This is a genomic window from Limosilactobacillus sp. (assembly GCF_051873075.1).
In the GTDB taxonomy this organism is placed as follows: Bacteria; Bacillota; Bacilli; order Lactobacillales; family Lactobacillaceae; genus Limosilactobacillus.
In genome coordinates this window covers 1-49,719 of record NZ_JBJEEM010000037.1, presented here as the reverse complement: position 1 = coordinate 49,719, position 49,719 = coordinate 1, and the positions used below count along the sequence as shown (strand labels likewise).

Annotated in this window: 44 protein-coding genes; 7 read left to right on the top strand and 37 right to left on the bottom strand. The window is 52.0% G+C overall.

Annotated elements, in window-relative coordinates:
- Window positions 1-179: 179 nt before the first annotated feature.
- The 18 genes from ACI31J_RS05005 to ACI31J_RS04920 form a co-directional block, all read right to left on the bottom strand.
- A complete protein-coding gene (locus ACI31J_RS05005; protein ID WP_439773340.1) occupies window positions 180-1,316 on the bottom strand; it encodes a sensor histidine kinase in 1,137 nt (378 codons plus the stop codon).
- A 19-nt stretch (window positions 1,317-1,335) separates the two neighbouring features.
- Window positions 1,336-2,025, bottom strand: a complete 690-nt coding sequence (locus ACI31J_RS05000; protein ID WP_439773339.1) for a response regulator transcription factor — start codon at window positions 2,023-2,025, stop codon at window positions 1,336-1,338.
- A gap of 102 nt (window positions 2,026-2,127) precedes the next feature.
- Complete coding sequence (locus tag ACI31J_RS04995) at window positions 2,128-2,697, bottom strand: hypothetical protein (RefSeq protein ID WP_439773338.1); 570 nt, start codon at window positions 2,695-2,697, stop codon at window positions 2,128-2,130.
- A 143-nt stretch (window positions 2,698-2,840) separates the two neighbouring features.
- Window positions 2,841-3,983, bottom strand: a complete 1,143-nt coding sequence (gene guaB, locus ACI31J_RS04990; protein WP_439773337.1) for an IMP dehydrogenase — start codon at window positions 3,981-3,983, stop codon at window positions 2,841-2,843.
- Window positions 3,984-4,063: 80 nt separating this feature from the next.
- Window positions 4,064-5,005, bottom strand: coding sequence for a sugar-binding transcriptional regulator (locus ACI31J_RS04985; RefSeq protein WP_439773336.1), 942 nt, complete (start codon window positions 5,003-5,005; stop codon window positions 4,064-4,066).
- Window positions 5,006-5,124: 119 nt separating this feature from the next.
- On the bottom strand, window positions 5,125-5,835 hold the full coding sequence (gene deoD, locus ACI31J_RS04980; protein WP_439773335.1) for a purine-nucleoside phosphorylase: 711 nt from the start codon (window positions 5,833-5,835) through the stop codon (window positions 5,125-5,127).
- Window positions 5,836-5,853: 18 nt separating this feature from the next.
- Window positions 5,854-7,152 (bottom strand): pyrimidine-nucleoside phosphorylase, encoded by a 1,299-nt coding sequence (locus tag ACI31J_RS04975; protein ID WP_439773334.1) that lies wholly within the window; start codon window positions 7,150-7,152, stop codon window positions 5,854-5,856.
- Window positions 7,153-7,180: 28 nt separating this feature from the next.
- Window positions 7,181-8,374 (bottom strand): phosphopentomutase, encoded by a 1,194-nt coding sequence (locus ACI31J_RS04970; RefSeq protein ID WP_439773333.1) that lies wholly within the window; start codon window positions 8,372-8,374, stop codon window positions 7,181-7,183.
- Window positions 8,375-8,423: 49 nt separating this feature from the next.
- On the bottom strand, window positions 8,424-9,101 hold the full coding sequence (gene deoC / locus ACI31J_RS04965) for a deoxyribose-phosphate aldolase (protein ID WP_439773332.1): 678 nt from the start codon (window positions 9,099-9,101) through the stop codon (window positions 8,424-8,426).
- A 328-nt stretch (window positions 9,102-9,429) separates the two neighbouring features.
- Entirely contained in the window at window positions 9,430-10,206 is a 777-nt protein-coding gene (locus ACI31J_RS04960; protein ID WP_439773331.1) for a DUF1129 domain-containing protein, read from the bottom strand.
- A 24-nt stretch (window positions 10,207-10,230) separates the two neighbouring features.
- Window positions 10,231-11,328 (bottom strand): redox-regulated ATPase YchF, encoded by a 1,098-nt coding sequence (gene ychF, locus ACI31J_RS04955; RefSeq protein WP_439773330.1) that lies wholly within the window; start codon window positions 11,326-11,328, stop codon window positions 10,231-10,233.
- 78 nt (window positions 11,329-11,406) lie between these two features.
- Window positions 11,407-11,604, bottom strand: coding sequence for a DUF951 domain-containing protein (locus ACI31J_RS04950; RefSeq protein ID WP_439773329.1), 198 nt, complete (start codon window positions 11,602-11,604; stop codon window positions 11,407-11,409).
- 14 nt (window positions 11,605-11,618) lie between these two features.
- Complete coding sequence (locus ACI31J_RS04945) at window positions 11,619-12,506, bottom strand: ParB/RepB/Spo0J family partition protein (RefSeq protein ID WP_439773328.1); 888 nt, start codon at window positions 12,504-12,506, stop codon at window positions 11,619-11,621.
- Window positions 12,493-13,266, bottom strand: a complete 774-nt coding sequence (locus ACI31J_RS04940; RefSeq protein ID WP_439773327.1) for a ParA family protein — start codon at window positions 13,264-13,266, stop codon at window positions 12,493-12,495. The genes ACI31J_RS04945 and ACI31J_RS04940 overlap by 14 nt, the downstream gene beginning before the upstream one ends.
- 12 nt (window positions 13,267-13,278) lie before the next feature.
- Complete coding sequence (locus ACI31J_RS04935) at window positions 13,279-14,208, bottom strand: nucleoid occlusion protein (protein ID WP_439773326.1); 930 nt, start codon at window positions 14,206-14,208, stop codon at window positions 13,279-13,281.
- Between the two features lie 17 nt (window positions 14,209-14,225).
- Entirely contained in the window at window positions 14,226-14,951 is a 726-nt protein-coding gene (rsmG, locus tag ACI31J_RS04930; RefSeq protein ID WP_439773325.1) for a 16S rRNA (guanine(527)-N(7))-methyltransferase RsmG, read from the bottom strand.
- Between the two features lie 239 nt (window positions 14,952-15,190).
- Complete coding sequence (gene rihC / locus ACI31J_RS04925) at window positions 15,191-16,099, bottom strand: ribonucleoside hydrolase RihC (RefSeq protein ID WP_439773324.1); 909 nt, start codon at window positions 16,097-16,099, stop codon at window positions 15,191-15,193.
- Window positions 16,100-16,179: 80 nt separating this feature from the next.
- Window positions 16,180-17,382, bottom strand: a complete 1,203-nt coding sequence (locus ACI31J_RS04920; protein ID WP_439773323.1) for a NupC/NupG family nucleoside CNT transporter — start codon at window positions 17,380-17,382, stop codon at window positions 16,180-16,182.
- Between the two features lie 477 nt (window positions 17,383-17,859).
- Between ACI31J_RS04920 and ACI31J_RS04915 the strand changes: the two genes are divergently transcribed.
- Complete coding sequence (locus tag ACI31J_RS04915) at window positions 17,860-18,849, top strand: aldo/keto reductase (RefSeq protein WP_439773322.1); 990 nt, start codon at window positions 17,860-17,862, stop codon at window positions 18,847-18,849.
- 545 nt (window positions 18,850-19,394) lie between these two features.
- Here ACI31J_RS04915 and ACI31J_RS04910 read toward each other — a convergent pair.
- The 4 genes from ACI31J_RS04910 to serS form a co-directional block, all read right to left on the bottom strand.
- Window positions 19,395-20,747 (bottom strand): amino acid permease, encoded by a 1,353-nt coding sequence (locus ACI31J_RS04910; RefSeq protein ID WP_439773321.1) that lies wholly within the window; start codon window positions 20,745-20,747, stop codon window positions 19,395-19,397.
- 302 nt (window positions 20,748-21,049) lie between these two features.
- Window positions 21,050-21,793: an amino acid ABC transporter ATP-binding protein gene (locus ACI31J_RS04905; RefSeq protein ID WP_439773320.1), complete on the bottom strand. Its 744-nt coding sequence runs from the start codon at window positions 21,791-21,793 to the stop codon at window positions 21,050-21,052.
- A gap of 1 nt (window position 21,794) precedes the next feature.
- A complete protein-coding gene (locus ACI31J_RS04900) occupies window positions 21,795-23,258 on the bottom strand; it encodes an ABC transporter substrate-binding protein/permease (RefSeq protein WP_439773319.1) in 1,464 nt (487 codons plus the stop codon).
- Between the two features lie 361 nt (window positions 23,259-23,619).
- Window positions 23,620-24,927 carry a serine--tRNA ligase gene (serS, locus tag ACI31J_RS04895; RefSeq protein ID WP_439773318.1) on the bottom strand — a complete coding sequence of 436 codons (1,308 nt, stop codon included), beginning with the start codon at window positions 24,925-24,927 and terminating at the stop codon, window positions 23,620-23,622.
- 328 nt (window positions 24,928-25,255) lie between these two features.
- Here serS and ACI31J_RS04890 point away from each other — a divergent pair, with 328 nt between their 5' ends.
- The gene (locus ACI31J_RS04890; RefSeq protein ID WP_439773317.1) at window positions 25,256-26,014 is read left to right on the top strand and encodes an NADPH-dependent oxidoreductase; all 759 of its coding nucleotides are present in this window, start codon (window positions 25,256-25,258) and stop codon (window positions 26,012-26,014) included.
- Window positions 26,015-26,058: 44 nt separating this feature from the next.
- Here ACI31J_RS04890 and ACI31J_RS04885 read toward each other — a convergent pair whose 3' ends face one another.
- The 3 genes from ACI31J_RS04885 to ACI31J_RS04875 are packed head-to-tail and all read right to left on the bottom strand — an operon-like array spanning window position 26,059 to window position 28,825.
- Window positions 26,059-26,982 (bottom strand): FAD:protein FMN transferase, encoded by a 924-nt coding sequence (locus tag ACI31J_RS04885; protein ID WP_439773316.1) that lies wholly within the window; start codon window positions 26,980-26,982, stop codon window positions 26,059-26,061.
- Between the two features lie 2 nt (window positions 26,983-26,984).
- The gene (locus ACI31J_RS04880; protein ID WP_439773315.1) at window positions 26,985-28,229 is read right to left on the bottom strand and encodes an NAD(P)H-dependent oxidoreductase; all 1,245 of its coding nucleotides are present in this window, start codon (window positions 28,227-28,229) and stop codon (window positions 26,985-26,987) included.
- Window positions 28,229-28,825: an NADPH-dependent FMN reductase gene (locus ACI31J_RS04875; RefSeq protein ID WP_439773314.1), complete on the bottom strand. Its 597-nt coding sequence runs from the start codon at window positions 28,823-28,825 to the stop codon at window positions 28,229-28,231. The genes ACI31J_RS04880 and ACI31J_RS04875 overlap by 1 nt, the downstream gene beginning before the upstream one ends.
- 217 nt (window positions 28,826-29,042) lie before the next feature.
- On the opposite strand from ACI31J_RS04875, the gene rlmD reads away from it, so the two are divergent.
- Complete coding sequence (rlmD, locus tag ACI31J_RS04870; protein ID WP_439773313.1) at window positions 29,043-30,434, top strand: 23S rRNA (uracil(1939)-C(5))-methyltransferase RlmD; 1,392 nt, start codon at window positions 29,043-29,045, stop codon at window positions 30,432-30,434.
- Between the two features lie 85 nt (window positions 30,435-30,519).
- On the opposite strand, the gene ACI31J_RS04865 is transcribed toward rlmD, so the two are convergent.
- Window positions 30,520-31,974: an FAD-dependent oxidoreductase gene (locus ACI31J_RS04865; RefSeq protein WP_439773312.1), complete on the bottom strand. Its 1,455-nt coding sequence runs from the start codon at window positions 31,972-31,974 to the stop codon at window positions 30,520-30,522.
- A 116-nt stretch (window positions 31,975-32,090) separates the two neighbouring features.
- Between ACI31J_RS04865 and ACI31J_RS04860 the strand changes: the two genes are divergently transcribed.
- Window positions 32,091-32,999 carry a LysR family transcriptional regulator gene (locus ACI31J_RS04860; RefSeq protein ID WP_439773311.1) on the top strand — a complete coding sequence of 303 codons (909 nt, stop codon included), beginning with the start codon at window positions 32,091-32,093 and terminating at the stop codon, window positions 32,997-32,999.
- Between the two features lie 47 nt (window positions 33,000-33,046).
- Window positions 33,047-33,424: a HesB/YadR/YfhF family protein gene (locus ACI31J_RS04855; protein ID WP_439773310.1), complete on the top strand. Its 378-nt coding sequence runs from the start codon at window positions 33,047-33,049 to the stop codon at window positions 33,422-33,424.
- Between the two features lie 69 nt (window positions 33,425-33,493).
- Here the strand turns inward: ACI31J_RS04855 and ACI31J_RS04850 are convergent, their stop codons facing one another.
- From ACI31J_RS04850 to ACI31J_RS04840, 3 genes are read right to left on the bottom strand one after another with little or no spacing between them, the layout of a single operon-like run.
- Window positions 33,494-35,176, bottom strand: coding sequence for a glycoside hydrolase family 13 protein (locus ACI31J_RS04850; RefSeq protein WP_439773309.1), 1,683 nt, complete (start codon window positions 35,174-35,176; stop codon window positions 33,494-33,496).
- A 58-nt stretch (window positions 35,177-35,234) separates the two neighbouring features.
- A complete protein-coding gene (locus ACI31J_RS04845; RefSeq protein ID WP_439773308.1) occupies window positions 35,235-36,737 on the bottom strand; it encodes a glycosyltransferase in 1,503 nt (500 codons plus the stop codon).
- On the bottom strand, window positions 36,737-38,278 hold the full coding sequence (locus ACI31J_RS04840; protein WP_439773307.1) for a glycosyltransferase: 1,542 nt from the start codon (window positions 38,276-38,278) through the stop codon (window positions 36,737-36,739). Before ACI31J_RS04840 ends, ACI31J_RS04845 begins: the two co-directional genes overlap by 1 nt.
- Before the next feature lie 130 nt (window positions 38,279-38,408).
- Here ACI31J_RS04840 and ACI31J_RS04835 point away from each other — a divergent pair, with 130 nt between their 5' ends.
- Window positions 38,409-38,810: a hypothetical protein gene (locus ACI31J_RS04835; RefSeq protein ID WP_439773306.1), complete on the top strand. Its 402-nt coding sequence runs from the start codon at window positions 38,409-38,411 to the stop codon at window positions 38,808-38,810.
- 85 nt (window positions 38,811-38,895) lie between these two features.
- Here the strand turns inward: ACI31J_RS04835 and pyrR are convergent, their stop codons facing one another.
- The 3 genes from pyrR to ACI31J_RS04820 all read right to left on the bottom strand — a co-directional run bounded on the left by pyrR (window position 38,896) and on the right by ACI31J_RS04820 (window position 41,758).
- Entirely contained in the window at window positions 38,896-39,432 is a 537-nt protein-coding gene (pyrR, locus tag ACI31J_RS04830) for a bifunctional pyr operon transcriptional regulator/uracil phosphoribosyltransferase PyrR (RefSeq protein WP_439773305.1), read from the bottom strand.
- Between the two features lie 155 nt (window positions 39,433-39,587).
- Entirely contained in the window at window positions 39,588-40,376 is a 789-nt protein-coding gene (locus ACI31J_RS04825; RefSeq protein ID WP_439773304.1) for a hypothetical protein, read from the bottom strand.
- 92 nt (window positions 40,377-40,468) lie between these two features.
- Window positions 40,469-41,758, bottom strand: coding sequence for an adenylosuccinate synthase (locus ACI31J_RS04820; RefSeq protein WP_439773303.1), 1,290 nt, complete (start codon window positions 41,756-41,758; stop codon window positions 40,469-40,471).
- A 198-nt stretch (window positions 41,759-41,956) separates the two neighbouring features.
- Between ACI31J_RS04820 and ACI31J_RS04815 the strand changes: the two genes are divergently transcribed.
- Window positions 41,957-42,931, top strand: a complete 975-nt coding sequence (locus ACI31J_RS04815) for a GMP reductase (RefSeq protein ID WP_439773302.1) — start codon at window positions 41,957-41,959, stop codon at window positions 42,929-42,931.
- Window positions 42,932-43,007: 76 nt separating this feature from the next.
- Here ACI31J_RS04815 and ACI31J_RS04810 read toward each other — a convergent pair whose 3' ends face one another.
- The 5 genes from ACI31J_RS04810 to ACI31J_RS04790 form a co-directional block, all read right to left on the bottom strand.
- Window positions 43,008-43,964 (bottom strand): NAD(P)-dependent oxidoreductase, encoded by a 957-nt coding sequence (locus ACI31J_RS04810; protein ID WP_439773301.1) that lies wholly within the window; start codon window positions 43,962-43,964, stop codon window positions 43,008-43,010.
- Window positions 43,965-43,976: 12 nt separating this feature from the next.
- Window positions 43,977-45,761 (bottom strand): glycerophosphoryl diester phosphodiesterase membrane domain-containing protein, encoded by a 1,785-nt coding sequence (locus ACI31J_RS04805; RefSeq protein ID WP_439773300.1) that lies wholly within the window; start codon window positions 45,759-45,761, stop codon window positions 43,977-43,979.
- A 114-nt stretch (window positions 45,762-45,875) separates the two neighbouring features.
- Window positions 45,876-46,742: an aldo/keto reductase gene (locus ACI31J_RS04800; RefSeq protein ID WP_439773299.1), complete on the bottom strand. Its 867-nt coding sequence runs from the start codon at window positions 46,740-46,742 to the stop codon at window positions 45,876-45,878.
- 183 nt (window positions 46,743-46,925) lie between these two features.
- Window positions 46,926-47,591: a beta-phosphoglucomutase gene (gene pgmB / locus ACI31J_RS04795; protein ID WP_439773298.1), complete on the bottom strand. Its 666-nt coding sequence runs from the start codon at window positions 47,589-47,591 to the stop codon at window positions 46,926-46,928.
- A gap of 19 nt (window positions 47,592-47,610) precedes the next feature.
- Window positions 47,611-49,719 (bottom strand): glycoside hydrolase family 65 protein (locus ACI31J_RS04790; protein WP_439773297.1); only part of this gene is annotated, 2,109 nt, incomplete at its 5' end.

Genomic DNA, 49,719 nt, shown 5'->3' with positions numbered 1-49,719 from the left:
ATCGTGCTTTTTCTGGATTTATTTGCGCTTTAGCCACAGAATTTCCTCCAATTATCGTCATCTTTTTACTTAATTGATGCGACACAATGCTCTTTCAGTTTAACACACTCCATTTTTAATGAATATAGCGAAATAAAAAGAATGAAGAATTTACGATGAAATTCTTCATTCTTTTTAAACTATTCCTGCCCTTTGGCCTGCTTGAGCGGCAGGGTGACGATGAAGGCCGTCTCGTTTTCATCAGAGGTCACCGTGACCTGGCCGTGGTGAAGATCCACGATGCTCTTGACGATGGCCAGACCGAGTCCAGTCCCGCCGGTTGCCCGGGACCGTGATGCCTCGGCCCGGTAGAACCGTTCGAAGAGGTGGTCCTGTGCCTTTTGGGGGATTGGGGTCCCGTCGTTGGCCACCTTAACGACCACGTTGGCGTTCTCCTGGTGCGCCGTAATCCGAATGTAGCTGGCTCCGTTGCCATACTTGAAGGCGTTGGAAACCAAATTGTTGAAGACCCGCCCCAGTTTCTCGGGGTCCGCTTCAATCATCAACGGATTTGGCACCACCTTAGAAGTGATCTCAATCCCCCGCCGATCTGCCTCCAGAGCAAAACTGGCAGTCAATTGTTCCAGCAACTGGTTGAGGTCTACCCGCATGATGTTGACGGGAGCCCCGTGCTGCTGAACCTTGGTGTATTCGAAGAGGTCATCCACCAGGTTCTTCATCTGCTTGGCCTTCTCGTAGGCAATGTGCGTGTATTTGAGGATATCTTCCTCGTTTTGGTACTGCTTGTCTTCGATCAACCCCAAGTAACCGATGATACTAGTCAGTGGGGTCCGCAGGTCATGACTGACGTTCGTGATCAGCTCATCCTTGGATTTTTCAATCTTGCGCTCATCGTCCATCGACTGGACGGCACTGTCGACCAGCGCGTTGACACTGGTGATCACGTGCTGCTCACTGCCCTTGAGCCGGAAGGGAATTCGGTGGTCGAGGTGGCCCTGAGCAATATAGTGAAGCTCACCGATGATGTGATTCATCAAGTAGAGGTGATAACGCCGTCGCAACCGCCACCAGACCACCCAAACATCGATCAACATTAAGAAGATGATCAGAATTCGCTGGTAGCTCCAGATCTGAGCCTGCATTGGGCCAATCCGCAATGACTGCTTGATCATGAAAATCCCGTTGTTAACCCCCGGGTTGGATTGGATGACGTCCTGAATGATGGTTAGGATCGCCATATTCAAGAGGATCAACAGGACCACGGTAATGACCCCTTCAAAAATCAGTGAACTTTTTTCGCGTCCCGTTAGCTTCACGCCTGAACCCCCTCAATCACTAGTGGTTTTCAATCTTGTAGCCAACGCCCCAGACCGTCTGAATCACTTTTTCACCATTTGTGGCCTCTTCAATCTTGTCCCGCAGGTGGCTGACGTGAACCATCACCGTCTTGGCGGAAACCACGCTCTCCTGTTGCCAAACCCGCTCAAAGATATCGTCAGCAGAGAAGACCCGGTTCGGGTGGCTGGCCAGCAGGTACAAAATCCCGAATTCCAGGGCCGTCAATTGAATCGGGTCCCCCTTGATCGTCTTAACCTCATGGGAATCCTTGTTGATAATCAGCGGCCCCACGTTGAGGACATCTGGTTCGTCATTGGTGACCTCACCCTGACTCCGGCGCAATAGCGACTTGACCCGGGCCATGACTTCCAGCGGGTTGAACGGCTTAGTTACGTAGTCATCCGCACCGCTGATCAGTCCCTGAATCTTATCCATATCGGCCGTCTTGGCAGACAGCACGAGGATCGGAATGTCGGAGTCTTTTCTTACCTGCTTAATTACTTCCATTCCGTCCATCTCCGGCATCATCAAATCAAGAATTACCAGCCCGATGTCCGGATTGGTGTTCAGCTTAGTCAGGGCCTCCTTGCCATTGTAAGCCGCAACCGGCTCATAGCCTTCGTTACGGATGTAAATTTCCAGTAATTGAACAATTTCTTTATCATCATCGACAACTAAAATTTTCATATACGGCCACTCCTTTTTCTACCGGCTGTCTATGTATATCTTATTTATTATAACCAATTTACCCCAGTTCAACCGCTACTAAGCACCGACCTTAAGGAAATCTTAGCGGCTGACACTGACGGCAACGGTCTTCGTCTGCTCACCATCCGTCAAGATCAGGTAGTAGTTGCCTTCCTTCGTAAAGGTGTAGCTGACAGTTCCCGCAGCGGACTGGCCAGGGAATGTCTGCAAAACATTGCCGCTGCCCGCATCGATAATCTGCAACTGGTTCTTAGCCGGGACAGCAAAATTATTCAAGACGGCATGACCATTTTGGTCGAGCTTGAGGTTCTGGTGTTCGGGAGCCGGCAGGTTGCCCTGTTGCTGAGTCCCCTGACGGTTAGGATTAGCTTGGGCAGGTTGGGAACTGCTACTGCTGGAAGCCCGTTGCGCCTTTGACGAAGAGACCTTCGTAACCTGGCGAGGTGCAACCGCCGTCTTCGTGTGGGCAACCCCCACCCCCGAAAAAGCCAGTACCGCCACCACCAACAAGCACCAATTCAGGGCTGGATGGTTCCAAGTCAGCGGACGGGTGCCGCCATGGAGGATGTGCCGGGCCTGCCGAAACCACTGGATTATAAACAGCAGCAGACAAACGATCGCCACGCACAGTAGGATTATTTGATAGTTCAAAATTTTCCCTCCCTTCACGCTTAATCATCAATAGTTATCAAGCTTAGTCTCCTCTTTATTGTACCAGTTTCTGGAAACCGGAACACAACAAAAACCGGTGAGACAGGAATTCTCACCGGCTGATTTAGAATCGATTTAATTGATTACTTGTAGTTTGGTGCGGCCTTGGTAATCTGCACATCATGAGGGTGTGATTCCCGCAGACCGGCGTTAGTAATCTGGACAAATTGAGCGTTGTTGATCAGTGTTGGGATGTCAGGGGCACCGACATAACCCATTCCGGAACGAAGACCACCGTCGATTTGGAAGACGATGTCGGAAACGTCACCTTTGTATTCAACCCGGGCTTCAATCCCTTCTGGAACCAGCTTGTTGGCTTCGTTGACCCCGCCTTGGAAGTAACGGTCTGAGGAACCGTGGGCTTGTGCCATCGCACCGACGGAACCCATTCCCCGGTAAGCCTTGTACTTCTTGCCTTGGTCTTCAAAGACTTCACCAGGTGCTTCGGTGGTTCCGGAAAGCATGCTCCCTAGCATCACGGCATTCCCACCAGCAGCCAGGGCCTTGACAACGTCACCAGAGTACTTGATTCCGCCATCGGCAATAATCGGCTTGCCGTATTCGCGGGCTACAGTAGCAGCATCATAGATCGCGGTGATCTGAGGAACACCGACACCAGCAACTACCCGCGTCGTGCAAATGGAGCCAGGGCCGATGCCGACCTTAACAACATCAACCCCCGCATCAAAGAGGGCTGCGGTTGCTTCACCAGTAGCCACGTTTCCGGCGATCAGGGTAACATCTGGGAAGTGTTCACGAATTTCCTTGATCTTGCGCAGCACACCGGCAGAATGACCATGGGCAGTGTCGATGACGATTGCATCGGCTCCTGCCTTCAGGAGTGCTTCGGCCCGTTCAAAGGTATCACTGGTTACCCCAACGGCAGCGGCACAGAGTAGACGGTTCTGGTCATCAACGGCAGCCTTAGTAGCACTGGCAGGGACGACAACGCTCTTGACGTTGGCAACTTCGCCCGCCTGTGCTTGAATCGACATGTTCTTGTGGACAACCCCAAGGCCACCCTGCAGGGCCATGGCAATCGCCATTGGTCCTTCCGTAACGGTATCCATTCCGGCACTAATCAACGGAATGTGGAGTTTCAGGTTATCAGCTAACTGAGTACTTAAATCAACTTCGTTTGGCAAAACATGACTTTCCGCTGGAATCAGCAAAACATCATCAAATGTTAAACCCTTTTTGGCAAACTTTGTGTCCCAATTTGACATCGATCAAACACGCTCCTTAGTTTTTGATTAGGTCAACTCTACTAGGAATTAGTGCTGAGGTCAATAGCAAAAAGTTAAAATTATCGAGAAAATTCCAGGAGATCGTTCGCACTTTCCTGGTCAATCACCAAGGTATTGGCATATCCTGCCACTAAGGCACCATGAATTGCCGGAACTTTGGCTACATTGGCCGCCACCAGGATACTGTGTTTCTTCTTCTTCAGCTCCTCCAGACGAATCCCGATCGTCCGCTCATTAATGTCGTGATTGACGATCTGGCCCTTGGCATCGATGAACCGGGAGAAGATGTCCCCCACTGCCTCTTCTTGCAAGATTTTCTGTTCCTGCTTGGTGAAGTAACCCAGTTTGAAGAGCAGGGCCGAATCGCGGACCGTTCCGACGGTAAAGATGGCAATATCAGCCTGCTGTCCTAGTTTGAGGATATATTTGATATGGGTATCGTTGGCCACCAGCTCCTTAGTCTGGGCATGGTCAAAGATGACTGGCACGGGCAGGTACTGGGGCAAGGTATTAAAGGCACTGGCAAAGGTGTTAACCGTCTCAAAGGCGTAGTTGCGGGTCGGGGTATTGGCCATCGACCCTTTCATTTGCACAACTTTGATCCCGGAGACGTCCTTGGGGGTGATGTGAAGGGCCACTTGGTAGACCGTTCGTCCCCAGCCGAGGCCAATGATGTCGTTGTTTTTGACGATTTTTTCAATGTAGCGGGCCCCCGCCACGCCAACTTCTTCCAGTGGGTTATCCTTTCCAGGCACAATGATTGCCTGCTTGAGCGCCGGGTACTTGGCCAAGAGTTCTGTCTGCAATTGGTGAAGCGGGGCAAGGGGGTTATGAATCTTGATCGTCACCAGACCCTTATCACGCCCATACTGCAACAGGCGGGAGACCGTTGCTCGGGAAATATCCAACTCACTGGCAATCTCCTGTTGATTAAAGCCGTCCCGGTAGTAGAGGGTTGCTACTTTGAGGGCCAAGGTAATTTTCTTGTTTTCACCATCCATTTTTCAATCCTCCCTGATATGCAAAAACAAGGGTACTGTCACAGGATTGCTGCGCCAGGCCCTTGTTTCCCATTTCGTTAAATTGTAACTGATTGGTCGATAATATTCAAAGAAGAATATTACTTATCCGCAATTGCCGTCTCCAGTGAGATGTTGATCATGTCGTTGAACGTCTTTTCCCGTTCTTCCGCAGTGGTCTTCTCGTCACCAAAGATCAGGTCACTGACGGTCAGGACGGAGAGTGCCCGGAAGTGCAGCTTGGCTGCTAACAGGTACAGGCCGGCAGATTCCATTTCGGTACCGAGAATACCATAGTCACGGAGCTTCTTCATGTCCAATTCATCATTGTAGAAACGATCGGCAGCGAAGATGTCCCCAACCTTCGTATCGATGCCCAGCTTTTCGGCAATGTGGTAGGCAGTGTCCAACAGCTTGAAGTCGGCCAGTGGTGCATAGTGGAAGCCGGGGCCAAAGGTGTTCATCGTTACTGCTGAATCCGTGGAGGAACCCTGGGCCAAGATAACGTCGCGCAGGTGAACATCAGGAGCGATGGCCCCACAAGAGCCAACCCGAATGATGGTCTTAACACCAAAGAACTGAACCAGCTCGTTAATGTAGATGGACATCGATGGGATCCCCATCCCGGAGCCTTGAACGGATACCCGGTGACCCTTGTATTCACCGGTGTAACCGAAGGCGTTCCGGACGGCGTTAACCTGTTTTGCATTGTCCAGGAAGTTTTCCGCAATGTACTTTGCCCGCAGCGGGTCCCCTGGCAGCAATACTACGTCTGCGTAATCGCCCATCTTGGCATTAATGTGTGTACTCATTTTTTATTCCTCCTCAAGTTATTCAATGATTTCATGGATCAGCGTTGGCTTCTCGCCGTGGTCACCGATCTCGATGCTTTCGTCCAGCAGTTTTTCAACGTCGGCAATGTCTTGCCGGTTGCTGTAAATCGTCAGCAGCGGCTCGCCTTCTTCAACTTGATCGCCGAGCTTATGGTGGAGTTCGATCCCTACACTGTAGTCAAGCTGGTCATCGGCCTTCTGGCGACCACCGCCAAGGAGCATGCTGGCGGTGCCGATCTCATCAGCAGCCAAGCGGGTTACCACCCCGGCACGCTTAGCCCGGTATGGAATCCGGTACTTGGCTTGCGGCATAACCTGGTAATCATCCATTACGCGCGGATCGCCGCCTTGAGCGACCACCATCGCACGGAAGCGGTCATAGGCTGTCCCGTCAGTGATCGTCTGCTCAAGCAGTTGTCGGGCAGCGGCTGGATCTTTGGCCTTGCCACCCATTACGACCATGTAGCTGCCCAGAGTCAGAACCAGTTCCGTCAGGTCTGCCGGGCCCTTGCCCTTCAAGACATCGATGGATTCCTCAATCTCCAGGGCGTTCCCAATCTTGTTGCCTAATGGCTGGTTCATGTCAGAAATCACGGCCATGCACTGCAGGCCCGCCTGCTTGCCGATCCCTACCAGGGCGTTGGCCAATGCCCGGGACTGGTCGATGGTCTTCATGAAGGCCCCGGCCCCGGTCTTGACGTCAATCACTAGGGCATCGGTCCCTGAGGCAATCTTCTTGCTCATAATCGAACTGGCGATCAATGGAATGGAGTCCACCGTGTCAGTAACGTCCCGCAGACCGTAAATCTTCTTGTCAGCTGGAGCAACTTCGCCGGTCGCCCCGACGATTGCCAGCTTTTCCTTAGCAACCTGATTGATGAATTCCTGTTCACCCAGTTCCACGTTAAAGCCCGGAATGGCTTCCAACTTGTCCAGCGTGCCGCCGGTGTGGCCGAGCCCCCGGCCCGAAATCATGGGAACCGGAATCCCCGTAGCAGCTACCATTGCGGCTAACGGCAGGCTGACCTTGTCCCCAACCCCACCGGTGGAGTGCTTATCAACCTTGATCCCGGGGATCTGATGCAGGTCAAGCCGTTCCCCAGAATGCATCATTTTCATTGTCAAACTGGTTTGTTCGCTGTTGGTCATCCCCTGAAAGTAGATTGCCATCAGCAGGGCGCTGATCTGGTAATCGGGAATACTGCCGTCAACTACCCCGTCTACGAAGTACTGCAGTTGTTCATCACTCAGGGTGCCGCCGTTTCGCTTGGTGTCGATGATGTCAACCATCCGCATCGCCATCGCTCCTCTCGTTTGGCCTCAGTTAGTCGTTGCTAATTTCCTTGTAGAAACTGGTTCCCCGCACGGAATCAACGTTGAAGTTTTCCAAAATCGTTGCCCCTAAGTCAGAGAAGGTCTTCCGCAATCCCAGGGATTGGTTAGACTTGTTCATCGATGGCGAGTAAACCAGCAATGGGACATTTTCACGCGTGTGGTCGGTACCCCGGAAGCCTGGATCATTACCGTGATCGGCAGTGATCATCAGCAGGTCGTCCGGCTTCATTTCCTTAAGCACCGTCCCCAGGCGCTTATCGAAGTCCATCAGGGCCTGACCGAAGCCCTTTGGATTACGCCGGTGACCGTACATGGCATCAAAGTCCACCAGGTTAGTGAAGCAGAAGCCGGTGAAGTCTTGCTTCATCACTTCGTCAACGTGGTCCATCCCGTCCATGTTGCTTTCGTTGTGGTAACCACGGTCAATCCCCTCGCCGGAGAAGATGTCGTTGATCTTACCAACACCGATTACGTCATAGCCAGCCTCACGAAGCCGGTCCATGTCCGTCTTGCCGATTGGCTTCAGGCTGAAGTCATGACGGTTAGCGGTCCGGGTGAAGTGGTCCTTGTCAGGGCCGACGTATGGCCGCGCGATGATCCGTCCAACGGTGTATTCTGGGCCGTTGACCAGTGTCCGGGCATATTCACAGATCTTGTACAGTTCCTTAACCGGAATAACATCCTCGTGAGCAGCAATCTGCATTACGGAGTCGCCGGAAGTGTAGAGGATCAATTCGCCGGTCTTCATCTGACGCTCACCGTAATCGTGGATGACCTCCGTCCCGGAGTAAGGCTTGTTGACGATCACCTTGCGGCCGGAGAACTTCTCCAGCTTGTCAACGATTTCCTGCGGGAAGCCGTTCGGGAAGGTGGACAAAGGCTTAGTAACCGGCAGACCCATCATCTCCCAGTGACCATCCATACTGTCCTTACCAGCGGAGATCTCCTCCATCTTGCCGTAGTCCCCGATTGCCGGGTCGGCAACTGGTACCCCTTCGATCGGCGTGTCACGGAGGTTGCTGATTCCCATCTTGCCCAGGTTCGGCAATTTCAGGTCGCCCTTGTAGAATTCCCCAACGTGGCCAAGGGTGTCTGAACCAATGTCGTCAAATTTATCGGCATCGTGTGCAGCACCAGTACCAACTGAGTCCATTACAATTACAAATACACGTTTGTATGACATACTAACCCCTCCATCAAGATAATTTTGTTAGCTAAAAATTGCGGCCTACCTAATCCTGCTTAGCAGCTTCTTCAAGGATTTGAACAGAAGCTGAAACACCGAGTCGGTTAGCACCTGCTTCGATCATGTCGTAGGCTTCAGCTAAGCTGTGGATACCACCAGCGGCCTTGATCTTGAAGTCAGGACCAACGGCTTCACGCATCAGCTTGACGTCTTCAGCCTTGGCCCCAGAAGTTGAGAATCCAGTAGAAGTCTTAACGAAGTCCGCACCACCCTTAACGGTCAGCTTGCTTGCCCGGGTCTTTTCTTCATCCGTCAGCAGGCAATTTTCAATGATCACCTTCAGAAGCTTGCCCTTTTCGTGAGTTGCCTCGGCAACAGCCCGGATGTCGTCTTCAACCGCTTGGTCATTGCCACCCTTCAGTTCGCCAATGTTAATGACCATGTCGATTTCGTCAGCACCATCTTCAATGGCCTGCTTAGTTTCAAAGACCTTGCTAGCCGTTGAAGTTGCCCCCAGAGGGAAGCCGATTACGGTACAAGTGTTGATATCGGTTCCTGCAAGGCCTTCATGAACCCGCTTAACCCAGTATGGGTTGATGCAGACAGAAGCGGTGTTGTACTTCCGTGCTTCCGCAACGGTCTTGTCAATCACTTCGGCAGTTGCTTCTGGCTTGAGCATCGTGTGGTCCATGTACTTGGCTAGTTGTGCTTGTGTTAACTTCATAATTGAAATCTCCTTTGAAAATATGTATGCGTTTTCATTTGGCTACGTTTATAGTTTAACAATCTTCTGTACATTTGTCCACATATTTTTTGAACATTTGACCATTTTAATTATTTGCTAATTTCATTTAGATAGTTTCATCAAAATAGTCATAAATTATCAATTTGTTATTGCTCAACTGTGAATTTGCCAAACAAAAAAAGAGACGGGGAAACTTTTTTCTCCGTCTCTTTAGTTTTTAATTTTACATAGTGTAATCGCGGAAACAGGCTAGTTTCACAGCGAAGTGCGTTCCTAATGTCTAAGTACGGAGCGCTTGATACTTGTTTTAGCGCCGGCGGTTGCCGTAGAAACCACCGCTGATGTGGTAACGACGCCGGTAGTAAATATCACCGACAAAGGTAATCACGGCGATTGCCAGGTACCCCCACTGGTTGAGCCGCGGGTTAACCACGTTCGGCAACAGTGATGCCAGCATGTAGACTGCCAGCCAGGCCACCAGTCCGAAGGCCACCGTCAGTACCCGGAACCACATCGGCTTGGTCTGAACCCACTTGCCGTCCTTGTTCTTCGTTGGTTGCAGCTGCATAGCCACGTAGCCAAACAATACCCCACCGAGGATGGCAACCAGCAGGATGGCCGTGATCCCACTGCTACCGGCCCGGCTACTGTGCATTGCCACTGGCGACAGCCAGAACATCAGGCCAAACATGAAGGTGAAGATGCTCAAGAAGATCAGGGCATTATCAATTGCCAGCAACCAGATCGACCGCTTGGTCATGTGTTCCGGTGTCTTTTTAGGGTTCTTCAGTTCCTTGGCGTACTCAGTCGGAGTACCAAAGAGTGCCTTGGCCGTCTTCCCGTTCTTTTGGCCAGTCGCCAATTGTTGGGCCGTCTCCTGCAGCATTTCAGGCTTCTTGTCGCTTTCCACGCCCTGCCGGTCCAACTGCTTGTTCAGCTGGTACATAAATTCTTCATTTTTACGAGTCAAATTGTACTGTTCAAACGCGCTCCCCTGGGCTTGCCGCTGGGCCTTGACATGTTCTTTCTGCCGTTGGCCCGCCGCTGCGTTCCGCGCTTGATTGCGCTCTTGTTCTTCGCTCACGAATAAACTCCTCTCTGTGGTGCATTAGACGTTGAAGCGGAATTCAACAATGTCACCGTCTTGCATTACGTAATCCTTACCTTCAAGCCGCAGTTTCCCGGCTTCCTTGACCGCCGCAGCAGAGCCGAGCTGATCAAGGTCGTCGAAGCTCATTACTTCGGCCCGGATAAAGCCCCGTTCAAAGTCAGAGTGGATAATCCCGGCTGCCTGTGGTGCCTTGGTACCCTTCTTGAAGGTCCAAGCCCGCGTCTCCGGACCACCAGCAGTAAAGAAGGTTTCCAGGCCCAGCAGCTTGTAGGCTGCCCGAATCAACCGGTTCAGCCCCGGTTCCGTGACCCCTTCCATCTCCAGGAAGTCGGCCTTGTCGGCATCATCCATCTCCGCGATCTGCTCTTCGGCAGCGGCAGCCACACCGATGACCTCACCGTCACCCTTAACATGTTCCTTGATCGCGTCCATGTACTTGCTGCTATCTGGATCAGCCATGTCATCTTCGGAAATGTTAGCAACGTAGAGGACTGGCTTGCTGGTCAGCAGGAAGAGACCCTTAACGATCTTCTTCTCGTCGTCGGAAAAGTCGATGGACCGGACACTCTTACCGTCTTCGAGCACTGGCTTGATCTTATTCAAGACGGCCAATTCAGCCAGGGCATCCTTGTCGCGGCCCTTGGCAGCCCGTTGAACCTTGCTCAGGCGCTTGTTGACCGCGTCGAGATCGGCCATGACTAATTCCAGGTTGATCGTATCGATATCTTCGATCGGGTCAACCTTCCCGGAAACCGTGGTGATGTCGTCATCATCAAAGGCCCGGACAACGTGAACGATCGCGTCAGTCTGACGGATATTTTCCAAGAACTTATTACCAAGCCCTTCACCCTTGCTGGCTCCCTTGACGATCCCGGCAATGTCGGTAAATTCGAAGGTGGTTGGGACGATCTTCTTAGCGGGGATCAGCTCCTGGATCCGGTCAAGCCGCTTGTCGGGAACTTCCACCATCCCCACGTTCGGGTCGATCGTGGCGAATGGGTAGTTGGCCATCTCGGCTCCCGCCTTAGTAATTGCGTTAAACAGCGTTGACTTACCGACGTTTGGCAAGCCGACAATTCCTGCAGTTAATGACATGAATAATTCACTTTCCTTTTTTGTTAATCTTTTTTATTTTAAGCTATCTTACCTGATTTGTGATCACTTTATCCGGATTTATTCCGCTGGGTGGGCTTTTTCAATGACCTTTTTGAGGCCCTTGTCGAACTTCTGTCGGGTCATCATTACCACGTGGCCGCAACCCTGACATTGAATCTTGATGTCAGCCCCAACCCGGGTAATCGCCCAACGATTGCTGCCACACGGGTGGGCCTTCTTCATCATGACGATATCGCCCTTATCATAACTAGCCATTGTCATCATTCCTCCTAGTCAAGTGAAATATCAAGCAGTTCCAAAATTCTGGTCAGATCCGCATTTGAGCTGTACGGAATCTCGATCTTCCCGCTGCCGTGCTTCCGGCTTTGAGAAACCGCAACCTTGGTACCAAATTTGCTCTGGAGCTGATCCTCAGCCTCCCGAATATAGACTGGTTTGCGCTGGTGCTTGTGCTGGTCCTTTTCTTTGGCCGTCCCGTTCATCTGGGCAACGATCTTCTCCAACTGCCGAACCGTCAGATTCTGCTTCACCGCCCGGTTCGCCAGCTGGGTCAACTGGTGCTTATTCTTCAAGCCCAAGATAGTACGAGCCTGGCCCATCGACAGCTTGCCCGCGTTCAGGGCCTCCTTGATCGGTGCTGGCAACCCTAGCAGCCGTAGGTAATTGGCAATGTAGGGCCGACTCTTGCCTAATTTAGCTGCAACTTGCGCTTGCGTCAAGGACAGTTTCTCCATCAGCGTCTGGTAGGCCTGGGCCTCTTCAAGGGGTGTCAAGTCCTCTCGCTGCAAGTTTTCCAAGACGGCGATCTCCATCATCTGCTCGTCGCTCATCGTCCGGACAATCGCTGGAATCGTCGCCTGCTTGGCAAGCTTTGACGCCCGGAAGCGCCGTTCACCGGCTACCAGCTCATAGCGTTCCAACTGGGGGTCGGGTTGCCGCAAAATGATCGGCTGAAAGACCCCTGACTTTTCAATCGAGGCGGCCAATTCCTTCAATGCCGCCTGGTCAAAGGTGCGGCGGGGTTGGTAAGGGTTAGCCCGAATGGCCGTCAGCTTGATATCCTGAACCTGCTCCGTCTCATCCGGAGCCGCAATGGTATTTTCTTCAAAGAGGGCTTCGATCCCGCGACCTAGTGCGCCTGTTTTACGCTTTGCCATGTTTTGCCAACACTTCCTTTGCTAGTTGTTCGTACACGTGGGCGCCCGTCGACCGTTTGTCGTAATCAACAATCGCCAGGCCATGACTTGGCGCCTCCGACAGGCGAACATTCCGGGGGATCACCGTCGTATAGACACGATCGCCAAAGGCTTTCCGCACCTCGGCGTTGACTTGTTGGCCGAGATTGGTCCGCTTATCGTACATCGTCAGTAGAACCCCTTCGATCTTCATCTGCGGGTTAAAGTGCCGCTTGACCAGGTTGATCGTGTTCTGTAGCTGGCTCAACCCCTCCAAGGCATAGTACTCGCTCTGGACGGGGATTAGGACTGAATCTGCCGCCGTAAAGGCATTGATCGTCAATAGCCCCAGCGATGGCGGACAATCAATCAGGATAAAGTCGTAATCATCTCGAACCGTGCCGAAAGAGGCCTTCAGCCGGGTCTCCCGTGCCATCAGGTTGGTCAATTCAACCTCCGCCCCCGAGAGGGCAATCGTCGTCGGCGCAATGTCCAGTCCCGGGTGGCTGGAAGCCTTGATGACGTCCTTGAGCATGGTGTCCTCGTCGATCAGTACATCGTAGACGCTCTGTTCGATCTGCCGTTTTTCGATCCCCAAGCCGCTGGTGGCGTTGCCCTGCGGATCAAGGTCGATCAATAATACCCGTTGTCCCAGGTCGGCAAGGCAGGCCCCCAAGTTGACACTGGTCGTGGTCTTCCCAACGCCGCCCTTTTGGTTTGCTAACGCAATTACTGCGCCCATTTTACTGCCTCCTTACTGCTCTTTGGGGATTTCGATGGTCAGCTGGTAGGCATTGCCCGTTTCCTTTTCGCGGGTGGTAACCTTAAAGCCGTTCTCCGTGGCCATCTTGATCGACTTCTTAATCGTATTCAACGCGAGACGTCCATCGGTAACCTTGGCAGTCGCCTTGGAAGGTTTTGCTGGTTTCTTCTTGGCTTTCTTAGCAGACTTTTTCTTGGCAGGTGCTGTAGCTGGACTCGTGGCCTGAGCTGCCTGTTCCTTGGCCAGCTTCTTTTGCTTAGCAACTTCCGATGGCAATGGCCGGTTCAAGATTTTGGCGACCTCGTCTTCCGTCTGACGAACCGTCAGGCGTTCATTGACGATCCGCATCAGCATCGTCCGTTGCTGGTTCTCGTCCAGGTCCAGCAAGGCCCGGCCGTGACGCTCAGAAATCCGATGGTCAAGGATGGCCGTCTGCACGGGGGTAATCAGCTTGAGCAGTCGGAGCTTGTTGGCAACAAAGGACTGGCTCTTTCCCATTCCCTTGGCAAGGGCTGCCTGGGTCAGGTGGTTGAGGTCCATCAGTTGGCGATAGGCCTGGGCCTCCTCCACGGAACTCAGTTGGGCCCGCTGGAGATTCTCAATCAGGGCCAAAGAGGCCGACTCCTCGTCAGTCATCTTCTTGAGGATGGCCGGGGTGGTCTCCCAGCCGAGCAGCTTCATTGCCCGATAGCGCCGCTCACCAGCGATGATCTCGTACTTGGCCGGTTCGTATTCCCGGAGCACGATTGGCTGCAGCAGTCCGTGCTCTTCAATCGTGTGGGCCAACTCGCGGATCTCGTCCTGGTTGAAGACCTTCCGCGGTTGGTAACGGTTAGGAATGATCTGGTCCAGCTTAATGTCGACAACCTTATTCTTATTATTTGTATCACTCTTGCCAAAGTTGAATAGTGAAAATGCCATGTTCTCTCCCCCTGACCCTATTGAATTGGTTTCTTGTTTGGCAATCCTGGCCGCCGTGGGTACTTCGCCGGCGTCGGGGCCGTCTTATCGATCAGGATGATGTTGCGCTCATCATCCGTTCCCGGCAGCACCAGCTTGACCGTCTGGCGAACCTGGCCTCCAAGCTTGGCAATGGCCTTAGCGGCATCCTGCAATTCCTCGGGTGCCGCCAGGGCCTTGTAGGCGATGAACTCACCGCCAACCCGGACCGCCGGGAGGCAAAGTTCGCTCAATACTGACAGGCGCGCCACCGCCCGAGCCGTCACGACGTCGAACTGCTCCCGGTGTGTGCTCTTCTTGGCACTGAACGTTTCCGCCCGGTCATGAACCAGTTTTACATCAGTCAGGCCCAGCGTAGCGACCAATTCATCTAGAAAAGCGATCCGCTTGTTGAGCGAGTCCACGATCGTTACCTTGAGCTGCGGGAAGGCAATCTTCAGCGGCAGCGACGGAAAGCCGGCCCCGGCACCAATATCACACAGGGTCAGCGGCTCAGTCTGCAAGCGCGGCTGTGCCAGGGCCCCAGTGATGGAGTCATAGAAGTGCTTCAGGTAGACCTCGTCCTCGTCAGTGATCCGGGTCAGGTTAACGTGCTTGTTGCTTTCAACCAGCATCCGGTAGTAGGTTGCAAATTGTTCTAATTGTTTAGCGGTCAGCGTGATCCCGTGATCCGCCAACGCCTGTTGAAATTGTTCTGGATTCATCAAATCCTCCTTTCGTGAAACAGCAAAATGTTTCACGTTACCCTACTACTGTACCGTAAAAACGGCCTACTTTCAACCGCCAGCCTTCGTTGACTAGCATTAATATTTCCCGGGAAATACCTGGGTGATTAATATTAAAAGGGCAACCCTGACGACTAGCAGGACTGCCCTTTTGGTTCAGACATTATATATGAAAAAGGCGGCGACCATCAAAGTCGCCAACCCCGCCTAATTAATTTTTATTGCATCTTGCTGACTTCATCCAAGAACCACTTGTTGAAGTATTCAGCGTCGATGTCCAGGCAAACTTCCGCGTTGGTCTTGCCATCGTGGTAGGCACCACGAATGTCACCAACCGTGGCCCCGATTGCTGGGCCTTCAGTTTGAACATCAACCCACATCTTCTTGGTAGTAAATGCTTCTGGATGAAGCAGGTAGAAGATGGTGTTGACATCGTGCATTGGACGCCCTTCATCAGTTCCGTCGTTGTAGTGGGTAATCAAGGCGTGGAGCATTTCACCAGTCTTATTCATCTGTCCCAGACGCTCGATCGTGTCCTTGGTCAAAAGAGCCTTCAAGGTAACATCCAGACCAACCATGACGATAGGAATACCCGCGTTGTACATAATCCGGGCAGCGTCTGGATCGGTGAAGACGTTGAACTCAGCGGCACTGGTCATGTTACCGCCGGACATGGAACCACCCATTGCCACGATCTTCTTGATGTGACTCTTGACCTCTGGGTATTCGCTGAACAGGAGGGCAATGTTGGTGTAAGAACCAGTTGGTACCAAGATGACCTCGTCTTCGGCCATGATGGCATCGTGCAGTGCTTCAACGGCCGTCTTCTTGATTGGCTGACCGTAGTCATCACCAAAGTCATAGCCAGGCATTCCTGATTCACCGTGGATCCGGGCAGCGTCTTCGAATGGCTTGATCAGCGGTTGTTCAGCACCGGCTGCTACCGGGATATCCTTACCAAAGAAGTGGATAATCTTTAAGGCGTTGGCCGTGGTCTTGTCGACCGTGACGTTACCGGCAACTGCCGTAACCAGCTTCAGGTCAATCGATGGGTCGTTAATCGCCATCGTCAAAGCAGCAGCGTCATCAATTCCCGGATCAGTATCCATAATAATCTTAGTAGTCATAATTTGTTCCTCCTTTAGAAATGCAAGCGTTTCCGAAACGGTGGTTAAAAAAAGCAGCCCTTACAAGCTGCTTTTTAGTTTTACCAAACGAACAGACCAACAAAGGCAGCTGACAGAAGTGATACCAAGATACCAGAGAGCAGCAGGTAACCAATGTTTTGGGCGATGTAGTCGTTATCTTCCTTGTTGGCCAGACCCTTGAAGGCACCAATGATCATACCAATAGTACCGAAGTTGGCGAAGGAAGTAACAAAGACCGTCAGAACCGCCTTCAAGTGTTCTGGGTAGTGGTTGATTGAACCAGAAACCTTACCCATAACAACGAATTCGTTCGTAACTAACTTCATACCCATGTTTTGTGCCAAGTCCCATGCTTGGTGAACTGGCAGACCGAGCAGCCAGGAGAATGGGAACATGCAGACACCAAGGATACTTTCAAGTGACAGTGGCTTCCAGATCAGGCCAAGAATCTTGTCGATCAGGGCAGCCAATGCAACGAAGGCAACAACGTTTGCGATGATGATCAGAATCAGTTTACCAGCGCCCAGGATGGAGTCACCCAAGAAGCTGAAGAATGGTTCCTTCTTACCGTTATCATTATTACCAACTTTTTCAATCGTGTCGTCTTCAGGAGCAACCTGAACAGGGTTCAACATACTCGTCGCAATCAAAGCGTTCATGATGTTGATTGGAACAGCGGTTAAGATGTATTGACCAGGCATCATCAGAATGTATGATCCAAGGATTGAGGCAGTAACACAAGACATTGACATCATGGCCAAGGTCAAGTTACGTTCCTTGCTCATCTTCCGAATTTGCATACCAGAAACGGCCAGAACTTCCGTGTTACCTAAGAACATCATTTCAACAGCGAAGAAAGATTCGAACTTAGGCTGACCAGTGATGTATGAGAGTCCACGTCCGATCCACTTAATGATCCATGGCAGGAAACCAATGTAAGTTAAGATGTCGAACAGTGGAACAATCATCAGGATTGGCATAAGAGCGGAACAGATGAAGTTCAAGTTCTTTGGGTTATACCAATTACCTAATGCGAAGACCGTACCCTTTGCAGATACGTCAACGATCCAAACGAAACCGTCGGCAGCAGCCTTAACACCAGCACGACCTGCGGCAGAACCGGTCAGGAACCATGCCAGGATAAGGTTAATAACAACCATGATCGCAACCGTCTTCCAGTTGATGGCCTTACGGTTCTTTGAGAACAGCCAACCGATCGCAAGGAAGACAATCAGACCAATAATATTGATTGCGAGATACATATTTACACCCCTTAATATAAAATACATGCAATTGCTAGCCCGACTATCCAAATTGAACGAATAATTGCTTTGTTAAGTGAGCTAACTTTAAGACATCTTTAGAATATCTTAAATTTTAGTTCCTGTAAAGCACAAATTATTACATCCTTTGTGAAATGATGGCGTTTACAACGTCCAGTAAAGCGCTGTAACGTTTTACTTTCTATATATTCACTGGTCAAACTCGGTAAAAAATTTATTTCACAAAGATTTTCAATTTTGTGGAAGCGCTAACAAATAGTAACAAAAGAATAGAGAAACAGTATGCCTTTCAGTAACCATTTCTCCGCCCCTGCCAAGGACCATCATTATACTTGTTTTTTAAAAAATGATCAATATTGCATTCCTAATCAGAAATTTTGTTCATTTGTTGCATAAAAAAAGATATAATATAACCAACGTCAGAAAGCGCTTTATTCAAGGAGGGTACGATTAATTATGAAAAGTGTAAATTTAGTTAAAGTTGGCCATTCCGACGTCTTAGCAACCCCACTTGGCCTGGGCACCAATGCCGTTGGCGGCTACAATCTCTTCCCAAATCTCAAGGATGATGACGGCCGCGCGCTCGTCCGGGCAGCTTTAGACAACGGAATTAACCTGCTCGACACGGCCTACGTCTATGGGCTGGGGCATTCTGAAGAATTGGTTGGGTCCGTAATGAAAGAATATGACCGCGACAAGATTGTCCTGGCTACCAAAGGCGCCCAGGACTTCTCCAGCGGTGACCAGGTGATCAATAACCGGCCAGAGTTCCTGACTGAACAGGTCAATAAGAGCCTGGAACGACTGGGGACCGATTATATCGATATCTTCTATATTCACTTTCCTGATCATGACACCCCGAAGGCCGAGGCAGTCGGCGCTCTCCAAAAGCTGAAGGAAGCCGGCAAGATTCGAGCAATTGGGATCTCCAACTTTAGCCTTGACCAGATCAAGGAGGCCAACGCGGACGGCTATGTCGATGTCGTGGAGGATGAATTCAGTCTCCTCCACCAGGATCACCTGACCGAAGGAATGCTGGATTACCTGCACGACCACCAGATCAGCTTTGTTCCTTACTTCCCACTGGCTTCTGGCCTGTTGACGGGGAAGTACGACCACAAGGTTGACTTCCCGGCCGATGATATCCGCAGCCAGATTGCGGACTTCAGCGAACCGCGCTTCAGCAAGGTTCTGACGGCGGTAGATGTCGTACGGCCAATTGCCAAGGCCCACCAGGCCACCGTTGCGCAAGTTATCCTAGCATGGTACATGCAGAACCCGCTGATTTCCATGGTCATTCCGGGAGCCAAGCATGACACGCAGGTCAAAGCTAACGCCCGGTCACTGGACATCAAACTGACCGATCTGGAATACCGAACCATTGAACAGGCCTTCGATGGTTTCAAGAACACGACGAGTGGTAAATCGCTAGCCGATCCGGAATAAAATTTCCCGGGAAATTGGGACTGGAGAAAAAGCTGAATTTTTCTCCAGTCCCCCAATCAGTTTTAAAACTAAAAAAGCGGAGACAAATTAATGTCTCCGCGCTTCCGCATGGAAAGGATCGGTCACTGTTAATTGTATCAAGATCCGTTATTGTGTCTCTCTATCTGCAGTTCTTTCGCCTTTTGTGAAGAACCCTTATAGCTTATTATCATTTAGGTTGTAGATATGGCCACTAATTTTTAGCTAACATACTTTTCAAGGAAACTAATATGTTTCGTCTGGAGTGGGGTGTTGTTAATTATCATGTAAAGTCATTTTAATTAACTAACTTCAAAGTAGTTTATTATGAGAAGATGTTCGTATCAAAGGGCCGATCTCTTTCCACACCCTTAGTATAGTATTCCATTTTCAAAACTTCAACCAAACCGCGCCACGATAGGCTTGGTTTCGGTTTCACAAGTTAGACAATTGGCAATTTTTTTACTGTTTGTGCCGTCATTTTTGGACTTTTTTCAGGCAATCCGAACGTTATATTTGACAAAAATTTAATCTTTCTTTTTTGCTAAAAAGTCATAGCTAACGGCTAGCAGGGCAAAAATAACAACGGTAATGATCAGCGGCAGCCGGGTGCTGTCGATAAACAGCAAGATCACCAGCACGGCACAGAAGAAGATAATCGTCAGCCAACTCGTAAAGGGAAAACCAGGCATCTTAAAGAAGGAAACCCCAGCCGGGTGCTGTTGCCGGTATTTGATGTGCGCCCACAGAATGATCAACCAGGTAAAGATAAAGGTAATCGTCGAGATGCTGGCGATCATGTCAAAGACGCCCGCCGGCATGATGTAGTTCAGAATCACCGTAATGAACAGGATCAGTGATGAGAAGGTCAGCGCGTTGTTTGGTACGGCCTTGGCACTCAGCTCACTGAACCGTTTTGGTGCATTGCCACCCCGGGCCAGCGAGTACAGAGACCGGCTGGTACTGAAAATGGCACTGTTAGTGGCCGACATTGCTGCCGTCAGGACCACGAAGTTCAAAATAGCAGCCGCTCCGGGAACCCCGATAGCTGCAAAGACTTGCACAAACGGGCTGGAACTGGTCTTGATTTGGTACCATGGGTAGATTGCCATCATCGCAATCATCGAACCAATGTAGAATAGCCCGATTCGAACTGGTAGGGTGTTAATCGCCTTCGGGATATCCTTTTGAGGATTCTTAGTTTCCCCGGCAGTCAGCCCGACCATCTCAATCCCAACGAAGGCAAAGACCACCATCTGAAATGACATCAGAAAGCCCAGCGGACCGGTTGGGAAAAAGCCTCCGTGACTGACCAGGTTAGTCAGGGTTACCGGCCGCCCGGCCACGGAACTGTGGAAGATGAGCATGATCACGCCAACTGCGATCAGGGCCAGGATGGCAATCACCTTAATCATCGAGAACCAACTCTCAAGCTCACCAAACAACCCGACGTTGACCATGTTGACCAGCATCAATAGGATCACGATGACCAGCGGCCCAACCCATTGCGGCAGGCTTGGGAACCAGTAGCGCAAGTAGATTCCCGTCGCCGTCAAGTCGGCCATCGCCAGGGTCAGCCAGCAGGCCCAGTACATCCACCCGGCCACAAATTCCATTCGATCACCCAAGTACTCCTTTACAGAATCAATGAAGGAGTGCTTGCTGGTGTCGGCTAAAATCAACTCACCAAGCGCCCGCATCATGAAGAAGCAGAAAATCCCTACTATTAAATACGAGAGAATAATTGATGGGCCGGCTTTATGAATCGCAGACCCAGAACCAAGGAATAATCCTGTTCCGATCGCCCCACCGATGGCAATCATGGTGACATGGCGACTCTTCAGTGAGCGCTTCAGTTTCTGTTGCTGTTGTTCGTCCATAAATTTCCCTCCTTGGATATATATTAAGCATGACACGAAAAACGTCCCTGGTACGGCATCTGTACCAGGGACGTTTTTTCAACGCGGTTCCACCCATCTTCATAGTTCCAGTTAGGAACTACCTCTGAGTCGATAGAGGAACCACCCTATTTCATCGATCATGCCATGTGGCTGGACCCGATTCTCAGCATCTATCGGGTTCTCTGGTAACCAACCTTAGAAGTTATTGACCATTATACCGATCTCAGCATAAATGTCAAACGATAAGATCAAAAAGTTGTAAAAAATTCGTTTTCCTTTGACTAGACATTCAGCACTTTATCCAGGAAATTCTTCGTATCTGGATGTTGCGGATGGTCAAAGATCTCTTCCGGCGTTCCTTGTTCACGAATATTGCCATCGTGGAAGAAGACGACCCGGTCGGCCACTTGTTTGGCAAAGCCCATCTCGTGGGTGACCACGATCATGGTCATTCCCTGCTTAGCCAGCTGTTTCATGACCTCCAGCACGTCTCCAACCATTTCGGGGTCGAGGGCACTCGTCGGTTCATCGAAGAGCATCACGTCTGGCTTCATCGCCAGGGCCCGGGCGATCGCCACCCGTTGCTTCTGCCCCCCTGAAAGAGTCCGCGGGTTGACGTTCGCCTTATCGCGCAACCCAACCAAGTCAAGGTAATGCAGGGCCTCCTGTTCGGCTTCCTCCTTGCTGGCCTTGCCCAGCTGCACCGGCGCTAGGGTGATGTTATCCAGCACGGACATGTTAGGAAACAGGTTGAAGTGTTGGAACACCATTCCGATGTTTTCCCGGACCTTGTTGATGTTCACCTTCGGGTCGGCAATATCGTAGCCGTCGACGTAGACGTGCCCGCCGTTGGGTACTTCCAGCCGGTTCAAGCAGCGCAGGAAGGTACTCTTTCCGGAACCGGATGGACCGATCATGCAAACTACCTCACTGGGGGCCACGTTCAGGTTGATCCCTTGGAGGACTTCATTGTTCCCGTAACTCTTGTGCAGGTCTTTAACTTGTACTTTGTATCGTTTATCCATATTAAGCCATCCTCTTCTGAATGTAGTTCGATAACCAAGTCAACAGGGTAATGATGATGATGTAGATGGTCCCAATGATCAGCCACATCTTGAACCCTTCCATGTTCTGCGAAATAATAACGGTCCCGGTTTCGGTCAATTCCATGACCCCAATTGCGGACAGGATCGAGGTATCCTTCAGGGTCATGATGAACTGGTTAACCAGTGACGGTACCATGATCTTCAGCCCTTGTGGGGCAATGACCTTGATCAGTGCCTTGTGGTAAGGCAGTCCCAAACTCCGGGCCGCTTCCCACTGTCCGGGATCGACGGCCTCAAAACCACCCTTGACGATCGCCCCGATGTAGGCACCTTCGTCCAGCATCAAGGTGATGACCCCGGCGACAAACAGCGGTACCTTGTGGCCAATGACGTTTGGTACCCCCATGTAGATGAAGAAGGCCAAAACGATCATTGGCAGGCCCCGGAAGATGTAGATGATCACGCTGGAAACCGCCTGGGCGAACTTGTTCTGCATGATTCCCAGCACCCCGAGGACCAACCCGAAGAGCATCGCGCAGACAATCCCGACAATCGTCAATTCAACGGTCATCCAGAGGCCCCGTAGCAGGGCTTCCCGGTTGGCCTTCAGCAAGCCAAGGATCGTCCGGTCGGCCGTAGCACTCTTGGCGGTCTTGTTGCCCTTGGTGTACTTGTCGATGATCTTCTGCATCCGGCCGGTCTTCTTCAACCAGGTGATTCCGGCGTTGACCTTCTTTTGCATTTCCAGGTTCTTGCCCTTTTGGAAACCGATCGCCACCGGTTGAGCATCGATTGGCTTCTTCGTCACGATCTTCAGCGGCACCCCGGTCTTGATCCCGTATTCGAGGACCGGGCCATCATCGAAGGTCGCAGCGGTGTTGCCGATCTTGACGTCGTTCCACATCGTGTTAGAGGAATCGAAGTACTTGATCTTGTAGCCATACTTCTTCTGGTTATTCTTCAGGAAGAGGGCTGCACTGGTTCCGGACTTGGCCGAAACGGTCTTGCCCTTCAGCTGTTTTAGAGACTTGATGTTGCTATCTTTAGCAACGGCCATCTCGACCCCATCAGTGTAGTAAGGAACGGAGAAGTCGAACTTCTGCTTCCGTTCATCGGTGACACTCATCCCGGCCATCACGGCGTCCACTTGGCCACCTTCAAGGGCTTGGAGGTCACCGTTGAAGCTCATCGGCTTGAGCTTGTACTTGAAGTGCTCGTGTTTGGCAATCGCTCTGAGCATTTCAATTTCAATCCCCGGGTTCTTACCGGAATAGCCGCCCTTGCTGTCCTGAATTTCAAACGGCTCGAAGGTGTTATTCGTCGCGATCGTATACGTCGGCTCGGCAGCGGAGGCAGACTGGGGTTCGACCAGCAACCACCCAACTGCAATTGCGAGAACCGCAAGCCAGCTGGCAAAAATCTTTTTCCAACTTATCCTCCGCATCATAACCGACTCCTTTTTAATCAAATTTTAACGTTGATAATACTCTATCACCCCGGTAAAAATAATTGAATACTTTTAAGCCAACCGTGTGCTTATCCAAGATGAAAGCGGTTAAAATTGATAAATAAAAAGGGGGAACGGCAATATAACTTATTTAAATTAAGGCATTTGAAATGGTCCTTCATTTTTTATAAGAATTTTCTCATTTTGTTTGGGATCAAAAAAACACCCCGGGAATATTTCCCCGGAGTGCCTAATGATTTTTATATAGTAATTGCGGGAAAAACCGCGCTCTTAGTGTCTAACGACGCGAAGCTAGCCTATTATGGAGTGCGCTGGTGCTTTTCCCAACTTTAATTTTTTACTTGTTCAGCTTATTGCGGAATGGTACCGCGTTTTCCTTGGTGATCTTCGTGATTCCGTGCATGTAAGGAACCAGTACTTCTGGGATCGTCACGGAGCCGTCTGCGTTTTGGTAGTTTTCCAAAATAGCGGCAACCGTCCGACCCACTGCCAGACCAGACCCGTTCAAGGTGTGGACGTATTGCAGCTTGCCGTCTTCGTCCCGGTATTGAGTGTGCATCCGCCGTGCTTGGAAGTCCAGGCAGTTTGAGCAGGATGATACTTCCCGGTACTTGTTCTGGGCTGGCATCCACAGTTCGATATCGTGAGTTTCAGAAGCGGTGAAACTCATGTCACTGGTCGTCAGGGTGATGACGTGGTATGGAATGTTGAGCTTCTTCAGAATGTTCTCAGCGTTGCCCGTCATCTTCTCTAATTCATCCCAAGAATCCTCTGGCTTGGTGTACTTAACCATTTCAACCTTATTGAACTGGTGCATCCGGATCAAACCACGGGTGTCCCGACCAGCTGCCCCGGCTTCTGAACGGAAGCATGGGGTCAGGGCCGTAACGTAGACCGGCAGTTCCTCTTCCGGAATGACCTCGCCACGGTAGTAGTTCGTCAATGGAACTTCGGCCGTTGGAATCAAGGTCATGTCCTCGCCGTTAACCTGGTAGACCCCTTCCTTGAACTTCGGGAACTGACCAGTGCCGTACATTGAGTCGGCATTTACAATGTACGGTGGCAGTACTTCGGTGTAGCCGTCCTTCATGTGTTCATCCAGCATGAAGTTGTAAACGGCCCGTTCGAGTTGCGCACCCAAGCCCAGGTAATAGACAAAGCGGGCACCAGAAACCTTGCTGGCCCGGTCAAAGTCCAGGATCCCCAGGTTCTCACCGACGTCCCAGTGGTGCTTTGGTTCGAAGTCAAAGTCACGGATTTGGCCGACCTTCCGCAGTTCAACGGCGCCGTCTTCCGTCAGGCTGACTGGAACACCGTCGTGCGGGATGTTTGGCAAATGAGCCATCTTGTCATGAAGCTCCTGGTCGTTTGCTTCTACTTTTTGGTCCAGTTCCTTGATCTTGTCACCGAGTTCCCGGGTCTGCTTAATCGCCTCATCAGCGGACTCCCCATTGCGCTTGGCCTCACCGATCTGCTTGGAAGCAGCGTTACGCTGGGCCTTCATGGCTTCGGTTTGTTGCAAAAGGTCCCGCCGCTTTTCATCAAGGGCCAACACTTCGTCGATCTCTTCGGCCTTAACGCCCCGGGTCGCCAGCTTTTGCTTAAAGAATTCTGGGTCTTTGCGAATCTTCTTAATATCTAACATTTTATTGCCTCCAATAAAAAGAGCCACTCCGTCCAAAATTTTGGGACGAAATGGCTCTTAGTTCCGCGGTACCACCCAAGTTTGGTATTTCTACCACCCTCGTGATGGATAACGGTCATCGGCCGTGCGGCATTACCCGCCCACGTCATTTTCTGCACCGGAGTTTCGACCGGCCGCTTGCACCACCCGCGGCTTCTCTATGTGGTCTACTTGAAATGCATCCGTGTTTCTTATTGCCATTATCATATTACATCTGATCTTTTTTAGCAACTGTCAACCTTTGCCAATTGTGGTAAAATATAGCTAACAAAAAGTAAGGAGATTCGTTATGATTCACAACTCAACTATCGATCACCAGCTTAATCATCGCTCCATCCGGGCATTTAAGCCCCAGGCACTCAATAAGGAACAGCTAACCACCCTGTACGAGGCTGCCCGCCACACCTCTACCAGCATGTTCATGCAACAGTTCAGCATCCTGCACATCACTGACGAAGACAAGCGGGCCGCAATTCGCCGGATCGGCAACCAGCCCTACATTGGTCAAAACGGTGACTTGCTGATCTTTTTGGTCGACCTCTACCGCAACCAGCAGATCCGGCAAGCAGCCGGCAAGGATGATGGCCGCCTGCACACCACCGATATCTTCCAGCAGGCCGTGGAGGATACCGTCCTAGCAGTTCAAAACACCTTGGTCGCCGCCGAAAGCATGGGCCTTGGCGGGGTGATCCTCGGCTCCATCAAAGACGACCCCATGGAATTAATCCGGGTCCTCGACCTGCCGAAGATGACCTTCCCCCTGCTGGGACTGCAGGTCGGCATCCCGGACCAGGAGCCCCAACTAAAGCCACGCTTGCCACTCGACACGCTGGTAATGGAAAATGACTACCACCGCGACTTCACGGCCAGCGACCTCAAGGACTATGATCAGACCGTCACCCAGTACTATGACCTGCGGGACGCCAACCGCCGGATCGATTCCTTTACCAAACAAATTGCCGGTGCCAAGCTCGACAAGCACGAGACGACCCGCGACAAACTAAGCGCCGCCTTGCAGCAACAGGGACTGGCACTGGATTGGAAATAATATCCATACAAAAAGAGGACTGACGCTCTGTCAGTCCTCTTTATCTATACTCCAACATTTTCAACCGATTCGTCATTATGGATAAAAACTGCCCCGCGGTTGCCCGGCCGTTCCAGCCAGCCAGGGATCGGCTGACCGTTGAAGAAGAGCCGCTTGGCTTCAATCTCCCCCATCACCGACTGGTCGGTAAAGACGGTCACACTGCTTAGGTCAGTGACGAGCGGGTACCCCGTCCGCGGGTCGATCAGGTGGTGGTAGCGATGGCCATCCTTGATCAGGAAACGTTCATAGATCCCCGACGTCACGGCGGAACAGGCGGGCTTTTTAACAACCTCCATGTTTTCCCCGCGGTGAAGCTGGGGATCCTGGACCCCAATCACCCACTGACCGTCGCTGCGGCGTGGTGACGGCCCAACGAAGAGGAGGTTTCCGCCAAGATTAATGATCCCGACAGTGACCCCCTGTTGGGTCCAGAAATCCTTAATGCGATCGGCGATGTAGCCCTTGGCGATCCCGCCGAGGTCCAGCTCCATCCCAGCCTGTTTCAGGTAGACCGTTTGCTTTTGGTCATCGAGTTGCACCTGCCAGGGGTCGATTAGCTGCAGACGCTCCTTAATATCGGCATCGTCCGGGACGTTGGCCCCCTTAAAGCCGATTTTCCAGAGCTTGACCAGCGGACCGATCAAGGCGTTGAAGCCAAAATCTTCCCGGCTGTAGCGGACGGCCAGCTTGACCAGTTCATAGCTGCTTTTCGAGATCGCCACCGGCGCACTGCCCGCCGCGTGGTTGACGTCCATTAACTCCGACTGGTCCCGGTTGACCGTCAGCCGGTCCTCATACCCGTCGACCAGGTCCATCGTGGGCTGAAGAATTTCGGCGGCCGCGTCTCCGTAAACCGTCAGCACAATTCGCGTCCCCAGAGCATAGTGGGTCAGCGTATGCTTCTGGTCAATCAGATTCTCATCCATGATTATTCTTCTTCGGAAGCACCGGTAGTGGCGTCCGCAGCTTCATCATCGGCATCAACACTGCCAGATTCAGAAGCCCCGGTATCCGCATCGGTTTCCTCGATTCCGGCCGGCTCGGCGGTTGCTGGCGTTGCACTTACGGCCGCGCCGTCATCTTCGGACTCTGAGGCGCCGGTTGAAGCATCAGCGCTCTCACCGTCATCGGCTGCTGTAGCAGGTGCGGGCTTAGCGGCTGTCTTTGTTACACCGCCCTTGTCCCAGGCGCCGTTTTCAAAGAGGCTCAGGATGTATTCAACACTCCCGGTAAACTCGATCGTTCCCAGGTAATGGCCGTCAACGTCACGCAGGGCGTAGTACTGGATCAGGGAACGGTGACCGTTCATCCAGAGTGGCCGGGTAACAACATCACGCTGACCGTCACGGAAGCTGTTGATGATCGCCATCACGGCAGGTACAGCCTTCGGTGGGTGGCATTCCGTTACGGGTTCGCCCAGGGAAGCCACGTCACGAACGTGCTCCCGGTTTGGCTTATCTGAGTACCAAGCAAAGTTGTCGGCACTATCAATCAGGTCAATTTCAAATGGAATGGTGCTGAAGATCTGTTGAACTTCCTTCAGCGATAAACGGCCAGTTGGGAACTTGATGTAAGCCTCGCTGATCCGTGGCTGCTTGATTGGCATTTTGACTTCCTCCTCGTCCACATTTTCAAAAATTTGAATATATTCAATAAAGTGAGTAAAGCACTCTTCCAGGTTGTCCCGCATCTCGGCGTTGATCAGCCGGCCATCCTTGGAGAAGACGTGGGTAGCCCCACCGATCAGGACCTCGTTGCCCGGCATGAGGTTGGCATCACAGTCCGGTGAAATCAGGATTTGCCGCATTTGGACCTGGGAACGGGCAGAGGCCTGCCGTCCGTAGGAAACCCCGACAACCATGACCGGCTTCTTCTTGAGGACCGTCGTGTGGTAGGAAAGCCATTCTACGGCACTCTTCAACGCGGCCGGGATCCCGTGGTCGTATTCTGGAGTGGAGAAGACCACCCCGTCAGCCGCCTTGACCTTCTGCTTGAGCTTCCAAACCTCGGTCTGCTCTTCGAGGGGAACATCGACTCCAAAAGCGGGCAGTTTGCTGATCTCGTAGATCTCAATGTCGGCCATTTGCTTGAAGTGCTTTTTCATAAACTTCAGCAACAGACGATTATAGGAAAAGTTGGCGTTCGTCCCAACTAGTGCCAGAATCTTTTTCATTAGTCCTTTGCCGCCTCCTTCTGTTCAGCTTCTGCGGCCGTCTCTTCAACCATCCGGTTAATCGCGCGGGCGTAGATTTTAAAGTCATCGACACACTTATCAAGGAACTTGATCGACATTTCATCGGTGATGTTGCCGTCTTCGTCGATCAAGTTGGCAACGTCACTCATGAAGAACTCGCCGCCCTGGTATACCTGGGCGTTGACCCCTGGCGAGATCAAGATATCCCGCAATTGAACCTGGGAACGTGACGATCCCTGCTCGTGCGTTGAAGCCCCGACGATCATGACGGGCTTGTTTTCCAGCGGGTGGACTTCATAAGAAAGCCACTCAACAACACTCTTTAAAGCCGAGGTAATGGAATGGTTGTATTCTGGACTGGCAATGATCACGGCATCGGCAGCTTTAATTCGCTGGTCGAGGTCCGCAATAACCTTAGGTGCCCGCCCTTTGTAGTTTTCATTAAACATCGGAACATCGCGAATATCAATCACATCAACCTCATCAGTATCCTGGTACTGCTTGGCGATGAACTCCAGCAGCATCCGGTTGTAGGAATGATTGGCGTTTGATCCGGCAATTGCAGCAATTTTCAAAGGTGTCACTTCCTTCATTATTTTATGCAACATTTCACATTTTTATTTTACAATATTTTTGTAAGGATAAAAACTGATTATTAGTATTCTTTTAAATAGTTGAATCATTTTCAAAGTTTTGATTATAAAAGCCCGCTAATCAGACGGCGTCAACCGCCTGTCTTCCCCAGCAAGTATGCTAAAATAAGGAACACCAATATAGATCGGAGCAATAACAATGGTACAAAAAAATGCGAAACAAGATGTCACAGTCAGTGTAGGGGACCGCTTCCCCCTGACAATCCGGCGGCTGGGAGTCAACGGCCACGGGATCGGCTACTTCAAGCACAAGGTCTGCTTCGTTCCAGGGGCCCTGCCGGGAGAGGTCATCGTGGCCGAAGTCACTAAGGTCATGCCCCGCTTTCTCGAAGCCAAGATCCACCGTCTGCGCCGGCCTAGCAAGCACCGGGTTACCCCACGCGATCCGTACGCCGACGTGGCCGGGGGCTTTGAGCTTGAGAACCTGGCCTACCCGGAGCAGCTGAAGTTCAAACGTCAGGTGGTGCTCGATAGCCTGAGCAAGTTCCAACCCTATGGCTACCGCAACTACGATGTCCGGCCAACCATCGCCGCGCCGGCGGAATACGGCTACCGGAACAAGGCCCAGTTCCAGGTAAGGATGGTCAATGGGCACGTGGCCGCGGGACTCTACAAGCCTGACAGCCACGACCTGGTCGACATACAGGAGTGCGCCGTCCAGATGCCCCAGACGATGCACGTCGTTCGAACGGTGGTTAAGAGTATCGAAGAGCTCAACATCCCGGTCTACGATGAGGACCACAACAGCGGCATCATCAAGACCCTGGCCGTCCGGGAATCCTGGACCACCGGTGAGGTGCAGCTTACGATCATCACCAACACTCCCAAGTTGATCCACAAGCACCAACTGCTGGACGCCATCGCCAAGCAGCTCCCAGAAGTGGTCTCGGTCATGCAAAACGTCAACCCCGGTGACACCCCGCTCGTCTGGGGGGACCAGACTATTCGCCTGGCCGGCAAAGATACGATCACCGAGAGCCTGATGGGCCTGGACTTCAAGCTCTCTGCTCGCTCATTCCTCCAGCTGAACCCAGCCCAAACCGAGGTCCTGTATGAGGAAGCCGCCAAGGCCCTGGAGCTTTCTCCCGATGACACCCTGATCGATGCCTACGCTGGGATCGGGACCATCGGCTTATCTCTGGCCTCCCGGGTCAAGAACGTCTTAGGGATGGAGATCATCCCCGAGGCCGTGGCCGACGCCAACGAGAATGCCCGCCTCAACAAAATCACCAACGCCCGCTATGAGGTTGGCAAGGCCGAGGACCTCCTTCCTAAGTGGCAAAAGGAGGGACTGACCTTTGACGCCCTGGTGGTCGATCCGCCGCGGGCCGGGTTGGACGATAACCTGATCAAGGCGATCCTCAAGACCAAGCCGCGCAAGTTCGCCTACGTCTCCTGCGGGATGGCCTCCCTGGCCCGTAACCTCCGCCGCCTGACCAGCGTCTACCACGTTGACTACATCCAGCCCGTCGACATGATGCCGCAGACGGCCCGGTGCGAAGCGGTGGTCAAGCTGTCGCTTAGAAAATAATTCGCATAGGTTAAGCAGCAAATCTTACGTTTGCTGCTTTTTTATGATGGATCTGTCAAAATTGAACTTCTCGTTCAGCATATGACTACTTTAAGTATTCACCAATGTGGTGAGCGGCATTACGACCAGAGTAAAACGCATATCCTACGCACGTTCCTGGCATATTCGGCCCATACGTATCGCCAACTAAGCCCGAAGCATCATTACCAGCAGCATACAATCCCGGAATCACCCGGGCCTGATTATCAAGCACCTCGTTTGCCGGGGTAACCTTTAAACCGCCCATGGTGCAGAAGGCCCCGATACTTAAATGAAAACCGTAGAATGGGCCCTGCACAATTTTTTGTAAATATTGTGGGTCCTTGCCAAAATCATCATCACGGCCCTGGTCAGCAAACTGATTATAGCGTTGAATTGTTGCTGCCAGCTTCTCAACCGGTAAGTTCATCTGCGTGGCCAGCTCTTCAATGGTATCTGCCTTATAAATAAAGCCCTTCTGATCTGCAAGTGCCTGATTGATTTCGGCCTGTAGCTGGTCCATTTTTTGTCCCCGCTTAACATAAATACCGAGCCCCATGAAGTTACCATCGGCAGCCATCCTATCAATGACCCCTTGATCCAAGATACTGAAAACCTGTGACTGAGTATACAAGGCATTCCCAGCTAATGAGAAATTATAGACTACTTCTTCATTGACAAAGCGTTCACCATCCTGGTTTACCCAGAGAAGTGGTTGTTGGCCAGCCGCAGTGTTCATCTGAGAAGCCATCATCTTGTAGGAAGGCTCGTGCTCATCACGTAAATAGCCACCGAACAGCATCGCCATTCCAGTCCCGTACTTCTGTGCGCCAATGTTCCAGGCCATCCGTAAGCCATCACCAGTTCCTTTCCCGGAGCTAACCGGTACTAACCGGGATTCATCATAATTCGTTTCTTCAGCAACTAGCTTGGAATTATTCAGGTAGCCACCGGAAGCCAGAACTACCGTGCGCGCAATCACGTCGTACTTGGCACCACTCCGGTGATCTCGTAGGGTTACCCGCAATCTTTCGTCGGGTTGCCGGGTCAATTTGATTGCTCGCGTAAGTGTTAATACCTCGCCCCCCTGCTCAATAAACTTCGGTTGGAGAACATCATGAATTACCCCGTGCCCCATTCCTTTATATATATGCCAAGTTGCTTCACCGGCGCCCATCGCCTGAACTCCTTCGAATTCAACTCCTTGATCATGAAGCCACTGGACATTTTCTGCACTACTGTTAATGTAATTACGCCAGATCCGTGAATCAGCTTTATATTTAGAATAATTTACCTCTTCACTTAATACATCGGTTGCCTTAATATGAATCCCCTTCGCTTTTTGTAAGTAAGAATTGATTGCAAATAGCCCCTCAGTATAGTTACTGCTGCCACCGGTGGTCTTACCTTTCTCAAGCAGTAAGACACTATGGCCTTCCTGAACCGCCGTCAACCCGGCTGCTATTCCGGCCGCTCCGGAACCAACTACCACAACATCGTAACTATTTTGTTTACTCTTCATGAATCACACCATCCTTTGGTAATTTTGATTTGCTTTCATTATAATTAGATTGTGAAATAGTTAATATGTTAAATATATGTGACACCCGCAAAAAAATGACGGGTAAGGAGGCAAAAATGGATACCGAACAACTCAAAAATTACCTGGCCGTCGCTCAACTGGGGAGCTTCCAAAAGGTTGCTGACCAAAAGTTCATCTCTCAACGAACGGTTTCCAAACAAATGGCCAACTTAGAGGATGAGTTGGGGGTCCAGCTTTTCTTTCGCGGCCCAAATAAGGTTACCTTAACCAATGCCGGAAACTACTTTGTTCAACGTGCAACAGAACTGCTTAATCAGTTGGACGACAGCATCGTGAAGCTTCATAGCATCAGCCAGCAAAGTTTTCAGCACCTGCGCATTGGTTACTTTTCTCCTTTTGAAGGACGCCTATTGGTCAACCATATCCACGCTTATCAAGATACGGCCAACTTGCCAATTCGCTTCCACATCAGTGAAGCCGGCATTGAGCACCTGATCGCCGATATAACCATGGGAACTTTGGACTGCGCTTATATTCTGGATTACGGAACTCACGAACACTTAATTCACGCCGAGCTTTCCAGCACACCAATTGCCAGCGGAGAAATGGTTCTGGGGCTCAGTCGCCGCAATCCGATTGCCAGTAAGAATTTTCTTACTGACCAAGACCTAACCGCGCGGCCAATCCTATACTATAGCAACGAAAGTTCAACCTATCTTCAAGCCGCATTTCTGGCCACACTAAAGTCTAGCAACCCCGAGTGTCAGGTCCAACGGGTTGGAACATTCGAACAGATGCAAGCCTTAGTCTCACTAGATCAAGCGATGGCCTTCTATCCCCACGGATTACCGCTTTTCCCCAATGATGAAATTGTTTACCGTCGGTTAAAATCCAACGGTTCCTTTGACAGCCAGCACTATACTGTCCAATTAGTTGCCCGTATTGATAACAACGTCAACGGCTTAACCGCGTATCGGGATTTTCTTACTAAGCATAAAAATTGATCAGAAGAAGGATCATGGTATGGTAAGAGGAAAGGAAGTGTTGTTCGATGAAGCTCGTTATCACGGATGCGGCCAGTCAATGGTTTGTAACCCACCTCAAGCTGAAAAGCGGGGATGGCGTCAAGTTCTTCGGCACCACCGTGCAGCCGCGCCACGTCCGGCACACCCCCGACCAGGGCTTTGCCAAGGAGGACGACCTCAGCACGGCTGTTTTGACCGTCAACAAGGGCGGGATTAATTACCACATCAACTTTGCCGATGAATGGTTCTTCTCTGGCCTGGTGACGACGGTCGATCTGGCGGCGGGAGATTCCCAGCCCCGTTTCACCTTCCAAAAGGAACACCCTGACTCCACCAATCCAACAACATTGGTAACCGACGCCAACACCGCGGCCTCACGAAAGTACGAAGGATACTGGGAGTAGCGCACCAACCAAATACCCAAAAGGGATCGTGACAAACCTAACCGTCTGTCACGATCCCTTTTCTTATTCTTAGTATTGGTAGACCTTGGCCTCGTAGGGACGCAGGGTAGTCCCCTGATCATCCTGGTAGTTGCTGATCAGGAGGCTGGCCGTCGCCGGCAATTCGTAGTGCCGGGTGACCGCCTGATCGGTATAGTTTAAGATCACCAGCAGGGTCGTCGCAGGGTCGCGGCGGGTGTAGGCATAGACGGCCGGATCATCCTCATTGCCAGCTACCAGGGCATAGTCACCATCAGTAATCACCGGCATGGTATGACGGAACGCGATCAATTGCTGGTAGTAGTAGAAAATCGAGTCCGGATCATCCAAGGCCTGGGCCACGTTGATCCGCCGGTAGTTGGCCGTGACCTTCTCCCATGGCTGGTGGTTGGAAAATCCAGCATTGGCACTGGCGTCCCACTGCATCGGTGTCCGGGCATTGTCCCGCGAATGCAGCGCCAGGTACTTCAGCATTGTCGCCGGATCAACCAGCCCCTGGTCATCCACCAGCTGGTGATAGGCGTTGATCGACTCCAGATCCACGTAGTCGCTCAACTTGGTGAAGCCCGCGTTAGTCATCCCAATCTCCTCGCCCTCGTAGATGTAGGGGGTCCCCTGCATGAAGTGGATCATCGTCGCCAGCATCTTGGCCGACTTGACCCGGTAGTCCTCCGTCGAATCATCCCCGAAGCGGGAAACGACCCGGGGCTGGTCGTGGTTGTTCCAATAAAGCGAATTCCAGGCCGTCCCCATAAGTTCAGTCTGCCACTTGGTCAGGTTAGCACGGAGATCCGCCAGCTTAGGCTTCTGGTCATTCCACTTGCCAAGGGCCGGGTTGGGGTTAGCATCCAGGTTCATGTGCTCAAATTGGAAGACCATGTTGAGCTCCTGGTTGTGCAGGTCCGCGTAACGTTTGGCATCCATTGGGGTGACGTTGGGCGTCTCGCCCACCGTAATCATCTTATGCTTGCTCATGACGTGCCGGTTCATCTCCCGTAGGAATTCATGAACGCGGGGACCGTTGGGCACGAGGCCCTCCACACTGGCGTATTTCTCGTCAGCACTCCGGGGACCATCGGGCAGTCCGGCCGGTTTAGAGATCAGGTTGATAACGTCCATCCGGAAGCCATCGACCCCCTTGTCGGCCCACCAGTTCATCATCTGGTAGACCGTCTGCCGGACCTGGGGATTCTCCCAGTTAAGGTCTGGCTGCTCTGGGGCAAAAAGATGGAGATAGTACTGGTCGCTCGCCGGGTCGTACTTCCAGGCCGGGCCGGAGAAGTATGATCCCCAGTTGTTAGGAGCGTGGCCGTCCTGGCCGTCCCGCCAGATGTAGAAATCACGGTAGGGATTGTCCTTGCCCTTCTTAGCCTCGACAAACCACTGGTGCTGGTCGGAAGTGTGGTTGACGACCAGGTCCATGACCAGCTTCATCCCCCGCTGGTGGACCGCGGCCAGGAGCTGGTCAAAGTCGGCCAGCGTCCCCAGCGTCGGGTTGATCGCCCGGTAGTTACTGATGTCGTAGCCGTTGTCGACTTGCGGGGACTCGTAAATCGGGTTGAGCCAGAGGATATCGACCCCGAGCTTCTGCAGGTAATCCAGCCGGCTGATGATCCCTTGCAGGTCGCCGATCCCGTCGCCATTGCTATCCTGGAAGCTTTTGGGATAGATCTGATAAACGACCGCGTTTTTCCACCAATGATTGTTTTTCATCGCTAAAACCCCTTTTTATCCAAAAAAGGCCGGGTCTTCCCCAGTCTCGTTATAAATATCAATTATTGCCCACAACTGGCGCCCACTGCTGCCAGGTCGTCGTGTCGCTGAGCGCATCAAGGTGGTTATAGGCCCCCGTGCTCAACTTTTGCAACTCCTGGGCATCTTTAAGCAACCGCACCGCTGCACTCACGAACTTCTTCTGGTCATTTAACGGGATCAATTCCCCATTAACTCCAGACTCAATCATGCTGGCCGGGCCATACAGGTAATCATAGGTCACTACCGGCACCCCATGGCTTAGGGCCTCGCCCATCGCCAACGGCTGGGCATCGATGCGGCTGGCATCGACAAACAATTGCGCCTGGTCATATACCTGGTCCAAGCCCACCTGGTAGCCGACAAAATTAACAAAGCCGGCAATCCCGGCCTGCTTGACCTGGTCCTTGTACCGCTTCACATCCTCGGCCGGGCCATACCCGTACAGTGTCAGCCGGCTCGTCGGTACCTGCTGGTGGATGGCGGCGAACATCGTCAGCAGCTGGCTGATCTGCTTGTCTTCACCCAGCCGGCCAACGTAGATCAGCTGACCCGGCGTCCGCGCGCTCATCGCTACCCGGTTTTCAGGCTGGCTGACGGGCGTACCGTTGATCGGCATGATCGGCACAGCCTCTCCCAGCCGATGACGCAGGTTACGGGCCTGCTGGTCAGTCATTACGATAATGCCGTCCCACTTCTTCAATTCACTGGTGAATGGTCCTTGCAACATTCCATTGACCGGGCCGTTCAACAGGTTTTGTCCGTCATCAACGTGGTTAATCGGCAACCACAGGTACTTCTTGGCGTTGTCCACCTGCAGCACCGGCTGGATTGCGATCGCGGGCCGGTCGGCGATGAAGGCGTTCGGCGTGTTGGTGCTCTTGTTCAGCTCGTTTAAGAAGAAGACAAACAGGTCGTCGAGGTTATCAAAGTAGTAGTCTTGGCCTTGGTAGTTCCGCAGGACGTTTAAGGAATTGATCGGGGTGTTTTGAACAGACTGGACGTAGTAGCGTTCCATGTACATGGTGCCGTTCGGCCGGTAGTAGCGTTCAAAATACATCTGCCCGTCCTGGCCAAAGAACTGGTCAACGGCCTTGAATCCCCGTAGGTCGTAACGCTCACGCAGGGTCAAGTTGCCAGCCGGGTCATACCAGTCGACCCGATTGACCTCCCCGACGGTGCCCCCGGCAAAGAAGACCTCACCAACCAATCGCTGGCCATCCTTGACCTCCCGGGAATTGTTCCCCGTGCCGACCTGGTAGTCAAAGGGCAGGTGGAGGTCCGCGGTGTGCAGCGGCTGGCCCTGGTAGTCCGTGGTATTGGCAAAGAAGTCGTACATGTTGACCAGCTGCGTGTCCTTGAGGCCAAAGCGCGGCAGGGTATGGTGAAGAACTGGGTCAAAGTCACGGGTAACCAGCTTGGCCGCCACGCCGTTTTTGGCAAAGAGCTTCAGCCGCTTGATTTCCGCGTGTTCGACACTTGAATTGCTGCTCAGTAAGTATTGATTTACAAAGAAAAACACTATTGGTCCTCCTTTTCATTCATGTCATCGATAATCCCCTGCCAAAGCTTCATCACGTTGGGCTCAGAATAGCGGCGGCTATCCTCATAGGCGTGGGCGCTCATCTTTTCCAACCCTTCTTGATCGGTCAGCAGGGAAACGATCGCTTTGGCCAGGCCGTCAATGTCACCGTTCTTGGTCAACAAACCGTCTTGACCGTTAATGACCACGTCGGCCGGTCCGTATTTAATGTCGTTGGCAATGATCGGCAACCCATGGGACTGGGCTTCAACCAAGGAAAGCGGCAACCCTTCTACCCGGCTAGGCAGGATCAAGAGCTGGGCATCCTCATAGACCGCATTGACGTCGGTAGTGTAGCCATGGAAGGTCACTGACTTGCCGATCTGCTCTTCGGTAACGATCTTCTTGAGCTTCTGGTCAAAGTTATCATTGGCATAACCCCAGAAGTCCAGCTTGGCAGTGGGAACGTTCGCCAGCACCTGCGGCCAAGCCTTCAGCAGCTGGTCCTGCTGCTTTTCGGGGGACAGCCGGGCCACCATTACCACCTGGTTCTTCGTCCGCTTGGCAAATGGGACGTGGGGCTTATCTAACACGGCAGCGGGCACGATCGGCCCCGGCACGCGGAAGATCGGGACCCCAAACTTGCCAAAGCGGGCCTTCAAATCATCCTCTTGCTGGGGAGTCAGGGCGATCACCCCGTCCCAGTCCTGAATGTGGCGCAATCCCCACTCGTAATTGTAGTTCAGGGTTGAGTGCAGGATGTCATCATTATTATTGACGTGGTCATTGTGCAGTTGCATGTAACGGGCCACCCGGTGTTTCATGTGGAGGACTGACCAGCCAACCTCAAAGACCCGGTCGACAATCATCCCCACCGGACCCGCGCCACAGATTTCCCGATCGGTAACCAGCTGATCCAAGAAGAAACTGGTCAGCTCATCCAAGCCGGTAAACTGGAAGTCCTGGCCCTGGTAGTCAAACAAGTGATAAGTATCAACCTTTTGGCCCCGTTTGTCCTTCATGTGGGCCAGCTGCAAGACCAGCTTGCCGTCCGGGCGAAAGTAGTTCTCAGTTGTAATATTGCCCTGCCAATCATATACTTGCTCTACGGAAATAAAGCCCCGCACATCATACCACTTAACATTAAGGAGCTTTCCATAGTGGTCGAAGTACTGCAGGTTGATAACGTGCTTCTTTGCATCATTGCGCCGCCGTACGTATAGGATCCGGTGGCCGTTTCGTGAGTAGGAATAGTTGATGCCGTCTGCCTGCCGCTGCCAGTGTGGATCAATTTGAATATCCTTAATTGTCACGTCTTTTTGCGGGATAACTCGGGCGTTTTGGAAGTAATCAAACAGGTTCACAAAGTCTGCATCGGCGATCCCAGCATGCTTGGTCACCAGGTGCAGCTCGTTTGAATACTGCCGAGTGACAATCATCGCTGGCTGCTCAAACTGCTTGAACAATTTTAGCCGCTTCATCTGAGCGTGCTCAATCCCAGACTTATTTTCCTGAATGCCGTCATTTAAGAAAAATAGCATTAGACATTCCCCTTTTCTTGTATTACAAACTGAGTTTATCATACTTTTATCAATACTGACGACTCGATGTATGGGAGGATGGGAACGATTGTGTTATCATCATTATTATATAGAAAGAAGTGGAAGAGACATGCAAAACCCATTTGGTAATAATAACGATAATGACCAAAACCCGTTTAACCTCAACAATCTCCCCTTGCCGCCAAACTATGCCAAAATTGTTAACGACCAGGGGGACCTCCGGATTGCCAAGGTTGGCTTCTCGTGGACGACCCTCTGGTTTGGGCCGATTCCGGCACTCTTCCGGGGAGATTACTACAACTTTATCCTGATGATTGTCTTAGACCTCGACTATGTTCTCGTGGCAATGTTCTTCGGTTTGAACTGGCTGCTGGAGTTCCCGTGGCCATCAATCGCATTTGGCTTTTTCTACAACATGATGTACTTCAAGCACCTCTTCAACAAGGGTTATCGTCCCGCCGACCAGCGCTCCCGTGACCTGCTGACAAGGGCCCGATATTGGAAGAAATAGCCGCGTTGAGTACTAAATAATTTAAAAATGCCCACCAGGAATCGGGTGAATTTTCACCTAATCCCTAGCGGGCATTTTCTATTTATTAGTTGTGGTCAATTGTGACGTCTTCATGACCGTCGTATTCTTCAACGGCCACGTGAACCGTCTCGTTCATGGCTGTCGGAATGTTCTTTCCGACAAAGTCCGGCCGAATTGGCAATTCCCGGTGACCCCGATCAACCAACACCGCCAAAGAAATTCGCTTAGGCCGGCCCATGTCCATTAAGGCATCCAGGGCCGCCCGCACCGTCCGACCGGTGAAGAGGACATCATCGACCAAGATTACGTGTTTGTCGGTAATGTCGACGTCCAACTGGTCGGTTTTGACCGTGGGTTCACGGTGCGGATCAGGCACATGCCGATCATCCCGGTAAAGAGAAACGTCCAGGGCCGCCACTGGAACATTGACGTTTTCCAATTGATTAAGCCGCTTGGCTAACCGCTTAGCAAGGTAGACGCCCCGGGTCTTGATGCCGACAAAGACCAGGTTTTCGACCCCCTTGTTCTGCTCAATAATCTCGTACGTAATTCGGGTCAGCGCCCGTTGCATGCTTGAACCATCAACAACTTCATGTGCCATTTTGCCACTCCTCTTCTATTTCAATAAAGCGGCCCTTCCTTAATTACCACTAAAGAAGAGCCGCCAACTTTCTACCGCCCCTTAGCGGCCTCGCTGAACCACTTAAAGGTAATTATATTTATTTTACGGGTCAAAACTGACCCTGTCAATCATCGCTACTCCGCAAACTTGTCCATCCAGCCCTGGACCATGGTGGTGATGTTGTTCCAAATGTCCTTAAAACCGCTCTCGTTCTTCAGGTCGTTGACGATCTGGACCCCGTTGTCCGGGTCTTGACGAACCTGTTCAACCACGTTGGTAACCTGGTTCAAACGGTTCTGGGTGGTGTCGCTCACCTGACTGCCTAACTGCTGGTTTTGGCTTTCGATCTTGTCCAGGCGCTGATTCAAAGCTTCCTGATCCTTATCGTGCTGGTACTGCTTAACGGCCCCCCGGAGTTCCGCAACCTGGTTGGCCAGCTTCCGGTTGTCCCCACTCAGCTTGGCCACGCTGCTTGAGTTGTCGGCAATCTGACTGCTCTGCTGGGCATTGTTAGCCGCTTGGTCCTGTTGCTGACGCCGGTGGCTTGTCCATCCCCACACCAGGCAAATAATTACAATGACCGCGATCAGTCCCCAGAGCCAGCCGCGGTGTTTCTTCGGCGTAACTGTGTTTTGCGGTTGTTGAGCCGGTGTCGGCGACTGGGTTCGTAATGGCCGGACGTCAAGCGTGACGCTCGTCTGGGCGGTTTGGCCGGTGGCATCCATCACGCTCAGAACTACCGGGTACTCCCCCTGCTGGTTGACGTTGACCTGGGTGAGGTTGAGCAGGACCTTGTCCGTCAAGTCTGCACCATCGTTACCCGTTGCGTGAACCCCCAGCTGCTGCTTGAGATCTTCCTGATTGATTGTCTGCCCCAGCGGCCAGTCAAGGTACTGCCGCACCACGGTTATCGTTAATGCCATTATCGTTCACCCCATCTTTTTTCTTAATTGTACCACGCCAAAAAGGCGGGATGGCACTGGGCCCCCCGCCTTTTTATATCATCCGTATTGAATTAAAGTTCCCATGGGTTCTTAATAATGATCGTCTGGATCCGGTCCGCACCGACAGAAACCGTGGCCAGTGGCGTATCAGACAATTCGCTGACCCGCTTCAGGTAGTTCTGCGCGTTGATTGGCAGGTCCTCGAACTTCTTGACCCCGGTGATGTCTTCGTCCCAACCCGGCAGTTCTTCATAAACTGGTTCGCAACGGTCCAGTTCCTTCAAACTAGCTGGGTAGTAATCGATCTGCTTGCCGTCAAGCTTGTAGGAAGTACAGATCTTGACAGTCTTCAGACCAGTCAGAACGTCCAGCAGGTTCAAGCTGAGGCAGGACAAACCGGATACCCGCCGTGCGTGCCGCATGGCAACGCTGTCGAACCAGCCAACCCGCCGTGGACGGCCAGTAACCGTTCCGTATTCGTGACCGGTTTCCCGAATTTGGTCACCGATCGTATCAGTCAGTTCCGTTGGGAATGGGCCAGCACCGACACGAGTGGAGTAGGCCTTGCAAATACCGACAACCGTGTTGATCTTGTTAGGACCAACCCCGACCCCGGTGCAGACACCCCCAGCGATTGGGTTGGAAGCCGTAACGTATGGGTAGGTTCCTTGGTCGACGTCCAGCATTACCCCCTGGGCCCCTTCAAAGAGGACCTTCTTGCCCTGATCCAGGGCATCGTTGACGATCCGGGACGTGTCGGTAACGTACTTCTTCAGCTCTTGACCATATTCATAGTAACTCTCGAAGATGTCATCGAAGTTGATTGGGTCAACATGGTAAAGCTTGGTGAACAATTCATTCTTTTCAGCAAGGTTGCGTTGCAGCTTAACCTTAAAGGTATCCTTTTCTAGCAGGTCACACATCCGAATACCAACCCGGGAAACCTTGTCCATGTAAGTTGGGCCGATCCCGTTCTTGGTGGTACCAACCTTGTGGTCACCCTTAGCCTCTTCCTGGCACTTGTCGAGCAGGATGTGGTATGGGAAAGTGATATGGGACCGACTGGAGATGCGGAGACCTGAAACATCGATTCCATTGTCTTGCAGATAGTGGAGCTCCTTTAAGAGAGCAGGCGGATTAATAACCACGCCGTTCCCAATAACGGCCAACTTGTCCTTACCAAAAATACCGGAAGGAACCAGGCGCAAGGCAAACTTCTTTCCATCGAAGGCAATGGTGTGACCGGCGTTGTTACCACCCTGGGAACGAACAACAACGTCCGCATCCTGGCTGAGGTAATCGGTCATCTTCCCCTTTCCTTCATCGCCCCATTGACTACCAACAATTACAACTGATGACATTTATTATTCACCTCATCGTTTAATTTCGTAAAAAACGCTTTTACTTACTTATCCTACCGGAAAACATCCCCGTCGTCAACATCTTTTCCGAACTATTTTTCAATGAGAATAAATAATAATCCAGCTTTTAGTTGACGCCGATTAGGGAGAAGTGCATAATAGCATACGGTAATTCTATGACAAAAAGGAGCTATTCTTGTGCAAACGTTCGATTATGATGATATACAACTAATCCCTAACAAGTGCGTTATCAAGAGTCGCCGGGAAGCCGACACTAGTGTTAAGTTCGGTCCCCGGACGTTCAAGATTCCTGTCGTTCCCGCCAATATGGAGAGTGTCATCAACGAGGATCTAGCCGTATGGTTAGCGCAAAACGGCTACTACTACGTAATGCACCGTTTCGAGCCAGCAGACCGGACCGGTTTCGTCAAGCGAATGCATGACCGGGGCCTGTTTGCCTCCATTTCGGTGGGAATTAAGGATGCCGAATACGACTTCATCGATCAATTAAAAGCCGAACATTTGGATCCGGAATACATTACGATTGATGTTGCTCACGGTCATTCGGATTTTGTCATCAAGATGATCAAGTACATCAAGGAAAAACTGCCAGAAAGCTTCGTCACTGCCGGGAACGTCGCTACCCCCGAGGCGGTCCGGGACCTCGAGAACGCCGGGGCCGATGCTACCAAGGTCGGGGTGGGCCCCGGCAAGGCCTGCATCACCAAGCTCAAGACCGGTTTTGGTACCGGGGGCTGGCAGCTGGCAGCCATCCGGTTATGCGCCAAGGCCGCACGGAAGCCAATCATCGCCGACGGGGGGATTCGCCACAACGGTGATATCGCCAAGTCCGTCCGCTTCGGTGCATCAATGGTCATGATCGGCTCAATGCTGGCCGGCCACCTGGAATCACCAGGTCACGTCATCACCATCGATGGCAAGCGGTATAAGCAGTACTGGGGTTCGGCCTCCGAGGTCCAGAAGGGTGCTTACCGCAACGTCGAAGGCAAGCAGATGCTGGTCCCGTTCCGCGGTTCAATTAAGGATACCCTGCGTGAGATGAAGGAAGACCTGCAATCCTCCATCTCCTACGCCGGGGGCCGCGATCTGGAATCCATCCGCAAAGTTGACTACGTGATCGTCAAGAACTCGATTTTAAACGGTGACTATTAATCAGCGGGTGCCCACCCGCCCCACACGCAAAATAGGTCTCAGGCAGTTGCCTGAGGCCTATTTTTTTCGGCTATTTCTATTTATTCACCTGGTTCACGGGACGGCCATCGCGCAGGCAGGCGATCAGGTTGTTTGCCGCCTCATGGGCCATCGCCACCCGGGCGTCCATCGTCCCACTGCCGACGTGCGGCGACAGCACCACGTTGTCCAGTTTAGTCAAAGCTTCCGGAACGACGGGCTCGTCTTCAAAGACGTCCAAGCCGGCCCCGGCGATTTGGTGTTCTTCAAGGGCCTGGATCAGGTCATCCTGGTTAACCAGCGCCCCGCGGGCCGTGTTAATCAAGTAAGCCGAGTCTTTCATCTGTTCAAAAGCCACCGCATCGAAAACGGCCGTGGTGGCGGGGGTGGCCGGGGCATGCAGGGTCAAGACATCGGCTTCCTTAACCAGGGTTGTAAAGTCGACGTAGCGGGCCGCAAGTTCAGCTTCCAATTCGGGTGCGACCCGGTGCCGATTGTTGTAGATTATCTGCATCCCCAGCATCCGACAGAAGCGGGCCACCGTCGCGCCAATCCGGCCCATTCCGTAAACCCCCAGGGTTTTCCCCTGGAGGCTCGTTCCCATATTGGCCGGCTGGGCAACGTTGACCCAGTTGCCAAGTCTAAGCTCATGGTCATAGAAATGCAGACGACGAACCGTGGCCAGCAGCAAAGTCAGCGTCAGCTCAGCGGTCGGAACACGCACACTTTGCGGACAGTTTGTCACAATAATCCCCCGCTGCTTAGCGTAATCAATATCGACGTGGTCAAACCCGACCCCAAACGTCGTAATGATTTTCAAACGCCGCCCAGCGTCGATCAGCTCCCGGTCAGCCCGGGTACCGGCCAGCAACAGGCCGTCATATTCGCCAAGATGTGCCAAGATCCATTGACGCGTTTCGATTTCGGGCTCGTGAAAGACCTCAAATGTTTGTTTTAGTTCGTTCAATCCTTGGTCTGGAACGAGGCCGGTTACTAAGATTTTTGCTTTCGCCATCTGATTACCCCCTTATGGTTCAAATTCCTGACTGCCCGGAACCACCATGATGTAGTTGAGGAGCCGCCGCGCGTAGGACTGATTCTGCTCGTATGCTTTGATGGCGCCATTGAGGTCGGCTAGGTTATCGGTGATGATCCCGTCAACGTTATTATACATCTCCTGCATCATGACCGGCCGCTCATTCACCGTCCAGGAATAGACCAGTTTGTGCTGCAAGTGGGCCAGGCTGATAAAGTCATCCGTCAGGGTTGAATACTCCATCGAGTAGCCGTCCGCCCCGGTGTTTGGGTAGGTGAAGTTGTAGGGTTGGATGTAGATAACCGCTAGCTGCGGTGCCCGCTTCTGTACCCCGGTCACCACCCGGTAGTCTAAGGATTGGACCTGATCGCCATGTTGCTCTAAGTTCTTGGCATAACGGTTGCTAAACCGGGTCAGCATCCCCCGCGAATCGTGCGGGGTGGTCTTGATCTCAACCAAGAGCTTTTGATGAAGGCGATCGGCCGCCTTCAGGTAGTCGTCGAAGCTGGCAATTTTGGCCCGGTAGCCGTTCTCGCGGACCGTCAAATGTGTCAGCTGCCGGAGGGTCAACTGGTACGGGGCCTTATCGACGCCCGCTAACTCCTTAAGATTTTCATCATGCATGACAACAAACTGGTGATCCTTAGTCTCGTGGACATCCATTTCAACGTAATCAGGATGAAGGCGATGGGTCTTCTCAAGCGCCGGAATCGTGTTCTGCACCCCGTTTTCCTCGGCCACGCCCCGGTGAGAAATCGTAACGGGGCGGTGACTTCGCGTCGTCAGATAAAAGCCACTGTTAACCACCGTCACCAGGACGAGCAGCAAGCCGGCCACCACCAGGGCGCATTTGAGTCCCCGGCTGCTCCTAAAGGCTTCTGGAGCGGGAAAAATGGCATCACTGAGCGGCCGAGCAAGGGTCATGATTGTTATTACTCCGGTCCAAACAGCCAGGCACTCACTCCCCAATTGGACCAGGGTAAGGTTGACGACCGCCGTTGTCAGCGATAATTTCCCGGGTAATAAATCCATGACAACCTGCAAGCCACACATCAGCCCGTAGAAGAGGACCATAACCATCCCGGCGACCAAACCGATCACTAGGATTCGGGCAACCAACATCCACCACTGTCCGTGACTAGTCTGCCGCCAACTATTAGCCAGGGCAACGCGTGGCCGCTGCTTGCAATACACCATCAACGGTAAAGCTAAGAGGAAGCGCACCCCGAGCACAATCATCAGCCCGTAGAAGACGAACAGGCCCGTCAGCAAAAACGCATTGCGGGTCAGGTAGTCAAGGATGAAGGCCGGAATCTGGATCTTTGACAGCAACGGGGTCCGAAAAACGAGATCGGCAAACGGAATCACCAGGACAAAGTAGCCTAGTAAAATCAGCAGCGAGGAGGCCCGCAGCTGCCGTAGCGCCTGACCACTCTCCTTTAGCAATTGCCGCACCCCGATTGTACCGGCCTGAATGTCGCGGACGCCGAGGAGAATGATGGCAAACTGCCAGTAAACCACTAAAAGGAGGATGGCTAGTTCCACCAGGAGGGCCACCACGACGAGCGGGTGTTGGCTAACGATGGTCACAATGTTTTGATAGGAAACAAACGGAATTGCCCCCGCCTGGAGGACGTAGGTGGTCACCATGCGAAAAAGCGGGATGGCAACCAGCTGAATCGCCAGGTCCACACTGACAAAGAGGGTCAGATAGGCCCACCAGTTTCGGCAGAAGTGCCGGGTATCCCGTTTTATTTCCGTTAAAATCTGCTTCATGAACTTGCTTCTTTCTAATAGTATATAAGGACATTATACCCGCTTCTCACGGCTAAAAAATAAGGGATCGTGACCATTTCAGTCGCGATCCCTTAATTGTTTACCGAATTCTGGCTAGTAATCAACCTCGTCCGGGTCCTTGCATTGGCCACCAAGGTTCGGCAGTTCACTGATCGTCTTCATATCCTCATCACTCAGCTCAAAGTCAAACAGCTGGGTGTTTTGCACCATCCGGTCGGGATGAACTGATTTTGGCAATGGCAGGACGCCCTGTTGAAGGATCCAGCGCAGACTGATCTGGGCGGTCGTCTTGCCATACTTCTTGGCCAGCTTCTCCATAGTAGGGTTGGTCAGCACCTTAGCACCCTGACCGCCCAATGGTCCCCAGGCCTCAACCAAGACGTTGTGTGCCTGTAGGTACTTGATCTCCTGAGTGTGCGGCCAGCCCGGGTGAACCTCAATCTGGTCAACGGCCGGGGCTACCGTGGCCGTCTTCATCAGGTCAATGACGTGGTGGGGCATGAAGTTGCTCAAGCCTAACGCCCGAATCTTACCCTCGTGGTAGGCCTCTTCCATGGCCCGCCAGGTTTCGGCGTTGATTTCACTGGCCCGGTCGCCAAACTGCTTCTGGTTGGCTGGCCAGTGAATCAGGTAGAGGTCCAGGTAGTCCAGCTTCATCTTCTTCAGGGTCTCATCGAGGGCCTGCTTGGTCGACTCATAGCCCCGCTCCGTGTTCCAGAGCTTGCTGGTGACAAACAGCCGGTGCCGGTCGATGCCAGAATCACGGATCCCTTGGCCAGCCGCCGCTTCATTGCCGTAGACCGCGGCCGTGTCGATCAGCCGATAGCCCACTTCAATCGCGTCGGCCACCGCCTGTTCGGCGACATCTGCCGGCGTCCTAAAGGTGCCGTAACCAACACAAGGGATCGTCACCCCGTTGTTCAACCGTAGTGGTGAGTTGATATTCTTTAATTCAGCCATTAAATCCCACTCCTTTTGTATAGATGATTAACTTAATTGTAGTCTTAATTACTGATAATTGCACCAGTCCCGCCGACCGCACCGACAAAAACGCGCCCCCAGCACGATTGCTAGGGGCGCGTTTTTTTAAGAAACAAATGACCAAAGATTGATCGGTTGTAGTATGAGAGTCATTTGTTATTGTTAATTGTCCATTTGTTCCTTAATGGCTGCCAATGAAACATCACCAGTGTGAGCGAACTTTACATCGGCATCCTTCAATGATGAACCAAAGCCGATCGAAGTTTCACCGGCCCGGTTGATTGATTCGATCCCAGCCTGGGCATCTTCCAGACCAGCAACCTGGTTAGCAGGCAGGTTCATCAGTTTAGCTGCTTCGCTGTAGATCTCTGGATCCGGCTTACCGTGCGTCAGCTTAGCCGGGTCAACGATTCCTTCAAAGTAGTCAGTGATTTGCAGGTACTTGAGAACCTTAGGGGCGTTCTTGGAAGCAGAGGCCAAAACGATGTGGTAGTGGTTGGCCTTCAGTTCGTCCAGCAGTTCCTTCATCCCCGGCAGGATGTCGGCCGGAGTCAGCGTTTCAACTAGCTTGATGTAGTTGTCGTTCTTCTCCGTTGCCAGGGCAACCTTCTCATCTTGACTATAGTCATTTTCGTGGCCACCGGCCTTCAGGATCAATTCCAAGGAGTCCATCCGGCTGACTCCCTTCAGGCTGTCAGCCAGCTCAGGCGTCCATTCAGTACCCACCTTGTCAGCGAGTTGGTGCCATGCCTGGCCGTGGAAACGGGCTGTGTCGGCAATCACACCGTCAAGGTCAAAAGCAAAACCTTTAAGATCTTCAAACTTCATTCTCTGTCTGCCCCCGTAATTACTTTAATTCGAGCTTCTTGCCAGCAAGGTCAATGGTGATTGGGTCACCGGATACCAAGTTAATCTTGGTACCGTGCTTGTCAACCTTAACCTTCAGGATCCGGCCACGGAACATTTGACGGAATTGGTAGGAGTCCCACTTCTTTGGCAGGAATGGTGCGTAGTGGAGTTGGCCATCACGAACCCGCATACCAGCGAACCCTTGAACGATATCAAGCCATGAACCAGTCATGGAAGTGATGTGCAGGCCATCGACGGTATCGTTGTTGTAGTTGTCCAGATCAAGTCGAGCGGACCGTTCGTACATCTCAACGGCCTTATCTTCGTAGCCCAGGTCAGCCGCGATGATGGAGTAGACGGAAGCGGACAGACTTGATTCGTGAACGGTGTATTGTTCGTAGAAGTCGAAGTTGTGCTTCTTTTGTTCCTTAGTAAAGTCGTCGATGAAGTCCCAGAGACCCTGGATAACGTCACCCTGCTTAACGTATGGTGACCGCAGGATCTTATCCCATGACCAGTGTTGGTTGATTGGCAGTTGGTCGCTTGGAATGTCGGCAACCGGCTTGAGGTCCTTGTCCATGAAGCCGTCGTTTTCTGGGAAGATGTCGCGTTCCTTGTCGTATGGCAGGTACATGTTGTCGACGATTGCTTGCCATTGCCGCTTTTCGTCTTCGGAGACGTTCAGCTTCTTAGCAACCTTGTCGTCAACTTCCTTGAGGATTTCCAGGGTGTACTTCAAAGTCCACCGGCAAAGCAGGTTGGTGTACCAGTCGTTGTTAACGTTGTTGTCGTATTCGTCCGGACCAGTTACCCCGTGCAGCATGTACTTGTTCTTGTTTTGTGAGTAGTGTACCCGATCAGCCCAGAACCGTGAGATTTCGGTCAGAACTTCGGCCCCTTCGTTCAGAACGTAGGACTTGTCGCCGGTGTACTTCGTGTAGAGGTAGATGGCGTAAGCAATGTCACCGTTACGGTGAATTTCTTCGAAGGTGATTTCCCATTCGTTGTGACATTCAATCCCGTTGAAGGTAACCATTGGGAACAGGGCACCCTTAAGGCCTTGTTCCTTGGCGTTAATGAAGGCACCGTCGAGCTGCTTGTAACGGTACATCAGCAGGTTACGAGCGATTTCTGGGTTAGCAACCCCCAGGTAAACTGGAATACAGTAAGCTTCGGTATCCCAGTAAGTAGCACCACCGTATTTTTCACCAGTGAAGCCCTTTGGTGAAATGTTCAGCCGGTAGTCGTTACCGTAGTAAGTTGAGAAGAGTTGGAAGAGGTTGAAACGAATCCCTTGTTGAGCCCCTTCGTCACCGTCGATTTCAACATCGGACTTCTTCCACCGTTCAGCCCATTCTTGGACGTGTGGGTCAAGCAGGTCGTCAAAGCTCTCGTTGTCGAGCTTGGCGCTTAATTCGTCGAGGTGCTTTTCAATTGCTTCTTCGGTATCGAAGTCCCGGGAAGTAACCGTCAGACTCCGCTTTTCGAAGTTGACTTCCTTACCAGCAGCAACCGTTCCGGCAAAGGTGTTGTAGGCAGTCTTGTCGCTGGTCCCGTCGCCTTCGTGATCCAGGTTGGTCTTAGTGGTGGTCTTCATGCCAACGATGAATTGTGGCGTGCCGAAGTCGTTCTTCTTGGTCATAGAAGTCAATTCGGCGTGTTCACCCTCAGCGCTCTTGTTGAGGACGTTCCAGAATTGTTCATCATAGTTGGAATCTTCGTTGTAAACGTCGGCATCAATCATGCTGGTGATTTCAACCTTGGCATCACTGTTGCCCCGGTTCTTGATGTGGAGACGTTGACCAACCAATTCCTTTTGGGTAGCACTGACGAACCGTTCGAAGTTGAAGTACATCGTCGTGCCGCCGATTTCAACGGTGAATTCACGTTCCAGTACCCCGCGCTTCATGTCGAGGTCCAGCTTGAAGTCCTTTGGCGTTTGCTTGGCCAGGTCCAGTTGTTCGCCGTTAACCTTGATAACCAGCTTCATGAAGTTGACAGCGTTGATCATCTTACCGAAGTACTTCGGGTAACCATTCTTCCACCAACCAACACGGGTCTTGTCAGGGAACCAAACACCACCGAGGTAGAGGCCTTGCATGTGGTC

Excerpts from the sequence above, each read along its gene's own strand:
- ACI31J_RS05000 (WP_439773339.1), bottom strand. The coding sequence starts at position 2,025 with ATGAAAATTTTAGTTGTCGATGATGATAAAGAAATTGTTCAATTACTG.
- guaB (WP_439773337.1), bottom strand. The coding sequence starts at position 3,983 with ATGTCAAATTGGGACACAAAGTTTGCCAAAAAGGGTTTAACATTTGAT.
- ACI31J_RS04985 (WP_439773336.1), bottom strand. The coding sequence starts at position 5,005 with ATGGATGGTGAAAACAAGAAAATTACCTTGGCCCTCAAAGTAGCAACC.
- deoD (WP_439773335.1), bottom strand. The coding sequence starts at position 5,835 with ATGAGTACACACATTAATGCCAAGATGGGCGATTACGCAGACGTAGTA.
- ACI31J_RS04975 (WP_439773334.1), bottom strand. The coding sequence starts at position 7,152 with ATGCGGATGGTTGACATCATCGACACCAAGCGAAACGGCGGCACCCTG.
- ACI31J_RS04970 (WP_439773333.1), bottom strand. The coding sequence starts at position 8,374 with ATGTCATACAAACGTGTATTTGTAATTGTAATGGACTCAGTTGGTACT.
- deoC (WP_439773332.1), bottom strand. The coding sequence starts at position 9,101 with ATGAAGTTAACACAAGCACAACTAGCCAAGTACATGGACCACACGATG.
- ychF (WP_439773330.1), bottom strand. The coding sequence starts at position 11,328 with ATGTCATTAACTGCAGGAATTGTCGGCTTGCCAAACGTCGGTAAGTCA.
- ACI31J_RS04950 (WP_439773329.1), bottom strand. The coding sequence starts at position 11,604 with ATGGCTAGTTATGATAAGGGCGATATCGTCATGATGAAGAAGGCCCAC.
- ACI31J_RS04945 (WP_439773328.1), bottom strand. The coding sequence starts at position 12,506 with ATGGCAAAGCGTAAAACAGGCGCACTAGGTCGCGGGATCGAAGCCCTC.
- ACI31J_RS04940 (WP_439773327.1), bottom strand. The coding sequence starts at position 13,266 with ATGGGCGCAGTAATTGCGTTAGCAAACCAAAAGGGCGGCGTTGGGAAG.
- ACI31J_RS04935 (WP_439773326.1), bottom strand. The coding sequence starts at position 14,208 with ATGGCATTTTCACTATTCAACTTTGGCAAGAGTGATACAAATAATAAG.
- rsmG (WP_439773325.1), bottom strand. The coding sequence starts at position 14,951 with ATGAATCCAGAACAATTTCAACAGGCGTTGGCGGATCACGGGATCACG.
- rihC (WP_439773324.1), bottom strand. The coding sequence starts at position 16,099 with ATGACTACTAAGATTATTATGGATACTGATCCGGGAATTGATGACGCT.
- ACI31J_RS04920 (WP_439773323.1), bottom strand. The coding sequence starts at position 17,382 with ATGTATCTCGCAATCAATATTATTGGTCTGATTGTCTTCCTTGCGATC.
- ACI31J_RS04915 (WP_439773322.1), top strand. The coding sequence starts at position 17,860 with ATGAAAAGTGTAAATTTAGTTAAAGTTGGCCATTCCGACGTCTTAGCA.
- ACI31J_RS04910 (WP_439773321.1), bottom strand. The coding sequence starts at position 20,747 with ATGGACGAACAACAGCAACAGAAACTGAAGCGCTCACTGAAGAGTCGC.
- ACI31J_RS04905 (WP_439773320.1), bottom strand. The coding sequence starts at position 21,793 with ATGGATAAACGATACAAAGTACAAGTTAAAGACCTGCACAAGAGTTAC.
- ACI31J_RS04900 (WP_439773319.1), bottom strand. The coding sequence starts at position 23,258 with ATGCGGAGGATAAGTTGGAAAAAGATTTTTGCCAGCTGGCTTGCGGTT.
- serS (WP_439773318.1), bottom strand. The coding sequence starts at position 24,927 with ATGTTAGATATTAAGAAGATTCGCAAAGACCCAGAATTCTTTAAGCAA.
- ACI31J_RS04890 (WP_439773317.1), top strand. The coding sequence starts at position 25,256 with ATGATTCACAACTCAACTATCGATCACCAGCTTAATCATCGCTCCATC.
- ACI31J_RS04885 (WP_439773316.1), bottom strand. The coding sequence starts at position 26,982 with ATGGATGAGAATCTGATTGACCAGAAGCATACGCTGACCCACTATGCT.
- ACI31J_RS04880 (WP_439773315.1), bottom strand. The coding sequence starts at position 28,229 with ATGAAAAAGATTCTGGCACTAGTTGGGACGAACGCCAACTTTTCCTAT.
- rlmD (WP_439773313.1), top strand. The coding sequence starts at position 29,043 with ATGGTACAAAAAAATGCGAAACAAGATGTCACAGTCAGTGTAGGGGAC.
- ACI31J_RS04865 (WP_439773312.1), bottom strand. The coding sequence starts at position 31,974 with ATGAAGAGTAAACAAAATAGTTACGATGTTGTGGTAGTTGGTTCCGGA.
- ACI31J_RS04860 (WP_439773311.1), top strand. The coding sequence starts at position 32,091 with ATGGATACCGAACAACTCAAAAATTACCTGGCCGTCGCTCAACTGGGG.
- ACI31J_RS04855 (WP_439773310.1), top strand. The coding sequence starts at position 33,047 with ATGAAGCTCGTTATCACGGATGCGGCCAGTCAATGGTTTGTAACCCAC.
- ACI31J_RS04850 (WP_439773309.1), bottom strand. The coding sequence starts at position 35,176 with ATGAAAAACAATCATTGGTGGAAAAACGCGGTCGTTTATCAGATCTAT.
- ACI31J_RS04840 (WP_439773307.1), bottom strand. The coding sequence starts at position 38,278 with ATGCTATTTTTCTTAAATGACGGCATTCAGGAAAATAAGTCTGGGATT.
- ACI31J_RS04835 (WP_439773306.1), top strand. The coding sequence starts at position 38,409 with ATGCAAAACCCATTTGGTAATAATAACGATAATGACCAAAACCCGTTT.
- pyrR (WP_439773305.1), bottom strand. The coding sequence starts at position 39,432 with ATGGCACATGAAGTTGTTGATGGTTCAAGCATGCAACGGGCGCTGACC.
- ACI31J_RS04825 (WP_439773304.1), bottom strand. The coding sequence starts at position 40,376 with ATGGCATTAACGATAACCGTGGTGCGGCAGTACCTTGACTGGCCGCTG.
- ACI31J_RS04820 (WP_439773303.1), bottom strand. The coding sequence starts at position 41,758 with ATGTCATCAGTTGTAATTGTTGGTAGTCAATGGGGCGATGAAGGAAAG.
- ACI31J_RS04810 (WP_439773301.1), bottom strand. The coding sequence starts at position 43,964 with ATGGCGAAAGCAAAAATCTTAGTAACCGGCCTCGTTCCAGACCAAGGA.
- ACI31J_RS04805 (WP_439773300.1), bottom strand. The coding sequence starts at position 45,761 with ATGAAGCAGATTTTAACGGAAATAAAACGGGATACCCGGCACTTCTGC.
- ACI31J_RS04800 (WP_439773299.1), bottom strand. The coding sequence starts at position 46,742 with ATGGCTGAATTAAAGAATATCAACTCACCACTACGGTTGAACAACGGG.
- pgmB (WP_439773298.1), bottom strand. The coding sequence starts at position 47,591 with ATGAAGTTTGAAGATCTTAAAGGTTTTGCTTTTGACCTTGACGGTGTG.